The sequence below is a fragment of the uncultured Helicobacter sp. genome (genome assembly GCF_937906905.1).
Lineage (GTDB): Bacteria > Campylobacterota > Campylobacteria > Campylobacterales > Helicobacteraceae > Helicobacter_B.
In genome coordinates, this window is the sequence record NZ_CALERY010000002.1 from 1 (window position 1) to 57,671 (window position 57,671).

The 57,671-nt window shown below is 47.9% G+C and carries 54 protein-coding genes, 1 tRNA gene and 2 pseudogenes (1 of these 57 running past the window's edge); 35 read left to right on the top strand and 22 right to left on the bottom strand.

Translation table 11 applies throughout. The annotated features are described in order from the left end of the window. A partial coding sequence (locus Q0171_RS00100) for a restriction endonuclease subunit S (RefSeq protein ID WP_299325473.1) occupies positions 1-795 on the top strand: 795 nt, incomplete at its 5' end. A gap of 195 nt (positions 796-990) precedes the next feature. On the opposite strand, the gene yihA is transcribed toward Q0171_RS00100, so the two are convergent. The 12 genes from yihA to Q0171_RS00160 all read right to left on the bottom strand — a co-directional run bounded on the left by yihA (position 991) and on the right by Q0171_RS00160 (position 11,717). Continuing rightward, complete coding sequence (gene yihA, locus Q0171_RS00105; RefSeq protein WP_299325474.1) at positions 991-1,632, bottom strand: ribosome biogenesis GTP-binding protein YihA/YsxC; 642 nt, start codon at positions 1,630-1,632, stop codon at positions 991-993. A 5-nt stretch (positions 1,633-1,637) separates the two neighbouring features. Then, entirely contained in the window at positions 1,638-2,195 is a 558-nt protein-coding gene (gene lptA, locus Q0171_RS00110) for a lipopolysaccharide transport periplasmic protein LptA (protein ID WP_299325476.1), read from the bottom strand. A 17-nt stretch (positions 2,196-2,212) separates the two neighbouring features. Next, positions 2,213-2,917: a hypothetical protein gene (locus tag Q0171_RS00115; RefSeq protein ID WP_299325478.1), complete on the bottom strand. Its 705-nt coding sequence runs from the start codon at positions 2,915-2,917 to the stop codon at positions 2,213-2,215. Then, entirely contained in the window at positions 2,910-3,521 is a 612-nt protein-coding gene (locus Q0171_RS00120; protein WP_299325480.1) for an HAD family hydrolase, read from the bottom strand. Before Q0171_RS00120 ends, Q0171_RS00115 begins: the two co-directional genes overlap by 8 nt. Next, entirely contained in the window at positions 3,518-4,102 is a 585-nt protein-coding gene (hisB, locus tag Q0171_RS00125) for an imidazoleglycerol-phosphate dehydratase HisB (protein WP_299325481.1), read from the bottom strand. Before hisB ends, Q0171_RS00120 begins: the two co-directional genes overlap by 4 nt. A gap of 247 nt (positions 4,103-4,349) precedes the next feature. Continuing rightward, positions 4,350-5,738: a methyl-accepting chemotaxis protein gene (locus Q0171_RS00130; protein WP_299325482.1), complete on the bottom strand. Its 1,389-nt coding sequence runs from the start codon at positions 5,736-5,738 to the stop codon at positions 4,350-4,352. Further along, positions 5,735-6,241: a PAS domain-containing protein gene (locus tag Q0171_RS00135; RefSeq protein ID WP_299325484.1), complete on the bottom strand. Its 507-nt coding sequence runs from the start codon at positions 6,239-6,241 to the stop codon at positions 5,735-5,737. Before Q0171_RS00135 ends, Q0171_RS00130 begins: the two co-directional genes overlap by 4 nt. A gap of 112 nt (positions 6,242-6,353) precedes the next feature. After that, complete coding sequence (gene truA, locus Q0171_RS00140; RefSeq protein WP_299325486.1) at positions 6,354-7,145, bottom strand: tRNA pseudouridine(38-40) synthase TruA; 792 nt, start codon at positions 7,143-7,145, stop codon at positions 6,354-6,356. A 5-nt stretch (positions 7,146-7,150) separates the two neighbouring features. After that, positions 7,151-7,642 (bottom strand): hypothetical protein, encoded by a 492-nt coding sequence (locus Q0171_RS00145; RefSeq protein WP_299325488.1) that lies wholly within the window; start codon positions 7,640-7,642, stop codon positions 7,151-7,153. Between the two features lie 145 nt (positions 7,643-7,787). Next, complete coding sequence (locus tag Q0171_RS00150; RefSeq protein WP_299325490.1) at positions 7,788-10,499, bottom strand: PD-(D/E)XK nuclease family protein; 2,712 nt, start codon at positions 10,497-10,499, stop codon at positions 7,788-7,790. A gap of 26 nt (positions 10,500-10,525) precedes the next feature. After that, entirely contained in the window at positions 10,526-11,059 is a 534-nt protein-coding gene (locus Q0171_RS00155; RefSeq protein WP_299325492.1) for a DUF308 domain-containing protein, read from the bottom strand. Positions 11,060-11,126: 67 nt separating this feature from the next. After that, on the bottom strand, positions 11,127-11,717 hold the full coding sequence (locus Q0171_RS00160) for a hemerythrin family protein (RefSeq protein ID WP_299325494.1): 591 nt from the start codon (positions 11,715-11,717) through the stop codon (positions 11,127-11,129). Between the two features lie 175 nt (positions 11,718-11,892). Here Q0171_RS00160 and bioB point away from each other — a divergent pair, with 175 nt between their 5' ends. The 11 genes from bioB to Q0171_RS00215 all read left to right on the top strand — a co-directional run bounded on the left by bioB (position 11,893) and on the right by Q0171_RS00215 (position 22,429). Beyond that, on the top strand, positions 11,893-12,843 hold the full coding sequence (bioB, locus tag Q0171_RS00165) for a biotin synthase BioB (protein ID WP_299325495.1): 951 nt from the start codon (positions 11,893-11,895) through the stop codon (positions 12,841-12,843). 1 nt (position 12,844) lies between these two features. Continuing rightward, the gene (locus tag Q0171_RS00170) at positions 12,845-13,696 is read left to right on the top strand and encodes an AzlC family ABC transporter permease (RefSeq protein ID WP_299325497.1); all 852 of its coding nucleotides are present in this window, start codon (positions 12,845-12,847) and stop codon (positions 13,694-13,696) included. 8 nt (positions 13,697-13,704) lie between these two features. Next, positions 13,705-14,712, top strand: a complete 1,008-nt coding sequence (locus Q0171_RS00175) for a DUF3943 domain-containing protein (RefSeq protein ID WP_299325498.1) — start codon at positions 13,705-13,707, stop codon at positions 14,710-14,712. A gap of 70 nt (positions 14,713-14,782) precedes the next feature. After that, a complete protein-coding gene (gene ribA, locus Q0171_RS00180) occupies positions 14,783-15,379 on the top strand; it encodes a GTP cyclohydrolase II (RefSeq protein WP_299325868.1) in 597 nt (198 codons plus the stop codon). A 73-nt stretch (positions 15,380-15,452) separates the two neighbouring features. After that, positions 15,453-16,493: a hydrogenase expression/formation protein HypE gene (hypE, locus tag Q0171_RS00185; RefSeq protein ID WP_299325499.1), complete on the top strand. Its 1,041-nt coding sequence runs from the start codon at positions 15,453-15,455 to the stop codon at positions 16,491-16,493. A 58-nt stretch (positions 16,494-16,551) separates the two neighbouring features. Continuing rightward, the gene (locus Q0171_RS00190) at positions 16,552-17,976 is read left to right on the top strand and encodes a nicotinamide phosphoribosyltransferase domain-containing protein (protein WP_299325500.1); all 1,425 of its coding nucleotides are present in this window, start codon (positions 16,552-16,554) and stop codon (positions 17,974-17,976) included. 10 nt (positions 17,977-17,986) lie between these two features. Continuing rightward, the gene (locus Q0171_RS00195; protein WP_299325501.1) at positions 17,987-18,901 is read left to right on the top strand and encodes a glycosyltransferase family 25 protein; all 915 of its coding nucleotides are present in this window, start codon (positions 17,987-17,989) and stop codon (positions 18,899-18,901) included. Positions 18,902-18,918: 17 nt separating this feature from the next. Then, entirely contained in the window at positions 18,919-19,560 is a 642-nt protein-coding gene (locus Q0171_RS00200) for an acyltransferase (protein ID WP_299325503.1), read from the top strand. A 1-nt stretch (position 19,561) separates the two neighbouring features. After that, complete coding sequence (locus tag Q0171_RS00205) at positions 19,562-20,887, top strand: nucleotide sugar dehydrogenase (RefSeq protein WP_299325505.1); 1,326 nt, start codon at positions 19,562-19,564, stop codon at positions 20,885-20,887. Between the two features lie 40 nt (positions 20,888-20,927). Beyond that, positions 20,928-21,002: transfer RNA gene (locus tag Q0171_RS00210), tRNA-Asn, on the top strand. Between the two features lie 119 nt (positions 21,003-21,121). Continuing rightward, a complete protein-coding gene (locus Q0171_RS00215) occupies positions 21,122-22,429 on the top strand; it encodes an FAD-dependent oxidoreductase (protein ID WP_299325507.1) in 1,308 nt (435 codons plus the stop codon). Between the two features lie 32 nt (positions 22,430-22,461). Here Q0171_RS00215 and tsaD read toward each other — a convergent pair whose 3' ends face one another. Beyond that, entirely contained in the window at positions 22,462-23,631 is a 1,170-nt protein-coding gene (gene tsaD, locus Q0171_RS00220; RefSeq protein ID WP_299325870.1) for a tRNA (adenosine(37)-N6)-threonylcarbamoyltransferase complex transferase subunit TsaD, read from the bottom strand. Between the two features lie 217 nt (positions 23,632-23,848). Between tsaD and Q0171_RS00225 the strand changes: the two genes are divergently transcribed. The 3 genes from Q0171_RS00225 to Q0171_RS00235 all read left to right on the top strand — a co-directional run bounded on the left by Q0171_RS00225 (position 23,849) and on the right by Q0171_RS00235 (position 26,805). Further along, positions 23,849-24,406, top strand: coding sequence for a YceI family protein (locus Q0171_RS00225; RefSeq protein ID WP_299325509.1), 558 nt, complete (start codon positions 23,849-23,851; stop codon positions 24,404-24,406). Between the two features lie 144 nt (positions 24,407-24,550). Next, positions 24,551-24,772, top strand: coding sequence for a hypothetical protein (locus tag Q0171_RS00230; protein WP_299325511.1), 222 nt, complete (start codon positions 24,551-24,553; stop codon positions 24,770-24,772). 110 nt (positions 24,773-24,882) lie between these two features. Then, entirely contained in the window at positions 24,883-26,805 is a 1,923-nt protein-coding gene (locus Q0171_RS00235) for a hypothetical protein (protein ID WP_299325513.1), read from the top strand. An 8-nt stretch (positions 26,806-26,813) separates the two neighbouring features. Here the strand turns inward: Q0171_RS00235 and Q0171_RS00240 are convergent, their stop codons facing one another. Next, positions 26,814-27,398 (bottom strand): YigZ family protein, encoded by a 585-nt coding sequence (locus Q0171_RS00240; protein WP_299325515.1) that lies wholly within the window; start codon positions 27,396-27,398, stop codon positions 26,814-26,816. 19 nt (positions 27,399-27,417) lie between these two features. Next, positions 27,418-29,334 (bottom strand): menaquinone biosynthesis decarboxylase, encoded by a 1,917-nt coding sequence (locus tag Q0171_RS00245; RefSeq protein ID WP_299325516.1) that lies wholly within the window; start codon positions 29,332-29,334, stop codon positions 27,418-27,420. A gap of 176 nt (positions 29,335-29,510) precedes the next feature. On the opposite strand from Q0171_RS00245, the gene Q0171_RS00250 reads away from it, so the two are divergent. Beyond that, a complete protein-coding gene (locus Q0171_RS00250) occupies positions 29,511-30,686 on the top strand; it encodes a lytic transglycosylase domain-containing protein (protein ID WP_299325519.1) in 1,176 nt (391 codons plus the stop codon). Between the two features lie 328 nt (positions 30,687-31,014). After that, positions 31,015-31,710: pseudogene (locus Q0171_RS00255) on the top strand (septal ring lytic transglycosylase RlpA family protein); the annotation flags it as partial. An 80-nt stretch (positions 31,711-31,790) separates the two neighbouring features. On the opposite strand, the gene Q0171_RS00260 reads toward Q0171_RS00255, so the two are convergent. Then, positions 31,791-31,928 carry a hypothetical protein gene (locus Q0171_RS00260; RefSeq protein ID WP_299325521.1) on the bottom strand — a complete coding sequence of 46 codons (138 nt, stop codon included), beginning with the start codon at positions 31,926-31,928 and terminating at the stop codon, positions 31,791-31,793. A 215-nt stretch (positions 31,929-32,143) separates the two neighbouring features. On the opposite strand from Q0171_RS00260, the gene Q0171_RS00265 reads away from it, so the two are divergent. The 13 genes and pseudogenes from Q0171_RS00265 to trpD all read left to right on the top strand — a co-directional run bounded on the left by Q0171_RS00265 (position 32,144) and on the right by trpD (position 47,066). Next, the gene (locus tag Q0171_RS00265) at positions 32,144-32,359 is read left to right on the top strand and encodes a hypothetical protein (RefSeq protein WP_299325523.1); all 216 of its coding nucleotides are present in this window, start codon (positions 32,144-32,146) and stop codon (positions 32,357-32,359) included. A gap of 72 nt (positions 32,360-32,431) precedes the next feature. After that, a complete protein-coding gene (locus Q0171_RS00270; protein WP_299325525.1) occupies positions 32,432-33,304 on the top strand; it encodes a sugar-transfer associated ATP-grasp domain-containing protein in 873 nt (290 codons plus the stop codon). Between the two features lie 6 nt (positions 33,305-33,310). Beyond that, positions 33,311-34,396 carry a histidinol-phosphate transaminase gene (locus tag Q0171_RS00275; protein WP_299325527.1) on the top strand — a complete coding sequence of 362 codons (1,086 nt, stop codon included), beginning with the start codon at positions 33,311-33,313 and terminating at the stop codon, positions 34,394-34,396. Further along, on the top strand, positions 34,393-35,082 hold the full coding sequence (locus Q0171_RS00280) for an HAD-IB family hydrolase (RefSeq protein ID WP_299325528.1): 690 nt from the start codon (positions 34,393-34,395) through the stop codon (positions 35,080-35,082). Before Q0171_RS00275 ends, Q0171_RS00280 begins: the two co-directional genes overlap by 4 nt. Before the next feature lie 126 nt (positions 35,083-35,208). Next, a complete protein-coding gene (ilvA, locus tag Q0171_RS00285; protein ID WP_299325529.1) occupies positions 35,209-36,462 on the top strand; it encodes a threonine ammonia-lyase in 1,254 nt (417 codons plus the stop codon). Further along, complete coding sequence (locus tag Q0171_RS00290; RefSeq protein WP_299325530.1) at positions 36,434-37,783, top strand: hypothetical protein; 1,350 nt, start codon at positions 36,434-36,436, stop codon at positions 37,781-37,783. The genes ilvA and Q0171_RS00290 overlap by 29 nt, the downstream gene beginning before the upstream one ends. Continuing rightward, positions 37,767-38,462 carry a hypothetical protein gene (locus Q0171_RS00295; RefSeq protein WP_299325532.1) on the top strand — a complete coding sequence of 232 codons (696 nt, stop codon included), beginning with the start codon at positions 37,767-37,769 and terminating at the stop codon, positions 38,460-38,462. The genes Q0171_RS00290 and Q0171_RS00295 overlap by 17 nt, the downstream gene beginning before the upstream one ends. Positions 38,463-38,537: 75 nt before the next feature. Continuing rightward, positions 38,538-40,184 carry a mechanosensitive ion channel domain-containing protein gene (locus Q0171_RS00300; RefSeq protein ID WP_299325534.1) on the top strand — a complete coding sequence of 549 codons (1,647 nt, stop codon included), beginning with the start codon at positions 38,538-38,540 and terminating at the stop codon, positions 40,182-40,184. Between the two features lie 18 nt (positions 40,185-40,202). Then, positions 40,203-41,588 (top strand): annotated as a pseudogene (gene mtaB, locus Q0171_RS00305) (tRNA (N(6)-L-threonylcarbamoyladenosine(37)-C(2))-methylthiotransferase MtaB); the annotation flags it as partial. A 61-nt stretch (positions 41,589-41,649) separates the two neighbouring features. Continuing rightward, positions 41,650-43,536: an AAA family ATPase gene (locus tag Q0171_RS00310; protein WP_299325535.1), complete on the top strand. Its 1,887-nt coding sequence runs from the start codon at positions 41,650-41,652 to the stop codon at positions 43,534-43,536. A 75-nt stretch (positions 43,537-43,611) separates the two neighbouring features. Further along, on the top strand, positions 43,612-45,327 hold the full coding sequence (locus Q0171_RS00315; protein WP_299325537.1) for an anthranilate synthase component I family protein: 1,716 nt from the start codon (positions 43,612-43,614) through the stop codon (positions 45,325-45,327). Positions 45,328-45,435: 108 nt separating this feature from the next. Beyond that, complete coding sequence (locus Q0171_RS00320; protein ID WP_299325539.1) at positions 45,436-46,047, top strand: aminodeoxychorismate/anthranilate synthase component II; 612 nt, start codon at positions 45,436-45,438, stop codon at positions 46,045-46,047. Then, on the top strand, positions 46,044-47,066 hold the full coding sequence (trpD, locus tag Q0171_RS00325; RefSeq protein WP_299325541.1) for an anthranilate phosphoribosyltransferase: 1,023 nt from the start codon (positions 46,044-46,046) through the stop codon (positions 47,064-47,066). Before Q0171_RS00320 ends, trpD begins: the two co-directional genes overlap by 4 nt. 57 nt (positions 47,067-47,123) lie before the next feature. On the opposite strand, the gene Q0171_RS00330 is transcribed toward trpD, so the two are convergent. Continuing rightward, positions 47,124-47,777 (bottom strand): carbonic anhydrase, encoded by a 654-nt coding sequence (locus Q0171_RS00330; protein WP_299325543.1) that lies wholly within the window; start codon positions 47,775-47,777, stop codon positions 47,124-47,126. A 165-nt stretch (positions 47,778-47,942) separates the two neighbouring features. On the opposite strand from Q0171_RS00330, the gene Q0171_RS00335 reads away from it, so the two are divergent. Next, positions 47,943-48,833, top strand: coding sequence for a DUF5718 family protein (locus tag Q0171_RS00335; RefSeq protein WP_299325545.1), 891 nt, complete (start codon positions 47,943-47,945; stop codon positions 48,831-48,833). A gap of 48 nt (positions 48,834-48,881) precedes the next feature. Here the strand turns inward: Q0171_RS00335 and lpxD are convergent, their stop codons facing one another. Together lpxD and Q0171_RS00345 are read right to left on the bottom strand one after the other, a co-directional pair. Next, positions 48,882-49,901, bottom strand: coding sequence for a UDP-3-O-(3-hydroxymyristoyl)glucosamine N-acyltransferase (lpxD, locus tag Q0171_RS00340; protein ID WP_299325547.1), 1,020 nt, complete (start codon positions 49,899-49,901; stop codon positions 48,882-48,884). Positions 49,902-49,954: 53 nt separating this feature from the next. Further along, on the bottom strand, positions 49,955-50,698 hold the full coding sequence (locus Q0171_RS00345; RefSeq protein ID WP_299325549.1) for a triose-phosphate isomerase: 744 nt from the start codon (positions 50,696-50,698) through the stop codon (positions 49,955-49,957). 141 nt (positions 50,699-50,839) lie between these two features. Here Q0171_RS00345 and tgt point away from each other — a divergent pair, with 141 nt between their 5' ends. The 4 genes from tgt to Q0171_RS00365 all read left to right on the top strand — a co-directional run bounded on the left by tgt (position 50,840) and on the right by Q0171_RS00365 (position 54,944). Continuing rightward, positions 50,840-51,961, top strand: coding sequence for a tRNA guanosine(34) transglycosylase Tgt (gene tgt / locus Q0171_RS00350; RefSeq protein WP_299325551.1), 1,122 nt, complete (start codon positions 50,840-50,842; stop codon positions 51,959-51,961). A 146-nt stretch (positions 51,962-52,107) separates the two neighbouring features. Continuing rightward, on the top strand, positions 52,108-52,458 hold the full coding sequence (locus tag Q0171_RS00355) for a group III truncated hemoglobin (RefSeq protein WP_299325872.1): 351 nt from the start codon (positions 52,108-52,110) through the stop codon (positions 52,456-52,458). 9 nt (positions 52,459-52,467) lie between these two features. Continuing rightward, complete coding sequence (locus tag Q0171_RS00360; protein ID WP_299325553.1) at positions 52,468-53,715, top strand: DegT/DnrJ/EryC1/StrS family aminotransferase; 1,248 nt, start codon at positions 52,468-52,470, stop codon at positions 53,713-53,715. 50 nt (positions 53,716-53,765) lie between these two features. Further along, positions 53,766-54,944: a DUF354 domain-containing protein gene (locus Q0171_RS00365; protein ID WP_299325555.1), complete on the top strand. Its 1,179-nt coding sequence runs from the start codon at positions 53,766-53,768 to the stop codon at positions 54,942-54,944. Between the two features lie 10 nt (positions 54,945-54,954). Here the strand turns inward: Q0171_RS00365 and Q0171_RS00370 are convergent, their stop codons facing one another. The 3 genes in view from Q0171_RS00370 to purM are tightly spaced (at most 31 nt apart) and all read right to left on the bottom strand, a layout consistent with a single transcriptional unit that may run on beyond the window. After that, on the bottom strand, positions 54,955-55,941 hold the full coding sequence (locus tag Q0171_RS00370) for a shikimate dehydrogenase (RefSeq protein ID WP_299325557.1): 987 nt from the start codon (positions 55,939-55,941) through the stop codon (positions 54,955-54,957). After that, positions 55,941-56,780 carry an SH3 domain-containing protein gene (locus Q0171_RS00375; RefSeq protein ID WP_299325559.1) on the bottom strand — a complete coding sequence of 280 codons (840 nt, stop codon included), beginning with the start codon at positions 56,778-56,780 and terminating at the stop codon, positions 55,941-55,943. The genes Q0171_RS00370 and Q0171_RS00375 overlap by 1 nt, the downstream gene beginning before the upstream one ends. 31 nt (positions 56,781-56,811) lie before the next feature. Continuing rightward, positions 56,812-57,671 carry the 3' portion of a phosphoribosylformylglycinamidine cyclo-ligase gene (gene purM, locus Q0171_RS00380; protein WP_299325561.1) on the bottom strand. Its footprint extends 139 nt past the window's final position, so only the last 860 of its 999 coding nucleotides appear in the window; the start codon falls outside the window, past its right edge; its stop codon occupies positions 56,812-56,814.

The window sequence follows — 57,671 nt, forward strand, 5'->3', positions numbered from 1 at the left end:
TTCATCGCTTCCCTGCTAGATTCTATACAAGAGCTAGAATCTAAGCTAGATTTTTCACTATTATTACAAAGCGAAGTCCCCGCCCAATCATTGCAAGAATCTTCCTCGTCATTGCGAGAGAGCGAAGCGACCAAAGCTTTCCACAATCAACAAACAGATTCTAGTATGGATTGCCACGATTTTGCTACGCAAAATCTCGCAATGACAGGACTAGATTTAAAAGCCCTTTTAGATTCTCTCCCCACCCCACCACCACAAGGCTGGGAAAGGGTAAGGCTAGGGCAAGTTTCGCAAGTGATAGCAGGGCAATCTCCACAATCGCAGTTTTACAATGATAGACAAGAGGGGCTTTTATTTTTTCAAGGGAAAAAGGATTTTGGCGAAAAATATTTACAAAATTCTAATGTTTGGACTTCTCAAATCACAAAAGAAAGCGTGAAAAATGATATTTTAATGAGTGTGCGAGCACCTGTGGGCGATGTCAATCTAAACCCTTATGAAAAAATTTGTATAGGCAGGGGGCTTGCGACTATTAGGGCGGAAAATTATGCTTTTTTATTTTATTGTATTTTGCATAATAAAAATTTATTTGTAGGGAAGCAAGGAATGGCATTTGAAAGTATCAATGTAGATGAAATTAAAAATACAAAAATCCCACTCCCGCCCCTTGAAGCACAGGAAAAAATCATATCTGCCATTGAAAGGATAGAATCCAAAATGCACCTTTTAGATTCTAGCTTGCCGAGCTTAGATTCTAAAAAAGGCGAAATCTTGCAGCACTTTTTGCAAGCATAGCGCTCAACCTAGAAGCTACTTTATAAACTACCGCAGACTATTGACATTTATGCGAGCGTTTCTAGTGCTTGTTTCAACCTTTGTTGTCCTTTTGATTAAAATCGGTGTAGTTATAGTAAATTGGGCTTTGGTGGATTCTAGCGAGGCAAAAGATCGGGCAAAACCAACCAAAATCTAAGCGTAAATCAAAAATACCTAATGGCTTATCCCAAGGGCTGTGTGGTAAATCTTCTTGCGCACATGATCAAGCAGGCTTGGGGCATCGTCCTCTTTTGCCCGATACATCGCTCGCGCAGCGGCAGCGTCATTGGTCATGAAAAGCACCTGCTGCTGACGCAATCGCGCAAGCTCGTTTTTCTTAAGCTTGTCGGCTTTGGTGTAGATTGGTAGCAGGACTTGATCCCCGCGGAGAATCCCCTGAATCTGGCGCGCTAGATTCTCATCGATTGGCAAATCTGGGTGGCGCGCGTCGATCAAATGGATAAAAAGCTTGATACTGCTTCGCTGGCGTAAGAACTCCCAGAGATGATACTGCCAGAGCTCCTGCTGGGCTTTAGACACTTTCGCATAGCCAATCCCGGGCAAATCAATAAGCGTGAGCGGGATTTGGAGATTTTGCTGTGTATCATTCCAAATCGCAGTAAAAAAGTTTATGAGCTGTGTTTTCCCAGGTGTGGAGGAGCTTTTAGCAAGGTTAGATTCTAGCAAGGCATTGATAAAAGAGCTTTTGCCTACATTGCTTCGCCCAAGCATGGCAATCTCGCTAGTATGCGGTGGGGGGCACTGGGAGAGCTTGGCAGCAGAGGTGAGAAAACGCGGCGAGATAATTGTGATCATGCAGCCTATTTGCTCTCTTTATTACCCTGTTTATTGTCTTGCTTGCTCTCTTGCATATCGTTTAGGTCGATTATCACGCGCACTGGGGCTTTATGACCACTTTCGACATTTACTACACCGCTTTCGTTATTGAGCACGATTTTCTCGCCTTTTAGGAAGTTTGGCTTGCCAATCTCCTGCACTTGGGCTTTACCGATGAGCTGGTATTCTTTCTCTTGGACAAGATAGATAAGCGTGTCGCTTTTGCCCTTAAGCCTCCTGCCATCTTGAGTGGTAAGCGCGAAATCCACATTCCCCACTGCTTCAAGTTTGATAGGCTTGCGCTCACTGCTGACAAATACGCTCACTTTATCGGCGTTTAGCTTGTCATCGCCCTTTAGCATTTTGACATTGCCAGTGGCGATTGTTACGCCCTTTTTCTCATCGGCATGGAGTTTTTGCGCATCGATTTGCAACTCTTCTGCCCAAACCATATTTACAAGCATGAATCCCAAGACACAGATGAATGCCAAAGTGCGAGAGAAGTTTGCTAGCTGTGCCTTTTTTCTCATGTGTTTTTGCATAGCGTTGTCCTTTGTTTCTAGTGTTTTTGACGCTTGCGCTCTTCTAGCTGGATTTTGGCTGTGATGTTTTGCGCATCGCTTGTCTGCTGGGCTTGGCGGTAAATGAGATTCTCTCCCTCCATATTGCCCATGACAGAGCTCGCCCAAAATCTCCCCACCCCTGTGAAAACACCATTTATCGCGTCATAATGCCCTTGCTTAGTGTAAAACACTTCACCGCTATTTTTGGCATAGACGCCGCCTTTGTTGAAATGATATATGTCATCTTGGCGCACGATTTCTTGCCCATAGATATACTCGATGATACGGGGGCTTGGATTCTTAGAGTTTTTGGGCTTCTCTTGAGGTGTGATCCTTTGCAAAATCGTCTCATAGCTTTTTTCATATTCACTAAAACGCAGTGCCTTTTTCCCTTGAATGTGAAAAACCACCTCATCATCACTAGCCTGATAGATACTAAAGTCATAGAGCTCAGCTAGTGGCATTTGAGCTTGTTTGAGCAAAATCGCGCGCGTATCTGTGGCAAAAATCACGATAGCACAAACTATCCCAAGCAGTGTCGCTACAAAAAACCAATGCACGCTATATGCCATATTCATATACAATCGCGCAGAGACAAAAATACGCGCAAATGGGCGCAAAATTGATTTAACAAGCGTGCGTGCAGATGATGGCAAAACAGGAGAGAGAAGCTGGTGTAGGCGATTATAGAATCTACTCATAGAGCGCTAAAAATTCCCGATACTCTTCTTCATTTCGCTGCAAGATATATTCAATCATCTCGCGCACTACACCTTCTCCGCCGCTTTTGCTAAGCTGGATATGGGCTTTTGACTTAAGATAAGCGCAAGCGTTTGCCGGAGTGAAACACAGCCCGCACTCTCTAAACATACCCAGATCATTAAGATCATCGCCGATACACGCCACCTCGTCCTTAGATAGCCCAAGCCCTGCAATGATATTTCGCGCGATATTTGATTTATCCCCCACGCCCATAAACACACGGGTGATCCCAAGCTCTCTAGCACGCGCGGCAAGAATCCTAGACTCGCGCCCAGAGATGATTGCCACTTCGCGCCCAAGCTTGCGCCACGCTACGATTCCTAGCCCGTCATGGACATGGAAGCTTTTGCACTCTTGGACAAGCATAGATTCTGCCAAATTAGATTCTGGGCTAGGATTAGCACGACTCTTATCGCTAAAATTTATATCTGTCATACCAGAATCTACGCACACATTGGGGCTTATGGGCGCGCTTGATTCTAGTAGGTGAAGCTTGCCATCTGTAAGCGTCCCATCGACATCAAGAAGCAAGAGCTTTATCATAAGCAGCCTTTCGTGCTAGGGACTGCCACCCGCTCATTTGGCGCGAGTGCTCGGCGCAAAGCCAAGGCAAATGCCTTAAACGCAGCCTCTGTGATGTGGTGGAGATTTTTCCCGCGCTTCAAAACCACATGCGCGCTGATATTGGCATTAAAACATACAGCACGGAACCACTCCTCTACCAGCTCCACATCAAATTCTCCCACTTTCCCCACATAGCTCTCCCCCATGTCAAACACCAAAAACGCGCGATTGCTAATATCAAGCGCACATTCTACGCATGCTTCGTCCATGACTACCACTCCATGCCCGAAGCGCTCGATTTTCTCTACTGGGTAAATACTCTGCTTCAAAAGTGTCCCCAGCACAATCCCGCAGTCCTCCACACTATGATGAAAATCCACCGCCAAATCACCCTTGCACGACAGCGCCACATCAAAAAGCGCATGCTTACTAAACGACTCTAGCATGTGGGTAAAAAATCCAATCCCCGTGTCAATCTCATGCTTTCCGCTGCCATAGATTTCAAGGCTTGCGGAGATGCTTGTTTCTTTGGTTTCCCTTGTGAGCTGCTTAGCACTCATATTTACTCCTTTATGTGGATCCTGCTCAAATCCTAGAATCTTTCTAAACTTTTCAGCTAACTATACCAAAATCCTAGAATCCAGAATCTAGCACAATGTGTTTCCTAGAATCTAGCTTGCTAGATTCTAATTGATGAGAAGTTGCTACCCTATGAGATAAAACAAGATCGCACACTTAGTCATGCGCAAGCCAAACTCCATCGAAGCGACCAATAGCTTATCGCAAAAGCCAATATTCCTAAGAGTTTTACACTTGTGGCTTTTCTAGCAAACGAAGCAGCGTATTCGACTGCTCTTCCAGTGCTTTGACATTTTCGATAATGGCTTTGCTAGATTCTAAGGTGATGGGCTCGCCAATCCTTGCGATAGAGTCTTGGCTATAGTGGAGGATTTCTCGTGCAAGCTCTTCGCAACGCTCTTTAGGGCAGGATTTATAGAGTCTGTCTGCCACACTTTCATCGTCGATGAGGCGTGAGATTGGCTGGGCGGATTCTAGGCTCATGTGGGCTTGGGTATTGAGCGAGTCATAGACTTCGGTTTTGAAAGAAATATGATCAAGCTTTGCCACAGAGAGGATAAGCCCTTCAGAAAGCTGGGAGAAAATCGCATCAAGCGAGGAGCTATTTTCATCAACTTTGCTAAACACTTCATTAAACGCATTTATCTTTGCTTCCGAGTCTTGTGCGATTTGAGCGACTTGCTCGCTACCACTTTGGATAGTTTCCATTTCTTGCTGCATAGTTTGGATAGAAACAGAGATTTGGTTGGTGGCTTGCTGGGTTTTTTCAGCAAGCTTTCTTACCTCATCTGCTACGACTGCAAAGCCTCTGCCGTGCTCTCCTGCCCTGGCTGCTTCAATGGCGGCATTAAGCGCTAGGAGATTGGTCTGATCAGCGATATCAGAGATAATCCCCACAACATTACCGATATCTTTTGATTTCTCCGCGAAGCTTTCGACCGAGTCGTTGTTTGCTGCGATTAGCTCAAGGAGATTATTGATTGATTGTGTTAGGACAACAATATTTGCCTTGCTTGCCTCAGATGAATCACTAATATCGCGGATATTAGAATCCACTTTTTTCATATAAGAGATATCCCGATTAAGCCCATTGGCGATTTCGCTTAAATCTCTTGTTTGATGAGAGAGATTGAGATTCATAAGATTCTTGCTTAGGGCATTTTTCACACTTTCTTTGGCGTTTTGCTCAATTTGCGTAAGAGCGTGATTGATACCATCGATATTTTGGGCAAATGTCCCATCAAGTCCGCCACTTAGGGCATGGCGGTAGTATTCTCCCTTTTGGGAGCAAGAAATAGCAGTCTGCACCTCGCGCAAAAATGCCTCGAGATGGTCGATAAGGTTGTTTAGATTCTCACAGATTTGAGCGACTTGGGAGCCACCTTTGATATGCACAATCCTGCCCTCAAACTTGCCATTGGCGTATTCATGGCTTACACGCGCTAGGGAGTTTAGCAAATACGCATCGCCTCTTCCCATTAGCAAGCTAATGCCAAGCATGATGACAACAAGCCCAAGCCCAGCGACTCCAGCCCACACAGAATCTAACGCGATTGCGATACTAGCTGCGATAAATCCCAGCACAATACATGCAATTTGCAGTAGTCTTGTATTCATACATCTCCCCTTTGTAGTGCAAATATCAATTCATTATATCCTTTTCCTGCTTGCTGGCAAACTTGGGCTAGGATCTTGGTGCTAGCTTCTATGCCTCCGCTTTTCTCTGCTTGGAGCATTTGATCATAGAGTGGAGCGATTTTCTCGAGAGCCTTTGGATTTGGCTTGCGACGGACAGAATAGTAGCCCACAATGTTACTATTGATGTCAATCGATGGTGTTACATTGGCAAAGACCCAATAGTGCTCATTATTTTTCGTGCGGTTTTTCACAAACGCAAAGACTTCTTTGCCCTCTTTGATATGCTCCCAAAGCAGTTTGAACACGGCTTTTGGCATGTCTTTATGACGGACGATATTGTGCGGTTTGCCCAGCACTTCACCCTCGCTAAATCCGCTATATGTATAGAAATCATGGTTGCAGTAGGTAATAAGGCTTTTGAGATTGGTTTTGGAAGTGATAAGCGTGTCTGCGTGCAGCTCCATTCCTAAATCAGCAGTCATACGAACTCCTTGGTAAATATAAAAACTTGAAACACAATAATCCAAAATAAGGTGAAAAGTTTTTTGACGCGGGATTATAGCCAAATATATACCAACTTACGCTCTTAGGCTTTTAATTAAATGCACTTAATTGGGGATACCACACCTTATCTAGGTAGAGCCCCTGCGCGCTGACAGGGATACTATAGGATCGTGATTTGGCTTGAAGCTGGGAGGAAAAATCCGCCAAGCTAATCACCCCGCGCGAAACTGCCAGAGCTGCGCCTAGTAGCAGTCGCACTTGTGAGCGTAAAAACGCATTTCCACTAAGACGCACAATATAGTAGGGCTTAGCATAAACACTAGGCTGCGCTGGATAGTGGCGTATCAGCAGGTGAGCGGAATCTATGGTGCGGATTGTGGATTTGGGGTTTGAGCCACTTTTACAAAAAAGCGCAAAATCATGCTCCCCAATACAAAGACGGAGACATTCTCGCAGCAATGTGGTATCACCTATAAGCTCTTTGGAGACAAAAGATGCGTGAAAAGGCAATGGAGTATGTGGGGTGAAAATATACATATAGCGTCTGGCAGTCGCACTAAAACGCGGGTGGAAACTAGAATCCACCTCCCATACTGCGCGTAAAAATATATCGGCAGAGAGTTTAGGAGAGAGCAAGGAGTATAGGCGAGCGCTATCCCAGTGAGCAGCCTGCTCATCTACTAAGCAGATTCTCACCACCATGCCAAGCGCATGCACCCCCTTATCTGTCCGCCCAGCACCGATGATAGGAGAATCTATCCCAAGCCTTGCCAATGCCTGACCTAGGCACTCGCTCACACTTGCAATACCATCAGTGCGCTGTGGGGCAAACCCGCTAAATCTCGCGCCATTATACGCAATCTTTAGCGCGAAGTGTTTCATAAGTTTTAGAAGATAAGTCCTAAGGTCAAGGCAATTTGGTGCTGTGATTGGCGGACATCTGTGCCAAGGATTTTGGGCTGCTGCCAGCTCGCATCAAGCCCCACGCTAAAGGGAAGGATAGGAATATCAAAGTAAATCCCATAATTTAGCGCGGTGGTATCAGCATAGCCAGCATTGCTAAAGCCCGAGTAGCTAGCCCCGATATATGGCGTGAAGCGAAAGATTCTATACCCGATAAGCCCGCCAGCTTGCACATTAGACCAGCCTTTATTATCGCCCTTGCCAAACATATAGTTATATTTAACCATTGGAGCAATCGTAAGCCCATCGCCAAAGAGCCACGCCCTAGCATAGCCCCCAAGCGCGCTTGTATTGCTTGGTGTAGCCACACCATAGCTAATACCCGCTTCTGGGTTGATTTTAAAATTCCCAATGCCAATGGCGAAACTTGAACTAACCATCGAGCAAAGCAATGCAAGTGCTGCTAACTTTTTCATCACATCTCCTTAAGTAATGTAGTAAAAACAAAGCCAAAACTATAACACAAAATCCTAATGTTTGATAAACTCGCCACTCTATGACTCTGCGAGCACATTCCAAAGCCTACATAACAGCAGGCTTATATAGATATGGCTAGATTCCCTAGATTCTGTTGCACATAAGCTTGTAGGGGCAAGCTTGACAGGAGTTTCTATCCTCTGTTTTTGCAAAATCCACCACCCCAGCGCATTCTGTAAGAATATCAAGGATAAGGACCTTGCTCCTCTCAAACTCCTCTTGACTTAGGGCGCGCTCTGCTTGATCGCCTTTCTCTCGCAGATAGTAGAGCATAGAGTCAATAGTGATGTCTCGCGCGGGCTTACCCAGCACAGAGCTTGATGATGTGAAATCTAGCTCGGGTGGCTCCATGAAGACTTCGCCAGATTCTAGTGCAAGCTTATAGAAAGCAAGCTGGAAAAGCTGGGAGTCAAGCTTTTTTTTATCTTTTTTAGGGTGCTTGGCGTATTTGTAATCCACCACGCGCCAGGCGTTTTGATCTAGCTTATCGATACGATCGAGCTTACCAGAGAGATTGTAATGCCTGCCATTATGCGCCAAAACAGCCTTAAACCCCTGCTCGCACGCTAAAACCTCTAGCCCAATCCCTTTACCATGCGATAAATCATGCGCTTTTGCAAGATCTCTTTGTCTCTGCCAAAATCCCTTCAGTGTGCGCAAGGCGAGCTCACATGCAAAACGCTGTGTGGCATTTTCACTAAGATTCTGGCGCAAAATCTGCTCACATGCACGCTCAATCGCCCCAATATCACGCTCGCTAATTTGCCTGCCAATATATGCGCCAAAGCTAGATTCTAGCGCCTTATGCACCAAAATCCCTAAAGCCTGATCGCCGCCACTCTCCTCTGGCTCTTGGAGTTTTAGGACATAACGCAGGTAAAATTTACGCTTGCAAGTGCCAAAGGCATTTAAGCTCGTGGCAGAGAATGTAAAATCTCCCAGCGCTTCGACAATCTCCTCCTCGATATATTGGGGGATTGTGCTTTGGGGGAAAAGCGCATAATGCGCATCTCCGTCAAATCGTCGCACCTCGTGGTGCAAACATAGCTCATCAATAAGGCTAGATTCTTTAGACTCTTCATTGATCGTGGCAGTGAGGAAAACACCTTTATGCGTATTGACAAAAAGCTGTTGATAGTAGTGCTTTTGTAGATTCTCGCGGTCTTGTAGCGTTGGCATGCCTAGGGCTTGACGAATAGTGGAGTTTAAGAACACATCGCTCTCTTTGATACGCGGGATAAAGCCATGATTACAATCCACCACAATAGCATACTCACATGTGATCCCACGCGTCTCCAAAATCCCCATAACACGCACTTTGCCACCTTGGGTATCATCGATACTACACTGCTCTATCTGCAGCAAGATAAGCTCCAAAATCCACTCATAGCCAAGTGTTTGGATAACCGGATAGATCTGGTGAAAATCAAATATTTGAGCAAGAATGCGTGCGCGCTCTTTGGGTGGTAGCGGGCATGGAGGTAGAGAATCTAGTGCGGCTTGGCAAGCTTGACTCAATAGGCGCTCATCTAAAGGCGTTTGATTTGTATGGCTTGGTGTGGTTTTGGTGCTTGCGCCAAAGACATAGCTAAAAATCCTCTCGATAACCCCTAGCGGCTCTGCCACCCCACAAGTGATAAATTCTTGGGAGAGCAGCAAAGCGCGCAGGGCTTTATACCAAGCAGCATATTTAGGGAGACTTAGGCTCTCGCGCCCCATGGCGTAGTTGAGATTCCCAGCAGAATCTAGCAGGGCAAAATACTTGCTAAAGCCCTCATCTGGCGTAACGATAATAATCTCCTCGCCACGCACACCGCTTGCTAGTAGCTCACGCACTTTTTCTAGCACAAAGCTGCATTGCGCTATGCGCAGCTCAAACCCATAGAGCTCCATAGGAGGCGGCGCTTTGATGGGTGTAGCGGATTCCATGGTGGGGGCACTATATTCTGCATGAGAATCTAAACCCCTAGAATCCATGATAAATATATAGGCGTGGTTTGGCTCTATGTCTTTGCAAAGCCATTGGAAGTATTTGTGATTGTATCTATCGGTTGTGATATGGATACGCAGGGGGACATGGCGACTTATAGCATAGAGTTTCTCGCGCTCCTTTGGGCTCAAAATCCCATCGAGCATGATCTCAATCTGGCTAAAATGCGCCAAAAATGTTGGGACAATCTCCTGGGCTTCATCAATTCTGGCAAGCCCAAGCTCATCGAGCCTGGTGCTAAAACGCGTATAAATATCCTCCAAAATCCGCAAATGCTCCTCATAGTCTGCGTAAATATCTCGCAGTGGGATTTTGGCAATATCTATACCATGCTGACCAAGCTCGCGGAAAAATGGCAGAAGAAAATCGCTCCCTTGCAAATAGCCCAAAAAGCTTTTGTCAAAGATAAATGAATGCGTAAGCGCTGGATCATCAGGGAGACATTCTCGCAAAATAGCCTGGAGAAGGATTTTTTGGACTTGCTTGCTTGGGCTGATTTTAGCCGGGGTGAAAAAGCTTAGAGAAAAAAGCTCGCCTATGGTAAGAGCTTTTGGCATGATACCAGGGACTAAACTTGGTGCTGCCAAGGGAGCTAGGGGAGCTGGTAGAGAGGGCTGCGCTAGATTTTGTGCGGAGTTTAGCTCCTTTGCAGGGGCTTGGGCAGAGTCTAGCACATCTGCTTGGAATGTATGCGGAGATAGGCGCGCATAGAAGTCATTGATAGCGCGCTGTGTGGAAAAAACATAAAGCGTGTTTTGAAGCGCGAGCTTAGACTGATCTGCGCTGGATTCTCTACCCTCTATCATGGTTACCCTAGATTCTACTTAAGCGCTTAGCGTGTGAAGAACTTGCGCACACTCCACCAGCCAAGCAACGACGCAATCCCAAACAACATAACAAAGAGTGAGACAACCACACCTATGGTGATACCGCCAAGCTGCGGGAAAATAATGAAAAGCATGGAGATTGCCACATTAAGCACGCCAAGCAAGAGCATAAGCCAAAATGCACCCGCATGGAAGCTTTTAATATCAAAGGCATACACAAATGCCAAGATCCCGCGGAACATCGCCAAAAACGCGACAAAATAGATAATGGTCAGCGCAGTGGATTCTCGCTCCATGGAGAAAAATATCAGTGCAAAAAGCAGACTGAAAATCCCATCAAGCAGCAGAATTTGTGCTCCCTGAAATGCTCGCACCCGCCAATAATACGCAATATCCACAACCCCACCAACACATAGGAAAATTGGCAAAAGCAGCGCTAGAGAATCCACCACTGCTAGAGGTGCTAGCATACCTGCTGCACCACCGATAATCACCACACAACTAAAAACTACCCAAAGTATCGAACTAAGTATTTGCATAAAAACTCCTTATGCGAGGTTGAATTAGAGAGCGAGTAGATTCTGCGCTAAAACTTTAACACAGAATCTAAAGCTGCACATCTTTGACGAAAGCGATTTTGGCATTACATTTCTTGCAGTGGTAAGTCTGCCCGCTTAAAATCTTTTGATGAATCGTCTCAAGCACGCGGAATGACTCTCTACAATCGCATTTATAAAAATGCCCGATCTCCATTTTTGCCTGTGCTAAGGCATCGGTGTCTGCGCCACCTTCAAGAGATTGGGCGTTTTTATACTCCTCATACCACCGCTCAATTTTCATATCTTCTTTCATAATGTGCTCGACCAGCCAATCGCGCGTGATAATGGCAAGCTTTTGCTTGAAGTCGTATTTGATATTTTGGATAAGATCAGTTACGCGCTCTATCATATCTCGGTGGATTTCTCGGTGTGCTGGGAGATTTGGGTAGCCGATTTTCTCCATATAGGCTTCTTCATCGCGGAAGTGGAATTTCATATAGTCAAAAAGCTCCATTAAAATCGCTTTAATCTCACTAGAATCCACTTGCTTGTGGATTAGGACTGCGGCTTGTTTGGCAAGCTTGAAAAGCTGCTGATGCTGCTTATCGATATGTCCATTATGGACACTATACTGATCATCCCACTCGGGAATAAACATCGCTAACTCCCAGTAATCCAAGTAATTTTGGTCTATTATACTAAATAAACGAGCAAATCACATCAAAAATGCGTGCGCAATACAAAACAAAACTTCGCTATAATGCGCGATTTTACTGCGATTTAGGATTTATGCGCTTTTGCAAACCATAGCACACCAAGCACAAGGAGTCGCGATGTCTTATACATTTGAGCGCGCACGCGAGATTTTCTACCAGCCCTTTATGGAGCTGCTCTACCAAGCTCATAGTATCCATAGAGAGCATTTCTGCCCTAGCACAATCCAAACAAGCACCCTGCTTAGTGTCAAGACAGGCGCATGCACAGAAAACTGCAGCTACTGCGCCCAGTCCGCGCACTACTCTACTGGCACACCCGTAGAGAAAATGCTAGACAAAGAGCAGATCCTCTCCCTTGCCAAAAAAGCCAAAGATTCTGGGAGCTCGAGATTCTGCATGGGGGCTTCTGGACGCTCACCGAGTGAAAAAGACATCGATACGCTTTGTGAGGCGATTGGCGAGATTAAACAGCTGGGCATGGAAACATGTGTAACGCTCGGGCTGCTTTCAAGCAATCAGGCAGCCAGATTGAAAGACGCAGGGCTAGATTTCTACAACCACAATATCGACACTTCCAAGGAGTATTACTCCCAAGTCATCTCCACTCGCACCTTTGAAGATCGACTTGATACTATCGCTAATGTGCGCGAAGCAGGGCTGAAAATCTGTGTCGGGGGGATTTTGGGCATGGGGGAAAGCAATGATGATAGGATCAATATGCTGCTTTTGCTTGCCAATCTCCCCACCCCACCAGAATCCGTGCCTATCAATCAGCTTGTAAAAATCCCCGGCACTCCGCTAAGCGATACGCCCGATGTGGATACATTTGACTTCGTGCGCACAATCGCGCTTGCTAGAATCCTTATGCCCACCTCCTATATCCGTCTATCTGCTGGACGCAAAGCGATGAGTGAAGAGCTGCAGGCTCTATGCTTTTTTGCTGGGGCAAACTCTGTCTTTTATGGTGATAAATTGCTCACCACAAGCAACGCTGCCCCCGGAAGCGATGAGCTGCTTTTCTCAAAGCTAGGCTTGCAAAAAGAGCCATTTATCGAGATGAAAGCCTAGAATGCCATACACTTCGCTAAACCACACTGCGCCAGATTCTAAGGCAAATTGCACAGGAGATTCCGCACCTTGTGCGCACCCAGAATCTACGCCAAGCCCAAATCCCCAGCACGACACTCACTCCAATCCCCAAAGTAAGCGCGATTTGCTTATCACTGCGCTAGCAGAGGCATTTCCACACACACTGCCGATATTTGTGGGCTATGGACTCATGGGCATGGTATTTGGCGTGCTGCTGTATAAAGCAGGCTTTGGCGCGCTCTGGGCGCTTGGTATGAGTGTATGTATCTACGCTGGAGCGACGCAGTTTGCCTGTGTGGCACTGCTTGCAAGTGGTGCTAGTCTCATAGAGACACTCATCATCTCTCTCACCATCAACGCGCGCCAGATTTTTTATGCTATCTCTTGTCTGCCACTTTTTTCTCCCTATGTGCGCAAAAAATGGTATCTCGCTTTCACACTCACTGATGAGACATTTGCGCTTATTCATATCAAAGCCAAAGGTGCCACAAGCGATAAGGGCTATTTCATGTGTGCTATTGCATTTTTGCACCATAGCTATTGGATTTTAGGCTGTGTGAGTGGGGCGCTGCTGGGACGCTATATCACATTTAACACACAGGGGCTGGGGTTTGTGATGAGTGCGATTTTCATCGTGCTATTTATCGATCAGTGCAAAAACTCCAAACAACTTGGCGTGCCGTTTATTGGAGTTTTTGTAAGCTTCGCGTGTCTAATTATCTTTGGCAAAGACTACTTCCTGCTCCCCTCCTTGCTAGCAATCTGTGCAGTGGTGTTTTATACCAATGCTCGCAAATCTCCACAAAGCCCCCAAGAGGATCCGGTGCAATAGGAGCTCGCATGGAATCTAGCGCCAAACTCCAAATACTCACCCAGAATCTTCATCAGCCAGCAAGCATACGGCGGGGCATAGCAGTAGGCACGCTGCTTGCCTTTATGGCTTCTGTGGCTCCAGGGTATAACGCAGATACTTTAGATTCTAGTGTAGAATCCAGCTCTCCAGAATCGAGCGCGGAGCTTTTGCGCCAAGCCCCTAGATTCTACACTGCTGCATCTCAAAATCCACTACCCAAGAATCTACCCCCAAGCCAAGCGCAAAATCCCACCTTTTACAATCAAGCCCACAGCCCTACTCACAAGATACATGAAGTGCGCGATGAGTTTGAAGACATTACACCAAATTTGCCCATGTCTAATAATCCCACTGCAAATCCACTTTTCCCACGCGAGCCACTTCCCACCTACTACAAGCCAGATTCTCGTAGTACTTATCTCAATACCACGATTGGGCTTTTGGGCGGTGGGATTATCGTTAGTATCATTGGGCTCTATATCATGCCAGAGAGCGTTACAAACTGGGATCGCTCACGCTTTGGCTTTAGTGCATGGCTGCAAGATGTGCAAATTGGTCCAGTGATTGATAGTGATAATTTCATGCTCAATGGTGTTGCGCACCCATATTTTGGCGCGGTGTATTACATGCAGCCGCGTGTGGCAGGGTATAGCTGGGCAGAGTCAGCATTCTTCGCATTTGTAACCTCATCGATTTTTTGGGAATATGGGATTGAAGCGTTTGTGGAGATTCCAAGCTGGCAAGATCTCATCTACACCCCTGCGATGGGCTCGATATTTGGCGAGCTTTTCTACCAAAGCACCAAATACATTCAATCCCACGACAATAAACTCTTTGGCTCTAGGGCTCTAGGACTCATCGTCGTGGGACTCATGGATCCTATCGGGGTCATCATGCGTGATTTTGGGCTCGCAAGGGCTATGGGAGTCAATGACATGTCTCAAGTCATCTCCTATGCCACACCATTTAAGGTGGGCTTTGCTATGCGATTTTAAGCAAAACCCTGCTATAAAGCCACGAGCTATACCTACTTCACATAAATTTCTCAAGGATTTTTTCATGCAAATTTCTCAAGAAACCATTTCCAAAGAAGCCAAGCTTCCTACGCGTTTTGGAGAATTTATTATCCAATCTTTCCGCGAGCAAAAGCCTGATGGCACGATACTAGAGCACCTAGCTGTAAGGACGAAAAATCTCCCTGCCACACCACTTGTGCGCGTGCATAGCGAGTGTCTCACGGGCGATGTGTTTGGCTCATGCAAATGCGACTGCGGTAGCGAGCTCGCCCTCGCCCTAGAGCAAATCACCAAAGACGCAGAAAATGGCGGAGGTGGCATGCTCATCTACTTGCGCCAGGAGGGCAGAGGGATAGGGCTCTTTAATAAAGTCAATGCCTATGCTTTACAAGATCAAGGCTACGACACCGTGGAAGCCAATATCGCACTAGGCTTTAAAAGCGATGATAGGGACTATGCTATTGTGGGCGAGATTTTGCGCTACTACCACATCACACACATGCGCCTACTTACCAACAACCCACGCAAAATCCAAGCCCTAAGTGCCTACGCAGAAGTGCAACGCGATAGCATCATCATTGAAAGCAACCCACACAACGCTCAATATCTCGCAGTCAAAAAACAAAAGCTCGGGCATTTGCTCTAGTGCTGGATTCTACCTCACCTGCCCAAGAGCCTATCCAAAGGAATCCAAAACGCAACGCTTCTAAGGAGAGAATATGGCAACACCCCCTAGCCAATCCACCAAAGCCTCCCAATCAATCACCCTCTCCCAGGGCAGTGGTGGTGCGGCGAGCAACGCGCTAATTGAAAACATTTTCTTGCGCTATTTGCGGGAGCATTTTGTTACACTCGGCGAAGATGCGGGGGTATTTAGCGCGCATGGGCAGCTAGCTGTAAGCACAGATAGCTTTGTCATCACGCCGCTTATCTTCCCAGGCGGAGATATTGGCAAGCTTAGCGTCTGTGGCAGTAGCAATGATGTCGCTATGATGGGCGCAAAGCCACTCTATATGAGCCTAGGCTTCATGCTAGAAGAGGGGCTATCAATCGCGCTGCTAGAATCCATTATCCAAAGCATAGCAAGCGAGCTTGCCCTAACTGGGATAAAACTCCTAAGCGCAGACACCAAAGTCGTCCCCAAAGGCAGCGTGGATAAGCTCTTTATCAACACCACTTGCATAGGACAAATCCTGCAGCCTGGTATCAGTGCGAAATCTGTGAGCATAGGCGATGCTATCATCATCTCTGCTCCCATTGGTGCGCATGGAGCGAGTATTTTCGCAAGCCGTGAAACCATAGGACTAGAATCCAGCGTGCAAAGCGATTGTGCGCAGCTTTTCCCTATGCTAGAGCCTCTGCTTGGGCGAGATCTAGCAATCCACGCTATGCGCGATGCCACGCGCGGTGGGCTGGGTGCAGTGCTGCATGAGTGGGCACAAGATCTGCCAATCTGCATAGAGATTGATGAAGCGCAAATCCCCATCGATGAGAGCGTGCGGGGGATTTGCGAGATTCTAGGGCTTGAAAGCACGCATTTGGCAAATGAGGGTGTATGTGTGCTAAGCGTAGCGGAGAAAGATTCTGCACAAGTGTGCGAGATTCTCCGCCGCCATAGTCTGGGTGCTAAGGCACGCGTGATAGGCAGAGTCTGTGCGCCTAGCGCGCAAACTACTTCGCGTGTGGTGCTAGTAAATGACTGGGGCGGGCGGGCATTCATGGAATACCCCCAAGGCGAGCTACTCCCTAGAATCTGCTAGAGCTAAACTTGGAGTAAAATCTGCCGCCAAGCCTAAAAAGAAAAGAAAAGGAGAGAATATGCGCTATCCACAATTACTTTTCATCGCTGACTGCTACAAATACACACACGCCGCCATGTATCCAGATGATGTGCAAGAAGTATATAGCGTGCTGTATTGTCGCAAGCCTGGGCTTGATCTCTCTATGCTCAATGGTCATATCGTCGCATTTGGTATGCGCCAAGCCATCAAGAAGCTCTATGCTATTTATGATGAGTTTATCAACACCCCTCGTGATGTCGTGCAGCAGGGGCTGGAGCTTCTCTATCGCGATTTTTTAAAGCTAGATTCTAGCCAGCCCTCTTACACGCTTTTGCTAGAGAAATGGCTCTCCTTACCAAAGCAAATGCCCCTTATCTTTAAAGCCCTGCCAGAGGGAAGCTTCATTCGCGCCAATACCCCTATCATCACAATTTCTTGTATCCAAAGCGAGCATTGCTGGTTTGTCAATTTCATCGAAACCTATCTCAACTCCGAGCTGTGGAAAAGCTGCTTCATCGCCACACAAGCAGCGCGATTTAAGCGCATAGAATACGACTGCGCCAAGCGCTACATAGAAGAGAGCTATAATTTCCACGACTTCTCCCAGCGCGGTATGAATGGCATAGAGGACTGCTATGCTTCAGCGTTTGGACATTTGCTATTTTTTAGCGGGAGTGATTCTGTCATGGCGCTCAAAAATCTCTGTGAAAACTACGGCGCTGATATGCGCGCACTAGGCTCAATCCCTGCGAGCGAGCATAGCGTGATGTGCCTAGGAGAGCAGAGCGGCGAGCTTGCGACTTTTAAGCGTATCATGCGTGCGTTCCCAAGCTCCATGGTCTCTATCGTGGCAGATACTTGGAATCTCTGGGCGATAATCCAAGCCCTAAAAGACGATGAAGAAGCCTACACCATGATCCAATCGCGCGCACAGCCTATTGTTATCCGCCCAGATTCTGGTGATCCATTCCTTATCCTAGCAGGTGATCCAAGCGCAGAAAATCCACTTGCTAGGCAAGGTGTGATCCGCCTCATTGACGCGTATTTCGGGCTAGATAAGGTGCGTATCATCTATGGCGATGCCATAACGCCAGAGCGCGCACAGAGAATCTATACGTGGTGCGCCACGCAAGGCTATGATCCCACGCAATTCCTATGCTTTGGCGTAGGTAGTTATGCGTATAACTCGGGGATCCGCGATGATGTGGGGCTGGTGAGCAAGATGACATGGGCTAGGATTAAAAATCGCGCGATAAATCTCATCAAAAACCCCATAACCGGCAATGAAAAAACCTCGCTCTCTGGCAAAGTCGGGCTCAATGCGCGCCATGAAGTGGTGCAGTTTCTTGATAGCGAGCTAGAGGACGATCTGCTCACAAGCAATCTCGCACTGCCAAGCCTAAGCGAGCTGCGCAGCTACTGCAAGCAAGAATTTCTCCGCGCTCTACATGCGCGCAACTAAGGCAAAACTCATGACTACAAACACTTCTACCCCCATGACAAGCACTCCTGCTCCCAGCGCGATGAAGCACCAAATTTTTATCATCAATCTCAAGCGCTCGGCTGATCGCAGGGAGAAAATGCAGCGCAATATCGATAAGCTCCTTGCCACCAGTCAAAGGCGCAGCGCAGAATCTAGCGCAAACTCCAATGCAAACCCTACCCCAGAATCTAGCATAGATTCTGGGGTAGATTCCACAAGCGCGCTAGAGTTTCACTTTTTCAACGCCCAGACGCCAGAGAGTATCCTAGAATCTGGCTTTGCTACCCGATATGATAAAACGCTTGCTCGAGTTTTCAAAGCCCGCGATGTGCGCCCCACAGAGCTAGCCTGCTTCGCCTCGCACTATGAACTATGGTGCAAATGCGTGGAGCTTGGGCAGGGGATTTTTATCCTAGAAGATGATATTGATTTCTGCGATGGCTTCGTTGCTGGGGTGGAGGCTATCGCGACAAGTCCCTATGAGTATGTGCGACTTGGCTGGAGCACATTCCACACATGCTATCTTATCGATGAGCGTTTCGCTCTAGCACCTAAGCTCATGCTAGGCGCGCCAGGCTACTATCTCACGCCAGCTGCGGCACGCCGCCTCATCGATGGCGCGAAATCCATCTTCCTAGCAGTGGATTACTATATGAGCTTTTCCTACCTGCATGGCGTAGCAGAGATGCTCTATCTCCCACATCTTGTGCATATCAATGAGCTAGATGAGCACTCCACTATCGGCAAGCCCGAGCATGTCAAAAAAGATAAGCGCGTGTATTATGCCTATGTATTGCCAAGAGAGATACATAGAATCTACCGCAATGTGCGCATGTGGGCATTTGCCCAGCGCGCGCTCAAGAGAGCAAAAAAGCTCGCGCGCAGCAATAGCGCCAACGCATAGCAAGGGCAATAAGCAAGATGTCGTATTTCGTGCATGAAAGCAGTATCATCGATGAGGGCGTGGAGATAGGCGCTAGGAGTAAAATCTGGCATTTCTGCCATATCCTAGCCCATAGTCGCATTGGCAGTGATTGTATCATCGGGCAAAACTGCGTAATCGGCGCGCGAGTGCGCATTGGCAGCAGGTGCAAAATCCAAAACAATGTCAGTGTGTATGAAGGCGTGGAAGTAGAAGATGATGTATTCATCGGTCCTAGCGTGGTATTTACCAATATTTTGACACCTCGCGCTTTTATCAGCCGCAAGCATGCCTTTGTGCCAACGCACCTAGGCAGAGGCTGCTCTATCGGGGCAAACGCGACAATCATTTGCGGAGTGGCAATCGGGCGATATGCGCTCGTGGGCGCGGGTGCGGTGGTAAGCCGTGATGTGCCAGATTTTGCGCTGGTGGTAGGAAACCCTGCGCGCGTGGTGGGGTATGTGGATATGGCAGGCGAGAAGCTACGATTTGACACAGATAATCGCGCTAAAAGCGCCTATGATGGCAGCGAATATATCCTAGAATCCGGGCGCGTGCGACTTGTCGCATGCGGGAGTCTTGCGCTAGAGCCTCTAGATTCTAGGGCGCAATCCCCAAACCCCCATAGCAGCATGGACTAGCATGCAAGCCCCACCGCTACAAAACACCCCCCTAGAATCTAGCACTATCGCTATCATCGGGCTTGGCTATGTGGGGCTGGGGCTCTCACTCGAGCTTGGCAAGCGTTATGCTACGCTTGGCTATGATAGTGATTTGACTCGTGTGCGCGAGCTAGAATCCAGCTATGATAGCAGGGGCGAGTGCGAGAGGCAAGCGTTTGCCAAAGCCTTGAAGCTGCGCTTCGTATGCAATCCCAGTGAGCTAAAGCAGGCGCAAATCTACATCATCGCCGTGCCAACACCTATCACGCATGACAAGCTCCCTGATCTCTCCTATCTCCAATCTGCATGTGCGCTCGTGGGCGCACTGCTAGATCCTGGAGATATCGTGGTGTTTGAATCCACCACCTACCCCACCTGCACGCGCACATTCTGCGCGCCCCTACTAGAATCCGCCAGCGATTTGGTGCTCAATCGTGGATTCTACCTAGGATACTCGCCAGAGCGCATAAACCCAAGCGACAAAGCCCACACACTAAGTCAAGTGCGCAAAATCACTTCAGGCTCAAACGACAAAAGCGCAGCACTCATCGACAAACTCTATGCGAGCATTATCCCTGCTGGCACACACCTGGTCTCAAGTATCGAGGTCGCCGAAGCGTGCAAAGCCCTAGAAAATGCCCAGCGCGATGTGAATATCGCACTTATGAATGAAGCATATATGCTTTTTGACACATTGGGGCTGGATATGGGCGAGATTTTGCGCGCTGCTAGCACAAAGTGGAATTTCCTGCCATTTCACCCGGGACTTGTGGGCGGGCATTGTATCAGTGTCGATCCCTACTACCTCGCGCATATCGCGCAGCAATGTGGCTGTGAAAGTGGGCTCATCACCGCTGCGCGCGTGGTGAATGAAAGCATGGCAGCATTTCTAGCACATAAAATCGCCAAATCCCTAGCCAAGCAGGGGATCGCTGTGCTGGGGAGTCGCGTGCTGATTGTGGGATTTGCTTTCAAAAAAGACTGCCGCGATGTGCGCAATACTAAAGCCCCACTGCTGTGCGCAGAGCTAGAGGCACTAGGGGCGCGCGTGGAGGTGCTAGACTCACTGGTGGATAGAGAGCTTGTGCGCAAAAGCTATGGGAGAGAGATTTTGCATGCGCAGGATTTAGTGGGGGATTATGGGGATTTGGAGGCACAATCCGTTGTAGATTCTTTAGATTCTGGCGGGCGCTATGACGCGGTGTTTGTCAATATCCTGCACACCTGCGATAGCATGCTTGATCTACGCGCACTATGCAAGCGCAATGGCGTATTTCTCTCCATAAATGAAATAAGCCCATATTAAGCTAAAATCTCCTAAAATGCGCGTTCTGCTTTTGACTCATTCCGGATTAGCTCAGCGGTAGAGTAGGCGGCTGTTAACCGCTTGGTCGCAGGTTCGAATCCTGCATCCGGAGCCACTTCTTTTCACACTATCTATCTATAACATTTCTAAGCATAATCCCCATAAAACAAAATAAAGCACGCCAGCGTTACAATACGCCAAACATTATTTATAAACGCACTTTAAAGGACTTACATGCAGCCCCAAACCTCTAAGCCCACAATCCTCCTGCTTGGCGCGGGATATGCCAATATCGCACTCCTAAAGTCCCTGCCCAAATCCACCTACACCCACGCGCATTTCACGCTTATCACAGATTCTAGTGCGTATTGCGAGAGTGTGCTGCTGCACGAGGTGGCTAGCGGATATCGCGGCAGCGAGATTCTCCACCCGCTTACAGCTATTCTCTCCAGCATACCAAGCCTTGAGATTATCCAAGATCGCGTGCAAACAATCTGCGCACATGAAAAGCGTGTCCTATGTGCCAATGGCAGCTATGACTATGACACACTTATCGTGGGGCTAGGGTTTCGTAGCGATAGCTTTGGGATTGCTGGGGTGGAAAAGCATGCACTCCCACTTACAAGCTTCACCCAAGCGCGTGCGATTTATGAGCGCATTTGTGAAAATCTTAATCACTATGCGCGCACGCAAGATACTGCGTATCTGCGAATTGTCGTGTGTGGTGGGGGGTTTAGCGGCTGTGAGCTAGTCGCCACTCTCGCCCAAGAGCTCCCAAAGCTCGCTCGCCAAAGAGGCATACAAGAGCCTTTTGAGCTTATATGTGTCGAAGCGCTGCCAAATGTGCTGCCAATGTTTAGCAAAACACTCGCGCAAAAAGGGCGTGCATACCTAGAAAAACTAGGCGTGATTGTGCGCTCATCGTGCAGGATTCTAGCGTGTGAGGAGGGCGGGATTATCGTGCAGGACTCCAGTAGCCCACAAGCGCAAAATCTAGAATCCACCAGCCAAAACTCTGGCGCGGACTTGGAGGGCGGAAATAGCAGTGAAAAAATCACTTCATTTTGCGTGATATGGACTGCGGGAGTGCAGGGCAGCGAAGTCATGGCACATTCCTTTGGCACACCCAAATCGCGCGTGCAAACCACCCCCTATCTCCACCCTAAATCCTTAGAATCAGCACTTAAACAAAGTCCAGAATCTAAAATCTCCTGCCAGAGTGCGCCCATCGATACAGAATCGATATTTATCCTTGGGGATTGCTCTGCTTTACTTGATCCAGACTCAAATCGCTTCTACCCGCCCACCGCGCAAATGGCTATCGCGCAAGGACGCTATGTCGCTGGGGTTTTAGCAAGCAAGCTTGCTGGCTCTACAAGCGCGCCAGCACCATTTACCTACGCACCACAAGGCACGATCTGCTCGCTTGGCTCGCGCTATGGTGTGGGGCTGCTTGGCGCTAGCTTTCAAATTTCAGGGGTAGCTGCCATAGCTATAAAACGCGCGAGTGAATGGCGCTGGCGCTTTAAGCTAAAGCACTAGAATCTAGCGCGCTTGTGCTATGAAGCTTGACTTTAGGCTTGGGGTGCGAGCCTAAGCGCTTGAGTAGTGCTACGCGGGCTAATCTCCTGACTCACCACATCGACAAATCGCCCAGCCTCCCACTCCGCAATCCCAGCACGCCCAATCATTGCCGCATTATCCGCGCAAAACTCCAGCGGTGCTAGGTGGAGCTTTGCACCAAATCGATCACAAAGCTCCTGCACTCGCGAGCGCAGAGCGGCATTGCTGCTTGCTCCACCCACGATTGCAAAATCGCCAATGACCCTACCGCAATCGCGCGATGTTTTGAAATAGCGCTCGACTTGGTGGGCGATATGCCTAATGGCAGCCTCCTGGAAGCTCGCGCAAATGTAGGATTTGCATTCTTGGCTAAGTGCGCTTGGATCACTCGGCATGGCTGGATTGTGTTGAGTGTTTTTAGGGGTAGATTCTAGGCGAGATTGTGCGATTGTCGATTCTATAAGCAGTCGCGCAGCATTTTTAAGCCCAGAGAAGCTAAAACCTACCCTATCTCTAAGTGGCAGCGGGAAAGCATGTAGCCCAGAATCTCTGCGGTGTGTATGAGAAATGTTTGCACCAGAATCTATCGCGCTAGATTCTGCCATACAATCCATATACGACTTGGCATAGGATTCGATGATTGGTCCGCCTGGATAGCCAAGCCCTAGCATTTTAGCCACTTTGTCAAAGCTCTCGCCAAAGCTATCATCAAGGCTTTGAGCGATGATGACAAAATCTTGCTCGCCCCTAGCCTCTATAATCTGTGTATGCCCGCCAGAAACTAGCAGCACACTCATGGGAAAAATCGCGCGTGGCTTATTGATAAAAAGTGAGTAAAAATGCCCAATAAGGTGATTTACACTAATAAGCGGGATACGCAGGCTAAGACATAAGAGCTTTGCCATCATAAGACCTTCGATAAGACTCACAGAGAGCCCAGGCTCGGTGGTGAGCGCCACACCACGCACACAAGAGAATCCACCCAGCACATCGCGGAGCTTTTCTAAAATCTCTGGGAGACTTTTGGCGTGTAGTCTTGAGGCGATTTCTGGGACGACCCCGCCATAGTAGCTGTGTGCAGTGTCTTGGGAGATTTTGTGATGGAAAATGAGCCGCCTAGAGTCAATCTCTGTAATCGCAATCGAGCTGTCATCGCAGCTGCTCTCTATGCTTAGTAGCATGGATATCCTTACTCGTAAAATACGCGCATTATACCCAATCCCGCTCACGCGCGGTGGCGCGGTGTTGGTAGGCTGGTGGTGATTTTGGCGCATTGCTTTGGTATTAACATTTGCGCGATAGAATCTAGCTCGCCCACCTGAATCACAACTAGACTTAAAAAGATCTAGCACACGCATTCTAGGGAGATCGGGCATAAATCTCCACAAAGGACATAGCATGAGAAAGCTCTTGTTTGTTAGCTCCGCACTAGCCCTAGCCCTATCATTTAGCACTGCGACTCCGTATAATATCGATGATACGCACTCTGCGGTGAATTTTCAAGTTACGCACATGATGATTAGCGATGTCGATGGCGCGTTTAACAAATTTAGCGGCAAAATCGATTTTGACGAAAAGAGCAAAGCCCTAAAGGTGCTTGAAGGGGAAGTCGAAATCGCTTCAATCGATACCAAAAACGACAATCGCGACAAACACCTAAATGCGCCTGACTTCTTCGACTCTGCGAAATTCCCTAAAGCCACGCTTGTGATGAAATCACTCAAAGGCTCCAAACTTACCGCAGATGTAACAATCCGTGGTGTAACAAAAGAAGTGGTCTTTGACTTTTCGGTAAAAGGTCCTATCGAGCACCCGATGAACAAAAAACAAATGATAGCCCTAAAGCTTGAAGGCAAGCTCAACCGCAAAGACTTTGGGATTGGCATGGATACAAAAGACGCGCTCGTAAGCGATATAATCGCCCTTAGAATCCAGCTCGAAGCCCACGCGCAGTAAGCGCAAGCCTAGCTCAAGCTAGGCGCAATCTCCTATCCTTTCTTCACCTAGTCTCCTTTCCTTAGAGTCCGCTTTGCTTATTTGCTTATCATGTTTGCGCTGGTATAATGCGCGGCTTGTGCAAACTGATAATCAAGGAATGCCATGAATACGCGGATACAATCAATGCTATGGATATGGATTATATGGAGTGTGCTTTGCGCTGGGGTGAGTGTGGTGATTTTTGGGCTTAATCAATATGCCAAATCCCACACTTGGCGCGCAGATTTTACATATCTAGCAAGTGCGCAGAATTCCCCCCCCCCCCCATATTGGGCGATTGTGCCACCACGAGCAATCTTCTCTCGCAGTATTGTTATAGACTGAAGCTATATTTTCCTAGCAATATTTTTCGCGCACAAAAAGACATCACACTTCTAGCTGATAAAGAAACGCTCGAGCTACACACTTCCCCTGCTCTATCGCAAGATTCCATCATGCAAATCAAACACGCTCTTTTATTTGACAAAAATCGAATCCTTCTCACCACAGACACAATACTCGATGAAATAACAGGAAGCATAACTTACACCATAGAAATGCATCTCTACAAAAAGATTTTTGTCATTTGGCTACTCATAAGCGTGATTATCATCGTGTGGCGCGCTGGTTCTCTTTACTACCATAAAATCCAATCTTTGGCTACTAAGTGCTTAGTGCATGTGGATATCCCCCATGCACCTTTTGTAGAATCTAACTCCTATGCCACCTCCAGCAATCACATGCAAGCAGATTCTACTAGGAGTGCCAAACTTATTTTTCTGCTCTGCTTTGGTATTTTTGTCATAGGCTTTGGACTGCGTTTTGGCTATATGCTGCAAAAAGTTGATTTACATGGCGATGAAGCATGGTCGATAGCAATCACATCAAACTCTCACCGATGCCTTTGGGGTGGGACATGCAAAGATGGTGTATGGTATGGCAAAGAAGCTAAAGAGCGAGAATTTTGGCACGATAAAAGTTTTTCAAATGCGCTTGCTGATATTGCAAATCTCTATCTCACAAACAACGGCGATAGTCATTCGCATGCTGATCTTTACTATATCCTTTTGCGGCTATGGCATATTGGTGTGCAAACTGGGGATTTAGACTGGATAATCCAGCGCGCTGTGGGGCTCAATCTCTTTGTATTCTACCCGCTGGCGTGTTTGTTTGCGTTTTTGCTTGGGAGAAGGCTCTTTGGCACTAGCTATGCGCTCGTAGCATTTCTCGCGCTGGCAATGCTTAATGGCGCAAGCATTTCTACTACTATGCTCATGCGGGAATATGCCTTGCAGCAGTGCATGTTTTTGGGATTTGCGTGGATTATGGTGCGGCTGTATTGTAAGGAGTCTTTGACAAAAGTCGATTATGTCTTGGGCGCGATTATCACTGCTTGTTTGCTGCTTAGTGGATATTTCACGATTCTCTTTGTCGCGGTGGCTTTTGGGGTGATGTGGTTTCTCTCATCAGGACGCGATGTAAAGCATAGTAGGCAAGTAAGCAGAGCAAAATCGCTTGCAAAAATCGCCATACTTAGTCTCATCTGCACCTTTGCGCTCTATCCTATATACCACAAAGGGTTTTTAGGTGGGCATGCACAGAGCGCTGCAGATAAAATAGGCGACTCGCTGCAAAATTTCCTAGAGTCCATACATGTGTATGGGCAAATTTTGCTACAAGATATTTTTACCCCACTACTACTATGCGCTATGGCTCTAGCAGCGATCTGGATTGTCATACAAACTCGAGCAAATAAAGCAAATTTAGCACAAACAGGGCTTGGGTATTTCTCCAGTAGGGAATGTTTCCTAGCATTTGGTCTTGGCATACTTGCGCTTGGCTTTGGCGCGGTGGTGATGTATCTAGCTCCGTGGAAGATTCTGCGCTTTGTTATGGCTGTTTTTCCTTTAGTGAGTTTGCTCATCGTGCTGCCATTTGTGCCGCTACTAGAGCGCAAAAATCTATGGGCAAAAGGTGTTTTGCTGCTGTTTGGACTAAGCTTAGCACTCTATCATAATGTGGGCTTTTTGCGCTACCCACATTATGAGAATTTCTCTTCAGAGCCAATCTACCAAATGGAACCAATACTCTCTAAAGAGCTTAGCGATAACTACACAATCCCCACGATTTACAATCATGCAGATGGCTATTTGGCTACTAGGGCAATCCCATATTTTCATGATTTACGCTTGTATCATTTTGTTATGGATTCTAGGCAGGCTCTAGAGAGAGTTCGAGCATTTGATGAGTGCTTTTTTATCACACGACTACCACTAGAGACTATCCAGGAGTATTTAGGTAATGCGTATAAAGTGCATTTTACGCAGCGAGCTTTCGCTATCATGCGCTACCACATTACCAAAACCACAAAGCACTAGAATCTAACTTATAGAAGCCCTTGTAGCTCTGCGAGCTGGGCGCTTTGTGCGCGAAGTGTGAGCTGCACACCATGAGCAAGAAACTCCCGCGCGCAAATCTCTACACCAAGCCTTTTGGCATGATACTCCACTCCGCGTAGCGCAGCGTATCCCACCATGATTTGCATAGATTCTAGTAGGCAAAATGGCACGATATGCTCTTGCATAGATTCTAGCGCAAGCTGCGCAGCCCTAGTGTAAGCGCGCACCAGCCCACCCACACCAAGCAGCGTTCCACCAAAATACCGCACCACGATCACCGCACAATCCACCAGCTCCGCCCCACGAAGCACATTGAGCACAGGCACACCAGAGCTGCCTTTAGGCTCGCCATCATCGCTACCACGCTCTAGAATCTGCCCCTCCCTATACGCGCGAAACGCATAGACAAAATGCACTGCCTTTGGGTGCATGGATTTTAGCGCTTCAAGGCTAGGCTCAAACGCCGCCAATGGCACAAGCACACTTAAAAATTTCGAGCCTTTGCACTCATACATATCCAAACCCCTAGAATCCAGCACCTCATCGCTAAAACTAGATTCCAGGGTTTTCATAAAGCGCAATCCCTAGAATCTAGCGCGCGTTAGATTCTGGTGTGGTAGGGCTGTGGCAGATATGAAAGTCATGCAACATTTGCTCACTAATCTCAAAGCCCTTTTCCCGCAGCGCTTGGATAACCTCTGGGCTACAATCTGTCTCCATAGGCCAAGCGCGCGGGTGCGTAGCAGATTCAAGCTTATCTCTAGCATCGATGAAAACCTGCTCGCCCAGCACACGCACATCGCGCTTAGCATCGATATTATTCACAACGCGCCACACAAGCATATAGGGATTATCAAGGTCATTTTTCTGCACATCGACAAACACCCCAATCCGCAGGCAATCCGCTAACACACCCCATACCTCCACATCATCAAGCAGCCTAGAATCCGCTCCCTCCACACCAATAACTGCTATTGGCGTAGCGCACTGCATGCCATACTGGCGCACCAGTGTAACCCGCACGCCCACCGCTCTGGAATCCAGCGCATTGCGTATAGCTACTAGAAGCGCTTCATCGCTGATGGGCTGGAGTTGTATGTGCGAGTCTTTAGGGTTTTGAAGTTTTTTAGACTCTTGCCCTTGCGTATGAGAATCTAGCGGTGCAGTCGCATCAAGCCCTAATTTCCCACCATAGGCATATTCTGGGCTTGCATGATCAAGCGCATCACACACGCCTTCGCTAATGAGAATCCTACGAGTAGAAAAGCGATTTAGAATATAGCACAAGAGATTTGGATAGTCTGTGAGCTCTGGTGCGTCCTCTCCCACAAAAATCGCATGCTTTACAAAGCTCATCTGCCCCACACCCCAAAACGCGTGCATAATCTGCTTGGCATGCCCTGGGTATTGCGGCGCGATTTTAGCAAGGATTAGGTTATGAAACACGCCATTTTCTGGCATATTGTAGTCTAGTAGCCCATGCGCACTAGTTTGGAGTAGCGGGAGAAATACTCGCTCGGTTAGATATCCCATGTATTTATCTTCGAGAGGGGGTTTGCCCACCACGGTAGCTGGGTAAATCGGGCGGGGTTTGTGCGTAATGGCAGTGATCTCTAGCACAGGATAAGGCTCGATAGGCGTATAGAATCCCGTATGATCGCCAAATGGTCCCTCATCAAGCATTTTGCTCGTATCTACAAAGCCCTCGATGATGATATCCACATCTGCTGGCACGCTTATGGGGTTGGTAAGGCAGCGCACAAGTCTTGGGCGTTTGCGCTTGATAAGCCCATAGAGCATGAGCTCATAGATTCCATGCGGAAGCGGGGCTTGCCCGCACCATGTGTAGAGCGGATCACCGCCTAGAGCTATGGTTACAGGCATTTTCTGCCCTGCTTTTTTATACTCGTGAAAAAAATGTGTAGAATCTTTATGGATCTGCCAGTGCAGCCCTAGCGTGGATTTGCCATGAACTTGGAGGCGATAGAGACCTAGATTTTTACGCTTGCCATCAAGGCTTTGGGTATAAACCTGCCCCATGGTGATAAATGGCGCGCTATCATGCTTCCATGTGGTAAGAATTGGCAGCTTATAGAGATCGATATTATCCCCCATATAGCGCACTGCCTGCGCGCTAGAGTGTCGCACAAGCTTTGGCAGAGTAAAGCGGAGAATCGAGTAGCGCTTAAGCGCAGAGAGCATGGCTTTGAAGCCTTTTGGGGGAGCGAGATTGAGCAGGGATTTTATCAGTGCAGCGATTGACTCTGGTGGCTGGGTGGCAATAAGCTCTGTGCGCTTAAATGAGCCAAACACATTCATAAACACAGGGATATCAAACTCCACGCCCCTTGCCCTATCCACAGGCTTGGTAAAGAGCAAGGCTTTGCCACCGCCTGGCTTTTTGACTTCAAGGTAGGCTAGGTGGGGGATCTCTAGGTGGATATCAAGCGGTGTATCGATAATTTTTAGCTCATCATGCTGTGTGAATAATTCTATTGTTTTTTCCATATTCTCTCCAAAACATCTCCAAGCTCTTAGCGTGATATGCGAGTGAGCGCGCATTATAGTATCTTTTATCTTATTTATCATAATCTGCTACAATGCGCGGCTTTATCACAAAGAGTGGATCAAGATTGCATAAACTCGCAAGCAAACTACCTTAAGAATCTATATTAGGAGTATTTGTGCGCTGTAAGACACAAAATCTATACCACAAATTCTACGAAAGCTTTCATAAAAGCTATAAGGCTTGCCATGAGAGCCTAAATAGCTGGCTGAAGCTCCCCCTAGTCTGTGTAGCACTCATCACTAGCCAAGTGAGTGCAGGAGGATTTATCCCCGATAAATACGCTACCTCCACACTAAATTCCCTAGGTGTTGGCACGGAGTTTTTGCACTCTCTCCAGTCTAATGTCCTTCTCCAATCCGCAAGCACCGATACGCGCTGGGTGCGGTTTGTAGATCAGTTTGACTCTAGCTATGAGTTTATCCCAATCATTCGCTCCATGATCGCGCAATCAGGAATCCCGCAGGAGTTTTTGTTCCTAGCGATGGCAGAATCTGGATTCTCCTCTAGGGCATATAGCAAAAAGCGCGCGGTGGGAATTTGGCAGTTCATGCCATATACTGCAAAGGATCTTGGACTTGTGATCAACGACTATGTCGATGAGCGTCGCGACCCTATCAAAAGCACGCGCGCCGCGATTAAGTATCTGCAGTTTCTCTACAACTCCACAGGACAGTGGTATCTAGCAGCCATGGCATATAACTGCGGGCTAGGGCGACTCAAAAAGGCAATTGAACGCGCGCAATCCAGCGAGCTAGAAGTGCTACTTGATGAGCAAGCCAAATATCTCCCAGCCGAGACGCGCCAATATATCCGCACGATTTTAAGCATGTCTTTAGCCTTTAGCAATGCGCCAAAAATGCAAGCCCTCGATCGTGAATACCTGCTAAATCGCGGGGCATTTGACACACTAGCCCAAGTGCAGGTAAAAGGCGGCACGCTGCTAGCGAGTATCGCAGCAGCAGCTGGCATGAGTTTAGAAGACATCAAAAAATACAATCGCCATTTCACCTACAATTTTCTCCCCCAATCCAGCAAGGAATACGCTATCTATATCCCCTATGATAAGCTTGCCTATTTCAAGCAAAATTTCGATCCAAACGCACTGCCTACCTCCAAATTCGTCTTCCACAAAGTCAAACAAGGCGAGAGCCTAGCCTCAATCGCCAAAAAATACGGCATAAGCGTGCAGGAACTCAAGCTTAGTAACAATTTCTCGAGCAAGCAAGTGATTTTTGCAAATCAAAAGCTTGTGATTCCACTGCTCGTGCCACAAAAAATCGCGCAAAACTAGCATGATCTCCCCTACGAGCGCGCGCACATTTTTCTCTAGCTTTTTTATATCATGTAGCGCGCTTGTGGTATGTGTAGCACTGGGCTTAAGTGGCTGCGCAAACGAGAGCGTATATCGCGGTGGGATTGGCGCGTTTAAAGACTACGACTCGCTCGATCTCTATCGCTCCACAGGCTCACATACGCCAAACTATACCAACCAAGCCTTTGGTGGCGATGTCTTCGCACTAGGACATCTTGGCAAAAGTAGCTCGGGCACTTCGGGTGGGTTTAGCGCCAATAATGCTCCGGCAGATAGCTTTAGCGGGAACGATGGCTCACTGCTAGCAGGCATGCGAGAGAGTGAGGCGATCCAGCGTGCTACCATGCGCCCCTATCAAATCGCTGGGAAGTGGTATTACCCCACGCAAGTCAAAGTGGGTAAGACTTTTGATGGCATTGCTAGCTGGTATGGTCCAAATTTCCACGCCAAAGCCACTTCAAATGGCGAGACATACAACATGCACGCCCACACAGCAGCTAGCAAAACTCTGCCGATGAATACGATTGTAAAAGTGTTCAACAAAGATAATGGCAAGACGACGATTGTGCGCATAAATGATCGCGGTCCTTTTGTCGATGGGCGCATTATCGATCTCTCCAACGCCGCAGCAAAAGACATAGATATGGTGCAAAAAGGCACAGCAAAGGTGCGGATAGAAGTCATAGGCTTTGGCGGCAAGGTCGATAAACACTACCAAAACTCGCTTAGTATCTCAAGCGAAGCGATTCAAGATGAGTTTGAAACCAGCGATGATGAAAATCTCGTCGTCTCTGGTGGCTCTTTCTCACTGCAGCTAGGCGTGTTTAAGCAAAAAAGCGGCGCAGAATCTGTGCAGCAAAAATACAGCGACACAAACTACAACGCCACAATCAAAGAGCAAGATGGCTTGTATCGGGTATTTCTACAAGGATTTCAAAGTGAAGAAGAAGCCCAAGATTTTGCCAAATCCCACAATCTAAGTCCCGTCATCGTGCGCGACTAGCGATTAGACCCTACCACTACAAGCCAAACACCACAGCCTAAGCCCCAGAATCTAGCAAGCAGATTCCAGCGCCCTAGATTCTAGTAGCACCCATAGCACGCTGACTTTACATAATCTACACGCCACAATCCCCCAAGCCACGCTCTCCCTAGCCCGCTCCAGCCCTCCGCATAGCAAGCCCTCGCGGCATTTCCGCCTAGCTCCTTTAGCTTTCGCATATCGCTACTCTCCCTATTTTTATTTGTCCTTATCTTTTGTCTTTTTGGCAGTGCGAAGCACTGCGACTTTTAATAAATATTTAAGGGGGGGGGGGATAGAATGCGAGCCGCATCTCGCCTAGCCCCCATACACCACATACAGGGCTATGTCCAAGACTTGTCATAGAATCTAGGCACAAGAGAGCACAAGCGTCACTCCAGACTAGGACATCACTATGAGTATTCTTGCCTCCACCTATCGCACATTTCTCAAGCCTCTCCGCGCACGCTACACAAGAGCCCAAGCCATGCGCTATTTCCTTGCCAAAACTCAAAGCTACAAATCGCTCCACAACCCACTAAAGCCCTTGCCCCAGGAAGCCAAAGAAGCCTGCCTAGACTTTTGGAGTCGCTATCTCCCAGCCTCTCGACTCTCTCATACGCTTGATTAGCATACGATTATCTACAATAGCAATCGATTCTGCCCTACACATCATGCCTATTTAGATAATGCTTTCTACTACATGCAGATTCTCCCAGCGCTCAATGCCAAAGGCTATGTAGAAGCCCTTGCGGACAAAAACTACGCGGACTTACTTTTCACGCCATTCAATCGCCCAAAAAGCATTGCCAAGTGTATCAATGGCGCGTATTTCGTGCAAGAGTATAGCTCGCTAGAAACTCCCAAAACCGCCCGCATAGATTCTGCAAGCCCTCGCAGCCTGCGAGCAATCAGCAAGCGCGAGCTAATAAGCCTGGTGCGAGACTCTGGGGAATGCGTGATCAAGCCCACCAAATCAAACGAAACAGGCTCTGGCAAAGGCGTAGCGCTTATAGAATCTAGCGCGAAAGAGAGCGAGCTAGAAGCGCTGCTCACAAGCTACAAAAGCGATTTTATCATTCAGGAGAAAATCTCCCAGTCAAAGTGGCTATCAGCCCTAAACCCCACAAGTATCAACACCTTTCGCATAGTGAGCCTGCTCTGGGAGGGGCGCGTGGAGATTCTCTCTGCTACGCTGCTCGTAGGCGAGGAGGGGCTCACATCAAATGGCGGGCATTTCCGCATAGGGATTGATCTAGCACAAGGCTGCTTGCGAGACTTTATTATCCGTGGCAAAGGCGAGCACATAGACTCCCTGCCAAACGCCACCAAAGAGTCGCGCAATCTCCCTATCCCAAATCTCCAAAAGCTCCTAGATATGGCAAAAGACATGCACTCGCTCCTACCGCATTTCAGGCTCATAGGCTGGGATTTCACGCTGGATTCTAGCGATGAGCCTATGTTTATCGAGCTAAATCCAGATGTGCCAAGCTGCGAAATCCCAGAGCAGACAAACGAACCGCTTTTCAAAAATCATGAAGAAATCATCACGCTAGCAAGCACATATCGCCCATAGCCACCCATGCAGCCAAATAACTTTATCCAAACACTTAAGCCCTATATCCCAATCGCACATAAAATCTGGGAAATCCAAGACCAAGGTAATATTATAAAACTTGATTGGAATGAATCCACCCTACCCCCATCGCCAAAAGTATTCTCCGCTCTCCAGCATGCACTACAAAACGACAAGCTACACTGGTATCCAAACACAAAAAACCAAAAACTACTCAATCTACTAAGCACATATACAGAGCTTCCCAATGAGTGTATAGAGATTTTTGCAAGTAGTGATTGCGTGCATGAATTTATCTTGCAGGTTTTTGGCACAGCAGGAGAAAGCGTGTGTATTATCGCGCCAACTTACGATAACTTCCGCTCAAGCGCGCAGGGACGAGGGCTAGAAACAATGTTTTTCTACACAGATGAAAGCGGACATATCAACTGGGAGACACTAGATAGCTTCCTAGAATCCAACCAGCCAAATATGCTCTATCTCTGCAATCCAAACAACCCCACTGGCACGCTGCATGACATAGCTTCACTACAAACACTCATTAGCAGGTATGTCAATACGCTATTTATCATCGATGAAGCATATTATGAATTTTGCGGAATTAGCATAGCCAAAAGAGCGCAAAACACAGAAAATCTCATTGTTACGCGCACATTTTCAAAAGCATTTGGGCTGGCATCATTTCGCATAGGATACTGCCTAAGCACACCACAAAACATCGCAGCACTCAATCGCTTACGCAACCCAAAAAATATTCCGCATTTCTCACAAATTGCCGCTATCGCCGCACTAGAGGATATTGCATATATGCAAGCGTATGTGAAAGAAGTGCTAGAAGCTAGAGGAGAATTTTTAAAGGCGTTGGATTCTATGCAAGGCTTTAGAGCTTATCGCTCACAGGCAAATTTTATCTTTTTGCAATGCGAAAAAGTCGATGAATTATGTGTATTCCTAGAATCCAATAATATTTTTATCCGCAACTATACACATATCCTACCAAACCATTGCCGCATAAGTATTGGCACAAAAGAGCAAATGCAAGAAGTAGCAAAATCTTTGCAAATTTTCTGCAAGCAGGACATGCCAAAATGAGTGCGCCTAAAAACATATTGGCAATTTTTGATTTTTGCGAAACGCTGGTAGATTTCCAAAGTGCAGCAAGATACTTGGAGCTTGTAGCAGAATCTAGGGGCTATAACACCAGACCATACAGAATCCAAAACAAGCTCCAGCACAGAATGAAAAGTATTGCTCGCAGGCTTTTCCCCAAAGCATGTGCAAGATATTGCCAAAGCGTGCGCTACGAAGCCTTACGCGGATTTGAAACCCAAAAAGCACAAGATACTGCTAGAGAATTTTTTATCAATGAGCTTTTGCCGCATATAAATACACCTATCATCGAGCGTGTGCGGTGGCATGGAGAGCAGGGGCATACGCTTGTCATTGTCTCTGGAGGATTTGAGATATATATCAAACTTTTTGCGGAACATTTTAAAATCCCACATGTTGTAGCCATTAAACTAGAATCTAACAATGGTCTTCTAAGTGGTGAAATATCAGGACTCCATACTATGGAGCATAGAAAGCTCTATGCACTGGATTCTGCCCTAGATTTAAGCCAATATGACCTTGCGCGCTCTTATGCGTATAGCGACTGCCCTAGCGATATCCCCCTGCTCTCTCTTGTGGGCAATCCCCACGCCGTAGAAAGCAGCCAAGACATGCAATGGGCGAGAATCCTAGGCTACACCATAATCCCCGCCAAGCCTCAAAGCTAGATTCTGCGCTGGCAGAATCTACTTGCGCACTAGAATCCAAGTTTAAGCTTACTTGACTACAATTAGCACTTTGCAACACTCCTGTAACAAGCAGAATCCACCAGCCCAAGAATCTAAAGAGACATCATGCTAGCACTTGAAGACATCATGCGCGCCAAACTTCGCCTAGAGCCCATCATCGAGCATATCCCACTCTCCTACGCACCCAAACTCTCTAAAATCCTAGACGCCCACATCTATCTTAAAAAAGAAAATCTCCAGCGCACAGGCGCATTCAAAATCCGTGGCGCGTTTAACAAAATCGCTCTCATGCAAGAGCGCGCAAACAATCAAACGCAAAAACCACCACAAGACAACGCAAAAAACCATGCCCCCACAGGCGTCATCGCCGCAAGTGCCGGGAATCACGCCCAAGGCGTAGCCTACGCGGCGCAGTATTTCGCACTCCCTGCCATCATCACCATGCCAGAATCCACCCCACTTCTCAAAGTCCAAGCGACCAAAGAGCTTGGCGCTGAAGTGGTGCTAAGTGGCGATAACTACGATGAATCTTACGCCAAAGCCTGCGAAATTGCCAAAAAGCGGGGGCTGGAGTTTATCCACCCATTTGCCGATGAAGCAGTCATGGCAGGACAGGGGACAATCGGGCTAGAGATGATCGCCGAGCAGGAGCTGGATTTTGTGCTTGTGCCAATTGGTGGAGGTGGGCTCATCAGCGGGATCGCCTCTGCCTACCGCGCCCTAAGCCCCCACACCAAAATCATCGGCATAACCGCCAAAGGCGCACCCGCGATGAGAGAGAGCTTCGCTAGCGGCAAGATCAAAAATGCCGCCGTCGTGCGCACCATAGCCGACGGGATTGCCGTGCGCGATGTCAATCCCCTACCTTTCTCCTATATCCAAGAGGGTGTAGATGAGATTTTGCAAGTCGATGATGAAGAAATCGCCTCTGCTATCCTCTACCTCCTAGAGAATCAAAAGCTCATCGTCGAGGGGGCTGGCGCTGTGGGCGTCGCTGCACTCTTGCACAAGAAACTCACACTGCCAAAGAGCGCGCGCGTGGGCGTGGTGCTAAGTGGCGGGAATATCGATGTAACTATGCTCAATCTCATTATCCAAAAGGGCTTGGTGAAAACCATGCGCAAATTCCAATTCCAAGTGCTGCTCGTGGATAAACCAGGCGCCCTGCAAACACTAAGCGATTTATTTGTAAAAGCTGGGGCGAACATCGTGCAAATCGACTATGACAGGACAAGCACCAATCTCGCCTATGGCGATGCGTATGTCATCATCTCGCTAGAAACCAAAGGGGCAGAGCATAAGCAATCAATCTGCCAGAGCCTGCTCGATCATGGCTATGACTTCAAAGAGATTTTTTAGATTCTTACCAGAGCTTGGGCGGAAGCTTCCGCCAGATATTCTTGCACGCGCGAGAATCGAGCTAAAAATCTGGCTCAACAAGCACGCAGGCACGATGAGCCCCAGGCGGTTTGATGTTATCGATTTTGGCGTGATAGCAATCATGCTAATAAGCCTTGGCGCACTGCTGTTTATGATAAGCGAGATTTCCATTAGCTACAAAGAAATCACCAAGCTCTATGGTAGTGATTTGTGGCTTTTTGCGTGGCTGCGGGTGTGTTTGGAGATTTTTGGCGTGGGTGATTATAGCCTGCGTGGCAGCTTGCTACTCACGCATGCAATCAACATGTGGCTTATGTATGCCATAGGCAGAATCTACCTAAGAAAAAAGCGCGACTGCCTACTGCTAATCCTCCTCTACGCACTGCTTCCGGGTGTCAATATCTCTGCGATTTTGCTCTATGAGAGTGTATTTATCATCTTTGGCTTCTTGCTTGTTTGCTATTTGCAGCTGCGATTTAAGCGTATCCCTTATGTGCTGCTTATTGCTATTGGGCTGCTTGATTTGGCGTTTTGCACGCTCTTTATCGCACTAGGCATTCACGCCCTGCACAAACGCAACAACACCGCGCTCATCACCGCACTGCTAGGCTTTGGCATAAATATGTTTCTCTACTCAAGCTCTATCCATGGCGTGCCACAAGCGTATTTTCTCGATGAGCTTGGTGCTATGGCAATGCTTTTCTCCCCGCTAGTATTTCTCTACTATATCTATACACTCTATGCAGCTCTCGCTCGGCGCAAGGACTACTCACTCCTAGTGCTTGTGAGTATAAGCGGGATTATATTCTCTCTACTACTCTCCCTACGCCAAGACATCGACATTGCCAAATTCGCGCCTGCATGTGTCGTAGGGCTGCCTGCACTTGTGTATGGATTCTACAACGACATGCGCTCGCGCCTTAGAATCTATCGCACGCGTTTTAAGGTGCGTATGGCAGTGATTTTTAGTGTGCTATGTGTCGAGGTGTTTTGCCTGTTTGGAAATAAATTTGTCTATCTCTTTTCCCTAGAGCCAAACTACGCGCGCTCCTACTATGTGGCAAAAGATCTCGCCCATGAGCTTAGTAGCAGAGGTGTGAAAAATCTAAAAATCCAAGATAGCACGCTAGCGCTACGGCTGGGATTCTATGGGATTGGCGCTGGAAGCGGGGCATGCTTATATACGCTAGATTCTAGCAGCCCCAAATCCACAAAATCCAAAGACATCATAGAAGTCCGCTACCTAGGCAAGCTCATCGCGCGCTATAAGCTAGTGAGAAATAATGCGTGCCGCATTTAGCGCACTAGAGCTGATTCTCTCTGTCATGCTGCTTGGCATAGTTGTGAGCTTCGCACTGCCTAAGCATACTTCACTCCATAAAGCCGCGCAGCTCACCCTAGCCTACATTCGCTATACCCAGCACCTTGCTCTCAATGACTCGCTTGACTTTGCTACGCTTAGACAGACACGCACACTCACCAAGAGCCACCCATCAATCGACCCAAACAAACTGCTAGATTCTAGCCGCAATCTCTGGCAAATCCAATTCCACCAAAGCGGAATCTACACGCTAAATAGCTTTAGTGTGTTTTTTGACACGCCTAGATTCTCACCCACCACCGATAGAGACAATCAGCCCCAGCCTGGCGACATCATCGCACGAAATGGCGCAAACATGCGCTGTCTCACAGGATATAGCAATGTCAATGCACCCATTGAATGCCGCAACAACGGCGAAATCCTCGTGCGACTCCATGAGCGCTTCGCTATTGATAGTATCGAGCTGATGAGCGAAAATGCCTGCCAAGAAATGGGCACATTTCGCATAGGGTTTAATCACCTAGGCGAGCCATTTTGCCAGAAAATGCCGCGCGCACTGCAAGGAAACATGCAAATCCTCTTGCGTAAAGGCAAGGAGAGCAAATCTATCTGTATCCTGCCCCATAGTGGCTATGCGTTTATCGCGTCTCAATGCTAGGCGACAAGAGTGGATTTTGCTATAATACCGCTCAATCCCACCACCCACAAAGGCTTGCATGTGCATGCAATATCGATGAAAATACTATCTCTGCTCTTTTCTCTATTGCTAGTGCCACTATCTCTGCTCCACGCTGCACCAGAATCTAGCTTGCCAATCCACTCCACCCAGGCACCAAGTATCGCGCTTATGGATCAAAAGCAAATACAAGATGAGCTTAAATCTATTGACGCCACACTTGCCAAAAGCAATAACCCATGGCTCAAGCGATACACAGACTATGCCAGCTACAATCGTATCATGCGCCAAATGCACACACTCCAAGATGAAGTGCTCCATATTGATGCAAACGATTTGCGCACGCTCAATGAAAAGCGCCTTGCCATAGAGACACTCGAGCGCCAGCTCGATATGCTAAAAGAAGCCAAAAGCGATCCTTTCAAAGACCTTATCCAGCGTCCAGAGATCACCGAAATCCCCACGATCACAAACCCCATAGCCATCATTGGCGGAATCTCTTTTCTAAACACCCTCCAATCCACCAAAGCGCAATTCACCAGCAACAAAGAAAGCCTAGAGAGCCTTCTTGCACTCATAGAGCGCAAATATTCTCTCCTAGATAGCTTGCACAAGCTCGATAAATCTCCCCAAATCACAAAAGAACTCTCTCTTGCCCAAAGCGAGCTACTAGAATTTCAAAGCGCATATAACATCATCTCTACAAGCATTGATATCTACACCAAGCGCTATGATGAAGTCTATATCCAAATCTCAAACGCAATCAAAAAGCAGACCCTAAAGCTCATCTACATTATCATCGCTATCCTTATAAGCATTGGAATCGCGCTTGGGCTAAAGCTCCTTATCAAGCGCTATATCGCCGATAATGAGCGCGCCTACACCACAAACAAAGTCATCAATTTTTTCAATATCACTATTATCATTTTGATTTTGCTCTTTGCGTATTTGGAGAATGTTACCTATCTCGTCGCAGTGCTGGGCTTTGCATCTGCTGGGCTTGCGATTGCGATGAAAGATTTGTTTATGAGTATTTTGGGCTGGTTTGTCATCATGCTAGGCGGGAGTGTCCATGTGGGCGATCGCGTGCGCGTGCAAAAAGATGGCTCTATCTATATTGGCGATGTGCTAGACATCTCGCTACTGCGTATCACTATCTATGAAGATGTAACGCTCACAAGCTTTACAGACAACCGCCGCGCTGGGCGGATAATCTTTATCCCAAATAATTTTGTCTTCACAATGATGATTGCCAACTATACACATGGAGGAATGCAGACGGTGTGGGACGGGATTGACTTTTGTATCACATTTGATTCCAATGCACAAAAAGCCCTGCAAATCGCCCAAAGTGTCGCGACAAAATATGCTCGTGGCTACACACAAATCACCAAAAAGCAGCTACGCAAAATGCGCGATCGCTACTCGCTTAAAAACGCCAATGTCGATCCGCGTGTGTATAGCTTCATCGTGCCAAATGGGATTACGATTTCTGTGTGGTATCAAACAAACGCCTATGCCACGCTCACTCTACGCTCGCAAATCTCACTAGAAATTATGCGCTCCTTGCTCGCAGAGCCTGATATTTTCATCGCCTATGAGACGACGAAATTTATCCAAAGCCCGCACGATGGCTTTGCTAATAAACCCTATGAGCCTAGCTTGTCAAACCCAGCCCAGCCCCAAGATAGCCCAAGTCAATAAATCGCAGTGAGTTATGATATGAAGCCTCAAACCCCCACACCCCAGAGATACACACAAAAGCCTAAAGTCTTTTTCAAAACCTTTGGCTGCCGCACCAATATCTATGACACCCAAATCATGCGCGAGAATCTACGCGATTTTGACTGCACGCAAGAAGAGAGCGAGGCAGATATTATTGTGGTAAATTCCTGCACGGTAACAAATGGCGCAGATTCTGGCGTGCGCAGCTATGTGCGAAGAGCTAATGAGCTAGGCAAGCAAGTGGTATTCACAGGCTGTGGAGTCAAAACACAAGGCAAAGCACTCTATACAAGCGGGCTTGTCGCGGGGGTGCTAGGTCATAGCCACAAAGAGCGCATAAACGCCGCGCTACAACATCTCCGCCTAGATCCCCAACACCTAGATTCTAAAGACACAAAACCTAAAAGCCCAGGGCAAGCCCCAGAATCTAGCCAGAATCTGGACTTTACCGCCGCACCAAATACCACAAATCCACACCCAAGCCCAGAATCTACAGCCCTGCAAGCTTCCAGGTTTTTCTATGATGATGACCTAGAGAGCGCGCATGTAGATTCCACGATTGTGAGCGAGTTTGTAGGCAAATCGCGCGCATTTATCAAAATCCAAGAGGGCTGTGATTTTGCATGTAGCTATTGCATTATCCCATCTGTGCGCGGACGCTCGCGATCACTCCGGCTTGATCACATCATAGACCAAGTCAAAGTCTTGCTAGATTCTGGGATTAGCGAAGTGGTGCTAACAGGCACAAATGTCGGTAGTTACGGCAGAGCCTCCCTAGAATCTAGCAGCAGCCATTCAGCCTCACTTGCTGTGCTTTTAGAGAAGCTTTTTGCACTTGAAGGCTTACGCCGCGTGCGGATAGGGAGTCTTGAGCCAAGTCAAATCACACAAGAGCTTTTTGCACTACTCTCCCACCCAAAGCTCGAGCGACATCTCCATATTGCACTCCAGCACACGCATGATTATATGCTGGAGAAGATGAACCGCCATAATCGCTTTGCTAGTGATTATGATCTCCTCCATAAAATCGCAAATCTTGGCTATGCCATAGGGACGGATTTCATCGTAGGACACCCAGGAGAGAGCGAGGAGATCTGGCGTGAAGCCTTTGCAAATCTCACTACCCTACCACTCACACATATCCATCCTTTCATCTACTCTGTGCGCGATGGCACTGCCTCTGCAAGCATGCGCCCTGCGGTAAATGGCGCAGTAAGCAAGCAGCGTCTGCATGAGCTTACCACCCACATCGCTAGCTCCAACCACCGCTTCCGCGCACAAAAGCTCGCTAGCGGTGCAGCACTCAATGTGCTTATCGAAAAGCAGCTAGGCGATGTGTTTGTCGGGCTTGATGAGTTTTATAACAAGATATTCATAGAATCCAGCACCCCCCTGCCCCAGTGGATCGCCATTACTGACTATGAGGTGCAAAAGGAGCATAACTATGCCAAAATCTAACTCAAAACATCTCATTATCATTATTGCCGGAGTGATTATTATCTTATTGCTACTGCTAGCGCTTCTGCTCAAAGATACTGCGACCACTATTTCAGCAAATGCGCTAGAAAACGCCCTGCAAAAAAACCTCATCGTCAAGCTCTGGGAGCAAGGCGACTATCTCTATGCCAAAGGACGAGACTCTCAAGTCTATAAAGTCCTGCGCTCCTCTATTGAGCTAAGCACAAGCAGCACGAAAGCCGACTCAAACCAGCAGCCCACCCATGCCTCCCAGCTCCCAGCCCTACTAAAATCTCTCCCCATAGAGCGCACTAGCTCGACATGGCTTATTTATCTCATCATCGCATTGCTGCTTGGCGTGGTTGGAGGTGCATTTGCGCTACTCCAAAAGCGCTCACGCATGGCAATTTCACCCATGAATGCCAACATGAATGCTAATTTGCGCAGCAACCCCCTAGAATCTAGCTCTACCATAGCACCCCTACACTCAAGCATGCGCTTTAGCGATGTGGCGGGGATTGATGAAGTCAAAGCCGAGCTATTAGAAATCGTGGATTTTCTTAAAAACCCGCATAAATACCAGCATTTCCATGTGAATATGCCACGCGGTGTGTTGCTCTCTGGCGCACCTGGTGTGGGCAAAACCCTGCTAGCCAAGGCACTTGCTGGCGAGAGTGGTGTGCCGTTTTTCTACCAGAGTGGGGCGAGCTTTGTAGAAATGTATGTGGGCGTGGGGGCAAAGCGCGTGCGAGAGCTCTTTAGTCGTGCCAAAGCCAGCGCGCCATGTATTATTTTCATCGATGAAATCGATGCTATTGGCAAAGCACGCCAAAGTGGCAGCCACAATAACGAGCGAGAATCCACACTCAACCAACTGCTTGTAGAAATGGACGGCTTCAGTGATAATAGCGGAGTCATCGTGCTTGGTGCGACAAACCATATCGACGCGCTTGATCCTGCACTATTGCGCAGCGGGCGGTTTGATCGCAAGCTGTTCATCGAGCTACCAAACAAGCAAGAGCGCGAGCATATCCTCTCTATGTATCTTGCCAACAAACCCCATAATCTCCACACCCATATCCCAGAAATAGCCAGCCAGACATCAGGCTTTAGCGGAGCAAGTTTAGCCACGCTTGTCAATGAAGCTGCGCTCACAGCTATCCGCCGAGGTGCGCAGGGGATTAGCAAGCAGGATTTTGATAGTGTCTATGGCAAAATCCATAGTGGGCTAAAGCGTCTTCCACTCCTAGAATCCCACATGCGCGATGTCTATGCGATCTATCAAGCCAGCAAACTTCTCTATGCACTGCGACATAATCTCACTCCACAGCGATTCACACTATTTGAGACCACGCTACTGCCCTACTCGCCACACACACTGCGCCAGAGCGAGCTGCTCGTTCGAGTGCGCTTCCATCTTATAGGCGATCGTGCGCTGCGCGTTGGATTTGGCGATAGCTTTGGGATATTTGCCCAAGATAGCCACGATGCGCGTGATCTTATCGCTCAAGGACAAGAGCTAGGGCTACTCCAAAGCGCACAAGCAAGCGCGCTAGAAGAGCAAATCATCTATGATGAGCGCCATGTCGCCACACAGGGCTTGGTGGAGTTTATCAAGCTCGAGCTAGACAATCTCTGCACCCTAGCTGCACTGCTTTTACAGCAGGAGCGACTAGAATCTATCCCAGAAACCCCCGCAGCACTCGAAGCACTTTTACAGCGATTGCGGAATTTGCAAAAGCAAGAGTTAAGGGCAGGAGACCTAAAAGTAGATTCTAGTGGAGAATCTTTAAGCGAAGGTTTGCTCAATACCTATAAGAATCTCGATAGGCTCGAACATTTGCGTGCATATTTCACGCCAAGGCTGTTTTAAGGGATTCTAGCTTGCGCTGCATTGACTTATAATGTGGATTAAATTATCATTTGGGATTTTTGCACGAGGAGTGATATGAGCCCCATAAGCCCAAGCCTAGATTCCCTACGCTCACTAGAGGGCTACTATCGCGTCCCTATCAAACGCGAACTCTACGCGGATTTCATCACACCTATCTGCGCTTTGCGTGCGCTCAAAGCCCACTCGCAAGAAACCTTTCTTCTAGAATCTATTGAAGATTCCAAGCGCTGGGGGCGATATAGCTTCCTGGGGCTGCACCCAAGCGCAGAAATAAAAATCTCTGCATGGCAAGTTATGATAAGCTCGAGTGATCCACGCCTACTGGCGCTACACACACTTAGCAACAATCATGCAAGCGTGCAGCATAGCAAAACAAGCTCTGGAAAAGCATGCGTGCGATTTCAAGCAGAGCCCAAGCGCGTGCTACGCGAGATCCTGCGCCTCTACAAATCCCCCAAGCTCCCAGACATGCCTCCATTCACAGGCGGGTTGGTAGGGTATTTTGCCTATGATAGCATCGCGTATGCCGAGCCTGTGCTGGATTTTCCACGCACAAATCCGCCTACTCAAGCGGATTTTGGGGCAGATTGTAAGCGAGACTCCGCACTAGCACCAGAATCTAGCCCACATGCAAACAAGTCCTCCAGTATCTCTTCTGGTTGGGAGCCAGATTCTAGTGATGATATGCACCTTATGCTTTTTGAACATGTAGTGGTGTTTGATCATTTCACACAAAAGCTCCTACTTATCACCAATCTTGATTTCACCCACCTAGAATCCAGCTACGCGCGCGGTGTAGAGAAGCTAGAGCTCATCGCCAACATCTTGCAAAACGCCTCGCACAATCCCAGTGCCAAACATTTTCACGCCCAAGATTCTGCTCCAAAATCCCTCCAAGCTTTCGCACCCTTTGCCCTAAAAGGCGCATTTCAGCGGTATTTTGATGAGAAGAGATTCTGCGAGATTGTGCGCAAAGCCAAGCACTACATCACACAAGGCGATATTTTCCAAGTGGTGCTTTCAAACCCTATCCAAGCGCGCGCAGAAGGTAGCTTGCTCAATGTCTATCGCGTGCTACGCACGAGCAATCCATCGCCCTATATGTTTTATCTCTCAAGCGCAGATCTTGAAATCACAGGCTCATCGCCTGAAACACTTGTGCGGCTAGAGGACTCCACGCTCTATACCTATCCACTAGCTGGATCGCGCCCGCGCGGGGCAGATGAGCAAGAAGACAAAGCGCTAGAATACGAACTGCTGGGCGATGAGAAAGAGCTTAGCGAGCATAATATGCTTGTGGATCTTGCGCGAAACGACATGGGCAAAGTAGCGCGTATTGGTAGTGTGGAAGTCGCAGCCTACAAGCAAATCGTGCGCTACTCGCATATTATGCATATCGCATCGACGATTAGGGCGGAGCTAGATTCTGGGCAAGATGCGCTAAGTGCGCTAGAAGCGATTCTCCCAGCTGGCACACTCTCTGGCGCACCTAAAATCCGCGCGTGCGAAATTATCCATGAGCTAGAAGAAACCCCACACGCTGGCAGGCGCGGGATCTATGGCGGGGCGATTGGATATATGGATTTTAGTGGAAATATGGATACATGTATCGCAATCCGCCTGGTATATAAGCGCGGCGATCGGGTGTTTGTGCGATCTGGGGCAGGGATTGTGCATGATAGTGATGAGAGAGCAGAGTGGCGCGAGCTTGAGAATAAAGCCAAGGCAATTTTACGCGCATTAGAAATAGCAAGCGCTGGGCTAGAATAGATTTGGGGGTTGTAGCAAAATTTAGTCGCTTTGGTTCTCCCCAAATCCCTGCCCGAACTTTTGCCAGAATCTAATCCAAACCTCCAAAAGCACAGCTAAGGAATACCAATGATTTTACTAATCGATAATTACGATAGCTTCTCTTACAATCTCTATCAACTCCTATGTGCGCAAGGTGTGGCGCTCCAAGTCGCACGCAATGACAAAATCTCTCTCCAAGACATCTACACCCTAGCTCCTAGCGCGATTATCATTTCTCCTGGTCCCAAATCCCCCAAAGACGCTGGAATCTGCCTAGAAGCTATCCGCACATTCGCTCCAAGCGTGCCGATATTTGGCGTGTGTCTGGGACATCAGGCGATTTGCGAGGCATTTGGCGGGGAGGTGGGGCTAGCACCTAAGATCATGCACGGCAAAGCCGATATGATTGAAATCGACACGACCAATGCGCTCTTTGCAGGGCTAGATTCTCGCATAGAAGTCGCGCGCTACCACTCACTCTGTGCGCTTACACTCCCAGATGAGCTAAAAGAGATCGCACACACGCTAGACTCTCATGCGATGTGTATGGCACTTTGCCACCAGAGCTATCCCACCTATGGCGTGCAATTCCACCCAGAATCCATTCTCACCCCACAAGGCGAAACAATCGTGCAAAATTTCCTAGCCCTTGCAACTACATTTCATCAAGTCCTATCTCAAAGTAAGGTATCCCAATGATAAAAGAAGCCATTTCCCTGCTTGCCAAACGAGAATCCTTAACCCACGCCCAAGCAAAAGCCACCATGAATGAAATCATGCGTAATGAAGCCAGCGATATCCAAATCGCCGCATTTCTCACAGCACTTGCACTTAAGGGTGAGAATATCGATGAGATCACAGCATGTGCGGAGTCCCTGCGCGAGCATTGCGTGCGGCTGCTCCATGATATGGAGGTGCTAGAAATCGTAGGCACAGGCGGTGATGGATCAAACTCTTTTAACATCTCCACAGCAAGTGCTATTGTAAGCGCGGCTGGGGGTGCGAGCGTAGCCAAACATGGCAACCGCTCGGCTTCATCACTCTGCGGCGCAGCAGATGTGCTAGAAGAGCTAGGGGTTAATATCATGCTAAGTAAGGAGGATTGCGAAAAGCTGCTGCAAGAGATTGGGATTTGCTTCCTTTTTGCGCAAAACTACCACATCGCCATGCGCTATGTCGCGCCTGTGCGCAAGCAGTTGGGAATCCGCACGATTTTTAATATCCTAGGACCTTTGAGCAACCCTGCGGGCGCGAGCCTACAGCTCATGGGCGTATATGATGAGAGTCTATGCGAACCGCTCGCACATGTGATGAAAAACCTCGGCGTCAAGCGGGGCATGGTGGTCTATGGGCAAGATAGCCTTGATGAGATTTCACTCTCTGCGCCCACCAGAATCTGTGAAATCACGCCAAGCGGGATAGAGTCATTTGTATTTTCGCCACAAGAATTTGGACTAGAGCTATGCGAGAAATGCGATTTAGAAGGTGGAGATAAACGCAAGAATGCGCAGATTTTGCGCGATATTTTTAGCAGCAAAGACAAAGGCGCAAAATACCACGCGATCTGCTTAAATGCTGGCGCAGCACTCTATATCGCAGGCAAAGCAGAATCCATGCACGATGGCTTCATACGCGCACGCGAGATTATCGACTCCGGGCAAGCTTGGAGTAAGCTTGAAGATTTTATCGCCAAAAGCCAAGCAAAGGCATGTGATTAGAGTATAGATTAGGCAAAGCCTAGATTCTGGCAAATCTGGCTTTTGTGTATCGTAAATTTATTTCTCTTTTTTCTCTTTTTGCACGATTGGTTTGAATTCTCTTGTAATCATGTTGTAGTTGAGAATCTCGCCGCTTTCGATGATGTAATACCACCCATACACGCGAAGCTCACCGCGATCAAATCGCTCCTCGACAAACGGATAGCTCATAAGATTTTCCAGCTGCTGCTCGATATTGATAAGCTCTGTAAGCCATGTGCGCTTGGATTTAGAAGCAGGCTTTAGGGCTAGCACCTTTTCTTTCACTGGGTCTAGGAGCTTTAGCCATTTTTTGACATAAGGAGTCTCATCAAGCTTTTTAGGTGGCTCATAGATTGCCTCGCACGCGCCGCAGTTGCTGTGCCCGCAAATGATAATGTTTTGTATCTCAAGGATTGTAATGGCATATTCTATGGCAGCGGTGGTGGCAAGATAGCCCTCACGCAGATTCTGCGACTCTTTGTAGGGCGGGACAATATTGCCAACATTACGGATAACAAAAAGATCGCCTGGCTTCGTATTAGTGATGAGATTGGGGACGACACGGGAATCCACGCAAGAGATGAAAAGTGTGTGCGGATCTTGCTTTTGCTTGAGAGATTCATAAAGCTCTTTATGGTCGTTGAAATCTTCTTCTTGGAATTTAATCACGCCATCAAATAATTCTTTCATTGTGCTTGCCTTTATGTGCCTAAAGCCCATCATGCGCCTTGTGGGCTAGGCAGATTATAGCCTATAAGTGGTTAAAAGACAGAATCTAGTGCGCTTTTTACGCGATATAGGAAAAACTTCGCTAGAATCCCCAAAATTTTAGCAATTTATCGTAAGGGGGCAAGCATGCAAAAAGACACGATAGGCTTTGGACTAGCGGGGAATTTCGCACATCATTTAGAGCAAGCAGGCGAGGCGAAAGATTTCATCGCATGTGAAAATGGTGCTATGCCTGATGCGCCCAAGGGAATATTCCCTTTCTATATCCCGCGTGCGCAGGGAGCACTTGGGCGATATTGTGTGGATTCTCATACGATTATCCTACCAGAGAATCCCGCTAAACGCGTGCAAGCAGAGCCAGAAATCGCACTTGAATGCGAGATTATCTACGAGAGTATGGCAAGTGCAGATACCACAGAAAATACACAAAAGCGTGTCGTGCGCGTGGAGCCAAAATTCTTCATGGCATGCAATGACACTTCTGTGCGCGATGATCCCACTGCAACCAAACTCTCGCAGAAAAAAAACTTCTCCGCAGGCTCAAAAGGCATAGGAGAGAAAATCGCTATTGATAGATTCTGCGCAGGCGGGGTTTGTGATAGCTACTCAATCGCAAGCTTTATCCGCCATGCAAATGGGCGCTTCCAGCCCTATGGTGAGTGTAGCTTGCTTACTTCATATAGCTATTTTCATGAGCGTTTGCTCGAGTGGATCGCATATAAACTCAACACCCAAAAAGACTGCGGCGTGCTAGAAGATCTCCCTAGTGTGCTGTCCTCTGCTGGCTACCCCACACGCGCACTCTTTTTTATCGGGGCGACTTGCTACATGGAGCGCTATGAGCAGTATCGCCTAGAATCAGGCGATGAAATCGCCATTGCCGCTTTCCCGCATACACGCTACTCTCTTGATCAAGTGCGCGCATGGCTAGATTCTATGGGCTCTATGGCTTCTTTAGATTCTAGCGACACACTTGAAGGAGTCTCGCTCCTGCGCCAAATCGTGCAAAAGCCCTAGCCCCAGATCCAAAAGCTTGACCTAGGATTGAATGGAGATTCTTGGGTTTTAGCCCTCTTGCTTTTTGAGCATTCTTCGCAGCGAGACATAGAACTTCATCCACTCATCAAGAGGCATAAGTGGGTGTCCTCCCCATTTGGTATTTGGCGGGAGATTTTTGCCCACTGCACCTCGACCAGCAATCTGCGTGAAATCCCCGATATGGATATGTCCGCCAGTGCCTGCCTGCCCGCCCATGACGACATTGCGCCCTGTGCTTGTTGAGCCAGCTAGCCCCACCTGCGAGACAAGCAGACTATGCTCACCAATAACGCAGTTATGACCAATTTGCACAAGATTGTCGATTTTCACACCATGCTTGATGTGTGTTTGCCCAAACACCGCGCGATCAATCGTAACATTTGCGCCAATCTCCACATCATCATCGATACGCACAATCCCATTATGCTCTATTTTGCAATGCTCCCCAGAATCTGTATGTGCATAGCCAAACCCATCACTGCCAATCACGCTGCCAGCATGGATATTGACACGATTTCCTATCATACTTTGACGATAAATCACGACATTTGGATAGATTTTGCAATCATCACCAATGACCACATCATCGCTAATCACCACCCCTGGCATAATCAATGTGCGCGCTCCAATTGTTACATTTTCTCCAATATGCACACCTTGCATGATTTGCGCGCAAGGCTGGATATTGGGATAGCTAGGCTTGGTAGATTTGTCATAGAGTGTCGGGGCGAAAGGATCTGCAAACTCACTTTGGGCAAATTTCTGCGAAAGCTTGGCAAATGCGAGGTGTGGATTGCGCACAAATAGTGGCTGGACATGCGCAGGGAAGCTTGCTTTATGTGCCTCATAGTCGCGCTCACGCACAAGCACTGCGCCTACTTTTGACTCTGCTAATACGCGAAAATACTGCACTTGATCGATATAGCTCACATCATGTTCCTCACCATACTCTAGCGGGGTAAGTGCATGAATAATAAAGTCATTGGCGATAGGATTTGTGATGCCAATTTCTTGGGCGATAGATGAGAGAAAAAGTGGCGCTTGCATGGGACTCCTTGTAAGGTGTGGATTAGATTCTGGTCTAAATGAGCGATATTTGGCTAATTTGCGCCAGCTTGCGTGATGTCATAGAAACTTTTGGGATCAAGTGCGGCAGAGCCTACAAGCACGCCATTAACATTAGGGAGAGATAGAATCTCGCGTGCATTGATTGCATTCACGCTGCCACCATACAACAAAGGAGCGCAAGTTAGTGTGCGCAAAAACGCGTGTGTAGATGCTATGTCTGCCACACTCGCACTCACCCCTGTGCCAATCGCCCAGATAGGCTCATACGCCACACTCACGCGAGCAGGGTTGTGTCCAGAGCTTCCTAGGATCTCCTCCATGCTCTCCATGACTCCATCAAACTGCGCACGCAAATACGCTTGCACCGCACTCTCCCCTTGCTCACGCACGCTCAAAGGCTCCCCGATACAATACACCACGCGAAATCCATGCCTGGCGAAATATTGAAATTTCTCCGCGATAAACTCCTGCGACTCGCCTAGTAGCGTGCGTCGCTCGCTATGCCCTAGCAGAATCGTGCGGATATGCAAAGATTCTAGTGCTTCCAAGCCTATCTCGCCTGTGTATGCTCCACTGCGTGTGGGGTAGGCATTTTGCGCACCAATCTCAAATTGCGCATGATCCACAGCCGCCTGAAGCGCTAGCGCTGGGGGAAAAAACACAATCTCATGCTGCCCTAAGAAATCGCTCGAGAATCTATAATTATTAAACTGCGCAAAATATGCCTGCACAGAATGCGCGGTGTGGTTGCATTTGAAGTTTGCCATAAACTGCATGGAGCGCCTTTCATAAGTAAAATAACCAAATCTATGTCCGCCAATTATACTTTAAACTCACGCGATTTGGGGCTTGTATAATTTGGAGATTTTGACTCTATGCTATATAATTAGCGCACAATTAGCACATAAAGGCGAGTAATGTTTAGGCTTCTACACACACAAGGTAGCGCACGGGCGGGCGAGCTCATACTCGCGCACTCTCATGTGCCTACGCCTGTGTTTATGCCTGTTGGCACGCAAGCCTGCGTGAAAGCCTTAGACGCGCAGGATTTGAGCGAGATCTTGCAGGCGAAAATCATTCTAGCAAACACTTATCACACCTACTTGCGTCCAGGTGCGGAGATTATGAAAGAATTTGGAGGAGTGCATAACTTTAGCGGATTTGCTGGGAGCTTTTTAAGCGATTCTGGCGGATTTCAGGCTTTTAGTCTGGGGCAGAATGTGAAAAAGACTCAAGAGGGGATTTGGTTTTGCTCGCATATTGATGGGAGTAAGCATTTTTTTACCCCAGAATCCGTGCTTGATATGCAATACGCGCTCAATAGCGATATTATGATGATTTTAGATGATCTCATCGCGCTACCTGCAGATGAAAAGCGACTCGCACAAAGCATAGAGACGACAACACGCTGGGCAGTGCGCTCGATGAACTACCACAGAGCACAGCAAGCTCGAGGTCTCGCGCAGGGAAATCATATATTTGGCATTGTGCAAGGCGGGGTGAGTGAGAGATTCCGCGCACAAAGTGCGCGCGAGCTCGTGGAGCTAAACTTTGATGGCTACGCGCTAGGCGGGCTTGCAGTGGGTGAGAGTGCGCAGGAGATGTATGAGACGATCGACTTCACTACGCCACTCCTGCCAGAATCCAAACCACGCTATCTCATGGGGGTAGGCACACCAGAGAATATCATCGAAGCAATCGATCGTGGGGTAGATATGTTTGACTGCGTCATGCCTAGTCGAAATGCGCGCAATGGCACGCTTTTCACGAGCTTTGGCAAACTCCATATCAAAAGCCCCCAATACAAGCACGACCATGCACCTCTTGATGAGTCCTGCTCTTGCTACACTTGCAAACACTTCTCTCGCGGGTATTTACACCATCTTTTCCGCGCTGGCGAGATCACCTACCATCGCCTTGCCACCTTGCACAATCTAAGCTACTACCTCACGCTTGTAAGCGGTGCTAGGGCAGCGATTTTGAGCAACAAATGGAGCGAGTATAAACGCGGATTCTACGCTAAAAGAGATCAAAGCTAGAATCTAGCAAGAGAGTCTAATTTCTCTCCTAATCCACATTGATAAGAAAGGATAACATGCAAAATACTACACCAGAGATAACACAAGCAAGCACAGCACAAAAGAGTGTAAAAAACCTAGCTCAAGACATTACAAAAGATTCAATCATGCGCCTTATGGATATATTTTATGCCAAAGTGCGCGCAGACAAAGGTCAGCTAGGCGAGATATTTCGCACAAAAATTGGCGAAGATAATGAGAGCTGGGAGCAGCACAAACGCAAAATCGGCTCATTTTGGGGTGGGATTTTCCTAGGGGAGCAGGAGTATCGTGGCGCACCACTGCGAGCACATTTGGATTTGCCGCCATTCCCCAGGGAGCTTTTCGCCACTTGGCTCAATCTTTTTGCAGAATCTTGCCAGCAAGTTTTCGCACCAGCACCAGCCCAGCAGATTCTAGGGCGGGCGAATGATATTGCCAAGCGATTTCAGTATGTTTTATACGAAATGCCGCACTAGGAGCAGGCAATGCAAACACCACACAAACAAAAAGTCGCGTTTTTGGATTTAAAAGCGCAATTTAGTGATATCCAAAAAGAAGTGCTTCAAGGCGTGCAAGAAGTATGTGAGAGTGCGGAGTTTGTGCTAGGAAGCGAGACAAACGCATTTGAACAAGCCTTTAGTGCGTATATTTTTCAAGACCCAGAATCCAACAGCGATAGCGCGAGTGCAGATTTAGAACAAGCCCTCATGCAGCGTATTTTTACACAAAGCGCAGAATCTACCAAATGTGTGGGGGTTGGGAATGGCACAGATGCGCTAGAAATTGCTATCACAGCTCTTGAGCTAGAGCCAAAAAGCGAGATCATTATCCCAGCAAACACCTATTTCGCCTGTGCGGAAGCGGTGCTAAATGCGGGCATGAAGCCAGTAATCGTAGATTGCGAGGAAGATGGAAGCTTCTGCCCAAAAGATTCTATGGTGAGCGCTAGGACACGCGCGATTTTGTGTGTGCATTTATATGGTGTAGTGCAAAATCTTAGCGCATTTGAAGAGTTTGCTATGACACATAATCTACGCCTTATCGAGGACTGCGCCCAAGCCCATGGCGCGCGTGATGAGCTAGGCAGAATGGCAGGAAGCGTAGGCGATGTGGCGTGCTTTAGCTTCTATCCGGGGAAAAATCTAGGCTGCTATGGCGATGGCGGTGCGGTGCTCTCTAAGCACCCAGAAATCGTGCAAAAAGCACGAGAAATCGCCAATCATGGGCAGAAATTTAGCAATCTCATCTGTGAGAAAAACAACCATATCCGCCTAGGGCGCAACTCACGACTTGATAGCATACAGGCAAAAATCCTACACATCAAGCTAGAATCTCTCGAGCGACACAATGCTCATCGTGCGCGCTGCGCTCGAGTATATGGCAATGAGCTCTCACATCTTGACTTTCTCAAAATCCCAGATGTATTTTCCCAGAGTGTATGGCATTTGTTTGTCATCGAGTGCTGCGGAGCAGCAAGTCAAAAACGCGATAGCTTGCTAGAATTTCTCAAAGAATATAGCATAGAATGTGGTGTGCATTACCCATATGCGCTAAGTGAGATTCCAGCCCTAGCTAATCACCCTGATGTTATTATCCACGAGAGTCCAAACGCCCAATCTCGTGCCAGAAGAATCATCAGCCTGCCTATTGGTGAGCATTTGGATTTTTCACAAATCGAGTATATCGCACAGGTGATGAAAGAGTTTGCAAAAACACTTCAGCCAGATTTGTAGAATCTATGCCAAAGCCCAAATGACACAGAGCCTCACAGCAATAAACTACGATGATTTGGCTAGATATCACTGACCCCAAATACGCGCTATTTTTTCAGCCACTTTTGCCATATTTGCTTGGGCTAGATTCTGTGCTAATCACAAGCCGTGTGAGCAGTGGCTATGAGGAGTGCGCACAGATTCTCTCCTATGCCATAGAGTCCCACCACCGCGCCAATCCAAGCTTTCGCGAGCGCTTGAAGCTGCATTTCATCGGCGGATATGGCGGGGCAAATAGGCTTGATAAATACTGCGCAAGACTAGATCGCGAGCGGGGGTTTTTAGAGCTTTTTGCAAGGCTTGGAGAGCTGCCTAGAGTGTTTATCACTGGGGCGAGCGTGGAGGGCGCGCAGTGCGCATTTGGGCTTGGTGTGCCTGTGGTGCATTTCTCCGATACGCCAATCGCAGGGCATGAGTTTTCTCCAAGCGCGATCACGCTGCTAGCGCGCTTAAGCCTGCCGCTTTCTTGTCTTGTTTTTTATCCATTTGTAATCCCTTCAAGCGTATATAAGGCATTTGGGCTAGATTCTAGTAATATCATTTGCTATGACTTCATCGACCCAGCGCTCTATCTGCCAGATATACAATCGCCCTTAGCGCCAGATTCTAGCATGCTGCAATCTCGCCCACAATCTGCTCAAACGCTCATGCAAAGCGAAAAAAAGCATAATTACACGCCGCTTATCATCGCGCGTGAAGAGGAATACAAAGCACACTATGTCTCCTCCCACTTGCGATTATGGTATGAGGGTGTGCATGCGTTGGCTAGGGAAAATGTGGATATTCTCATTATCCCTCGTTATGGGCGAGAGGAGCTAGAGCTGGAGTTTGGCACATATAGCAATATCCAAATCGCCCAGCATATCATCGCACCAGAGCAGCTTTATACACACGCAGATTTGCTGCTTGGTGGTGGGGGGACAATGAACCTTGAGGCGTGCTACTATGGGATTCCTACGATTTCAACGCGATCATTATTACTCTATCACGATTGCTATCTCATAGAGCATAATCTCATGCGCCATGTTAGTGATTTGGATTCACTCATGCAGGCATTTAGAGAGATTCAGCAGACAGGATTTGCGCGCAAGAATCCAGCAGAATCTAAAGCGCTTTTCGCCCCGACACCTATCGCACAATCATTGCAGCAGATCGTGGATATTATCGCAGCGCGGTTTTTTGCAAGCTAGATTTGGGCACTCACGCACTAGCAGCACGAGGGAAAACACTTTGCATGATCGCAAAAACTTGCTTGATACCATAAGCATCTCCTCCAGCCAACTCGGGGCAAAAAAGCATAAGCGCACAGGCAGCCTGGAGGATTAGCATATCTGCACCATCTTGACATGCGACACCACAACTCCGCGCAAGCCCAACAAAAGGCAGCTCATGCCCATACATAAGGTCATAGGCAATTTTTGCATGGGAAAATAGCTCTCCAAGTCTTAACACTTCTAGTGGCAACTCCCCGCCAATACTCGCGCTTGTGGCATTGATGATAAGCGTGTAAGGCTTGCTAGAATCTAGCTCATCAAATGTGCAATACGGAATACCACGCGTGGCAAAAAACTCTCGTGCGCGATTGGAGCGATTTGCTACAAGCAGCTCCACTCCGCATAAATGCAGCATGACAGCTAGCGCTTTTGCAGAGCCACCAGCTCCAATGATAAGCGCAGAATCTATACACTGCCTAGATGTGCTAGCACATAGTAGCGGGGAGAGAATCGCGAGCTCATCGAGCTTCTCATCTGGCATTTTTGGTGTGCTAAATCCACCTAGCAAAAGGCTTGCTAGAAAACCTGGCGCATCGGTGTTGTAGCCTAGAAGCCCCTCACTGCTTCGCACAAGCGTATTGACAGCACCGATATGGTAGGCAAGCGCGGAATGGCGCGTAGCACTTGCAAAAGCAAGCTCTTTAAAGGGCAGTGTAATATTAGCGCCATGGAGATTTAACGCATAAAAGGCATCGAGCAGAGGGTTTGACCTAGCGGGCTGGCTAGAGTGGCTTGGTAGATGAGAAAAGCCACGGGCAGAATCTTGCCTGGACTCTAGGCATGTATCAGCTCTGGCAGTAAGCTCATAGCGCCCATAGCAGTAGGGAAGATTGTAAGATTGCAACACTGCATTGTGCAAAAGCGGAGAGAGAGAGTGCCTAATTGGGCTACCAAAAACGCCTAAATAGCGCATTATAGCGCTTTGATCAGGCGCAAGCTTACCCAGCCACCAGAATCTAGCTTCGCCCAGTCATCTTGGATTTCAGCTACTTGCACGCGCTGATCCTTATAAAGTGCGCCAATGACAAGAGAGCCGGATTCTGGGAGTGCGCGGATATTGAGCGTTTTTGCGAGGACGATGTATGGGCGCTGATTTGGTTGAGTAGGCGTAAGAAGCGATAAGCTTACCCAGCCACCAGAATCTAGCTTCGCCCAGTCATCTTGGATTTCTATGACATTCACACCCTGTCCCAAAGCGAGCTTGTCTAAAATCCGCCCAGAGCTTTTAGGGAGTGCGCGGATATTGAGATTTGCCACCTTGGCGTAATACATCGCTTCGATTTGTGGCTCTTGGTGGAGATTTTGTGGTTGTGCTGTTTGATTGGCTTGGGGCGCTTGACTAGACAAATCTATAGGATCTTGTGCTGGGATAGAAGTAGCTGGGGCAGCATCAATAGGGGTTTGAGACTGCATATCTGCTGGAGTTTGGGGGCTTCTGGTAAATGTATCCACGAGTGTATCTGGTGCTTGATCGGCGGGAGTCTCTTTAGATTCTGGGGCAAGCTCTTGATATGGCTCTTGGCTTTGCGCAGGAGATTTGGGTGAAGTCTGTGCAGATGAGCTATCTGCGATATGAGCGCCTTGCATATCTTTTGTAGGGGTAGATTCTGGTGTGGTTTGCGTGCTTTGGGCAAGCTTGGCAGAATCCCCCGTATGAAAGCTCACGCTCCGCGAAAACACCAGATAATACACGCCCCCAGCGATAAAAAGCACCATGAGTGGGAGAGCATAAGCTTTGATAAGGGATTTCATCTAGACCTTTCTCTATTCTCGATGACAAATGCTACACAAGGGTGATCCCATGCTGCTCTGTCACAGCACCAAGCACGAAGCCATCACTTTGCTTAAGAATCGCAGCAACATCTTCTTTTGCCACAGCAAATACCATTCCAACGCCCATATTAAACACACGATACGCCTCTTCGCGCGCGATATGGCTTGATAGAAGTGTGAAAATCTCTTGGCGTGGGATTTTGTCTGTCTCTATGACTGCGCCTAGCCCTTTTGGCAAAGCGCGCGGGAGATTCTCTACAATCCCTCCGCCCGTAATATGTGCCAGCGCACGGATATGGGCACGCAAGGATTTGAAAGTTTTGACATAGATTTTGGTGGGCTCTAGGAGAATATCAATGAGCGCGCGCCCACCTAGCTTGTCGTCAAACCGCATGCCAAGCTGCTCAAATAGCAATTTGCGTGCAAGTGAGAATCCATTAGAGTGCAGCCCGCTACTTGGCAGGGCGATTAGCACATCACCAGGGCGTGCTTGGGATTCTCGCTCCACATCAGTCCTTTCAGCAATCCCCACAGCAAAGCCTGCCAAATCAAAATCACTCTCCTTATACATGCCTGGCATTTCTGCACTCTCTCCGCCAATCAGTGCGCATTCTGCTTGCTTACAGCCCTGCACAATCCCTCTAATCACGCTAAGTGCGGAGTCTTTCTCTAGCTTCCCAGTAGCATAATAATCCAGGAAAAACATCGGTGTAGCAAAATTACAGATAAGATCATTCACGCACATCGCTACCAAATCGATTCCCACAGAATCTAGTCGATTGGATTCTATGGCGAGCTTTAATTTTGTTCCCACGCCATCAGTAGCAGCGAGAATGACAGGCTCTTTATAGCCACTTGGTAGCGCATACG

What these genes read in the sequence shown, in the direction of transcription:
- Q0171_RS00230 (WP_299325511.1), top strand. Translation starts at nt 24,551, where the DNA reads ATGAATACGCGGATACAATCAATGCTATGGATATGGATTATATGGAGT.
- ilvA (WP_299325529.1), top strand. Translation starts at nt 35,209, where the DNA reads ATGCTAGCACTTGAAGACATCATGCGCGCCAAACTTCGCCTAGAGCCC.
- Q0171_RS00345 (WP_299325549.1), bottom strand. Translation starts at nt 50,698, where the DNA reads ATGCAGTTTATGGCAAACTTCAAATGCAACCACACCGCGCATTCTGTG.
- Q0171_RS00370 (WP_299325557.1), bottom strand. Translation starts at nt 55,941, where the DNA reads ATGCGCTATTTAGGCGTTTTTGGTAGCCCAATTAGGCACTCTCTCTCT.
- Q0171_RS00145 (WP_299325488.1), bottom strand. Translation starts at nt 7,642, where the DNA reads ATGAAAAAGTTAGCAGCACTTGCATTGCTTTGCTCGATGGTTAGTTCA.
- hisB (WP_299325481.1), bottom strand. Translation starts at nt 4,102, where the DNA reads ATGAGTGCTAAGCAGCTCACAAGGGAAACCAAAGAAACAAGCATCTCC.
- lptA (WP_299325476.1), bottom strand. Translation starts at nt 2,195, where the DNA reads ATGCAAAAACACATGAGAAAAAAGGCACAGCTAGCAAACTTCTCTCGC.
- Q0171_RS00295 (WP_299325532.1), top strand. Translation starts at nt 37,767, where the DNA reads ATGCGTGCCGCATTTAGCGCACTAGAGCTGATTCTCTCTGTCATGCTG.
- Q0171_RS00320 (WP_299325539.1), top strand. Translation starts at nt 45,436, where the DNA reads ATGATTTTACTAATCGATAATTACGATAGCTTCTCTTACAATCTCTAT.
- Q0171_RS00335 (WP_299325545.1), top strand. Translation starts at nt 47,943, where the DNA reads ATGCAAAAAGACACGATAGGCTTTGGACTAGCGGGGAATTTCGCACAT.
- Q0171_RS00130 (WP_299325482.1), bottom strand. Translation starts at nt 5,738, where the DNA reads ATGAATACAAGACTACTGCAAATTGCATGTATTGTGCTGGGATTTATC.
- Q0171_RS00290 (WP_299325530.1), top strand. Translation starts at nt 36,434, where the DNA reads ATGGCTATGACTTCAAAGAGATTTTTTAGATTCTTACCAGAGCTTGGG.
- Q0171_RS00215 (WP_299325507.1), top strand. Translation starts at nt 21,122, where the DNA reads ATGCAGCCCCAAACCTCTAAGCCCACAATCCTCCTGCTTGGCGCGGGA.
- Q0171_RS00235 (WP_299325513.1), top strand. Translation starts at nt 24,883, where the DNA reads ATGCAAATCAAACACGCTCTTTTATTTGACAAAAATCGAATCCTTCTC.
- Q0171_RS00175 (WP_299325498.1), top strand. Translation starts at nt 13,705, where the DNA reads ATGGAATCTAGCGCCAAACTCCAAATACTCACCCAGAATCTTCATCAG.
- Q0171_RS00225 (WP_299325509.1), top strand. Translation starts at nt 23,849, where the DNA reads ATGAGAAAGCTCTTGTTTGTTAGCTCCGCACTAGCCCTAGCCCTATCA.
- Q0171_RS00260 (WP_299325521.1), bottom strand. Translation starts at nt 31,928, where the DNA reads ATGCGAAAGCTAAAGGAGCTAGGCGGAAATGCCGCGAGGGCTTGCTAT.
- Q0171_RS00190 (WP_299325500.1), top strand. Translation starts at nt 16,552, where the DNA reads ATGCGCTATCCACAATTACTTTTCATCGCTGACTGCTACAAATACACA.
- Q0171_RS00265 (WP_299325523.1), top strand. Translation starts at nt 32,144, where the DNA reads ATGAGTATTCTTGCCTCCACCTATCGCACATTTCTCAAGCCTCTCCGC.
- Q0171_RS00195 (WP_299325501.1), top strand. Translation starts at nt 17,987, where the DNA reads ATGACTACAAACACTTCTACCCCCATGACAAGCACTCCTGCTCCCAGC.
- Q0171_RS00155 (WP_299325492.1), bottom strand. Translation starts at nt 11,059, where the DNA reads ATGCAAATACTTAGTTCGATACTTTGGGTAGTTTTTAGTTGTGTGGTG.
- Q0171_RS00315 (WP_299325537.1), top strand. Translation starts at nt 43,612, where the DNA reads ATGAGCCCCATAAGCCCAAGCCTAGATTCCCTACGCTCACTAGAGGGC.
- Q0171_RS00375 (WP_299325559.1), bottom strand. Translation starts at nt 56,780, where the DNA reads ATGAAATCCCTTATCAAAGCTTATGCTCTCCCACTCATGGTGCTTTTT.
- Q0171_RS00300 (WP_299325534.1), top strand. Translation starts at nt 38,538, where the DNA reads ATGAAAATACTATCTCTGCTCTTTTCTCTATTGCTAGTGCCACTATCT.
- Q0171_RS00275 (WP_299325527.1), top strand. Translation starts at nt 33,311, where the DNA reads ATGCAGCCAAATAACTTTATCCAAACACTTAAGCCCTATATCCCAATC.
- Q0171_RS00360 (WP_299325553.1), top strand. Translation starts at nt 52,468, where the DNA reads ATGCAAACACCACACAAACAAAAAGTCGCGTTTTTGGATTTAAAAGCG.
- Q0171_RS00135 (WP_299325484.1), bottom strand. Translation starts at nt 6,241, where the DNA reads ATGACTGCTGATTTAGGAATGGAGCTGCACGCAGACACGCTTATCACT.
- Q0171_RS00205 (WP_299325505.1), top strand. Translation starts at nt 19,562, where the DNA reads ATGCAAGCCCCACCGCTACAAAACACCCCCCTAGAATCTAGCACTATC.
- tgt (WP_299325551.1), top strand. Translation starts at nt 50,840, where the DNA reads ATGTTTAGGCTTCTACACACACAAGGTAGCGCACGGGCGGGCGAGCTC.
- Q0171_RS00160 (WP_299325494.1), bottom strand. Translation starts at nt 11,717, where the DNA reads ATGTTTATTCCCGAGTGGGATGATCAGTATAGTGTCCATAATGGACAT.
- Q0171_RS00280 (WP_299325528.1), top strand. Translation starts at nt 34,393, where the DNA reads ATGAGTGCGCCTAAAAACATATTGGCAATTTTTGATTTTTGCGAAACG.
- truA (WP_299325486.1), bottom strand. Translation starts at nt 7,145, where the DNA reads ATGAAACACTTCGCGCTAAAGATTGCGTATAATGGCGCGAGATTTAGC.
- hypE (WP_299325499.1), top strand. Translation starts at nt 15,453, where the DNA reads ATGGCAACACCCCCTAGCCAATCCACCAAAGCCTCCCAATCAATCACC.
- Q0171_RS00240 (WP_299325515.1), bottom strand. Translation starts at nt 27,398, where the DNA reads ATGAAAACCCTGGAATCTAGTTTTAGCGATGAGGTGCTGGATTCTAGG.
- lpxD (WP_299325547.1), bottom strand. Translation starts at nt 49,901, where the DNA reads ATGCAAGCGCCACTTTTTCTCTCATCTATCGCCCAAGAAATTGGCATC.
- tsaD (WP_299325870.1), bottom strand. Translation starts at nt 23,631, where the DNA reads ATGCTACTAAGCATAGAGAGCAGCTGCGATGACAGCTCGATTGCGATT.
- Q0171_RS00170 (WP_299325497.1), top strand. Translation starts at nt 12,845, where the DNA reads ATGCCATACACTTCGCTAAACCACACTGCGCCAGATTCTAAGGCAAAT.
- Q0171_RS00115 (WP_299325478.1), bottom strand. Translation starts at nt 2,917, where the DNA reads ATGAGTAGATTCTATAATCGCCTACACCAGCTTCTCTCTCCTGTTTTG.
- Q0171_RS00310 (WP_299325535.1), top strand. Translation starts at nt 41,650, where the DNA reads ATGCCAAAATCTAACTCAAAACATCTCATTATCATTATTGCCGGAGTG.
- trpD (WP_299325541.1), top strand. Translation starts at nt 46,044, where the DNA reads ATGATAAAAGAAGCCATTTCCCTGCTTGCCAAACGAGAATCCTTAACC.
- bioB (WP_299325495.1), top strand. Translation starts at nt 11,893, where the DNA reads ATGTCTTATACATTTGAGCGCGCACGCGAGATTTTCTACCAGCCCTTT.
- Q0171_RS00365 (WP_299325555.1), top strand. Translation starts at nt 53,766, where the DNA reads ATGATTTGGCTAGATATCACTGACCCCAAATACGCGCTATTTTTTCAG.
- Q0171_RS00330 (WP_299325543.1), bottom strand. Translation starts at nt 47,777, where the DNA reads ATGAAAGAATTATTTGATGGCGTGATTAAATTCCAAGAAGAAGATTTC.
- Q0171_RS00150 (WP_299325490.1), bottom strand. Translation starts at nt 10,499, where the DNA reads ATGATAGAGGGTAGAGAATCCAGCGCAGATCAGTCTAAGCTCGCGCTT.
- Q0171_RS00120 (WP_299325480.1), bottom strand. Translation starts at nt 3,521, where the DNA reads ATGATAAAGCTCTTGCTTCTTGATGTCGATGGGACGCTTACAGATGGC.
- Q0171_RS00355 (WP_299325872.1), top strand. Translation starts at nt 52,108, where the DNA reads ATGCGCCTTATGGATATATTTTATGCCAAAGTGCGCGCAGACAAAGGT.
- Q0171_RS00200 (WP_299325503.1), top strand. Translation starts at nt 18,919, where the DNA reads ATGTCGTATTTCGTGCATGAAAGCAGTATCATCGATGAGGGCGTGGAG.
- Q0171_RS00270 (WP_299325525.1), top strand. Translation starts at nt 32,432, where the DNA reads ATGCAGATTCTCCCAGCGCTCAATGCCAAAGGCTATGTAGAAGCCCTT.
- Q0171_RS00245 (WP_299325516.1), bottom strand. Translation starts at nt 29,334, where the DNA reads ATGGAAAAAACAATAGAATTATTCACACAGCATGATGAGCTAAAAATT.
- yihA (WP_299325474.1), bottom strand. Translation starts at nt 1,632, where the DNA reads ATGATCACAATTATCTCGCCGCGTTTTCTCACCTCTGCTGCCAAGCTC.